General features: G+C 61.9%; 49 protein-coding genes and 1 tRNA gene (1 of these 50 only partly in view). 35 read left to right on the top strand and 15 right to left on the bottom strand.

Features of this window, described 5'->3' with window-relative positions; genetic code table 11:
- Window positions 1-118: 118 nt before the first annotated feature.
- Entirely contained in the window at window positions 119-820 is a 702-nt protein-coding gene (locus tag LRC39_RS04225) for a carbonic anhydrase (RefSeq protein ID WP_346296452.1), read from the top strand.
- A 143-nt stretch (window positions 821-963) separates the two neighbouring features.
- Window positions 964-1,698, top strand: a complete 735-nt coding sequence (locus LRC39_RS04220; RefSeq protein WP_107342975.1) for an MBL fold metallo-hydrolase — start codon at window positions 964-966, stop codon at window positions 1,696-1,698.
- A 133-nt stretch (window positions 1,699-1,831) separates the two neighbouring features.
- Here LRC39_RS04220 and LRC39_RS04215 read toward each other — a convergent pair whose 3' ends face one another.
- On the bottom strand, window positions 1,832-2,926 hold the full coding sequence (locus LRC39_RS04215) for a quinone-dependent dihydroorotate dehydrogenase (protein ID WP_107354258.1): 1,095 nt from the start codon (window positions 2,924-2,926) through the stop codon (window positions 1,832-1,834).
- Window positions 2,923-3,267, bottom strand: a complete 345-nt coding sequence (locus tag LRC39_RS04210) for a DUF952 domain-containing protein (RefSeq protein WP_346296451.1) — start codon at window positions 3,265-3,267, stop codon at window positions 2,923-2,925. The genes LRC39_RS04215 and LRC39_RS04210 overlap by 4 nt, the downstream gene beginning before the upstream one ends.
- Window positions 3,268-3,604: 337 nt before the next feature.
- Between LRC39_RS04210 and LRC39_RS04205 the strand changes: the two genes are divergently transcribed.
- Together LRC39_RS04205 and LRC39_RS04200 are read left to right on the top strand one after the other, a co-directional pair.
- A complete protein-coding gene (locus LRC39_RS04205) occupies window positions 3,605-4,231 on the top strand; it encodes a S24 family peptidase (RefSeq protein WP_041809462.1) in 627 nt (208 codons plus the stop codon).
- Between the two features lie 86 nt (window positions 4,232-4,317).
- On the top strand, window positions 4,318-5,076 hold the full coding sequence (locus LRC39_RS04200; RefSeq protein WP_107342972.1) for a carbonic anhydrase: 759 nt from the start codon (window positions 4,318-4,320) through the stop codon (window positions 5,074-5,076).
- Between the two features lie 87 nt (window positions 5,077-5,163).
- On the opposite strand, the gene LRC39_RS04195 is transcribed toward LRC39_RS04200, so the two are convergent.
- Window positions 5,164-6,030 (bottom strand): caspase family protein, encoded by an 867-nt coding sequence (locus LRC39_RS04195; protein WP_346296450.1) that lies wholly within the window; start codon window positions 6,028-6,030, stop codon window positions 5,164-5,166.
- Between the two features lie 454 nt (window positions 6,031-6,484).
- Between LRC39_RS04195 and LRC39_RS04190 the strand changes: the two genes are divergently transcribed.
- The 4 genes from LRC39_RS04190 (at window position 6,485) to LRC39_RS04175 (ending at window position 11,201) form a co-directional block, all read left to right on the top strand.
- Window positions 6,485-8,224, top strand: a complete 1,740-nt coding sequence (locus tag LRC39_RS04190; RefSeq protein ID WP_346296449.1) for a hypothetical protein — start codon at window positions 6,485-6,487, stop codon at window positions 8,222-8,224.
- 113 nt (window positions 8,225-8,337) lie between these two features.
- A complete protein-coding gene (locus LRC39_RS04185) occupies window positions 8,338-9,069 on the top strand; it encodes a thermonuclease family protein (protein WP_346296448.1) in 732 nt (243 codons plus the stop codon).
- 33 nt (window positions 9,070-9,102) lie between these two features.
- Window positions 9,103-9,957, top strand: a complete 855-nt coding sequence (locus LRC39_RS04180) for an LssY C-terminal domain-containing protein (RefSeq protein WP_346296447.1) — start codon at window positions 9,103-9,105, stop codon at window positions 9,955-9,957.
- Window positions 9,958-10,013: 56 nt separating this feature from the next.
- Window positions 10,014-11,201, top strand: a complete 1,188-nt coding sequence (locus tag LRC39_RS04175; RefSeq protein ID WP_346296446.1) for a pyridoxal-phosphate-dependent aminotransferase family protein — start codon at window positions 10,014-10,016, stop codon at window positions 11,199-11,201.
- Here LRC39_RS04175 and LRC39_RS04170 read toward each other — a convergent pair.
- Together LRC39_RS04170 and htpX are read right to left on the bottom strand one after the other, a co-directional pair.
- Window positions 11,198-12,610 carry an MFS transporter gene (locus LRC39_RS04170; RefSeq protein ID WP_346296445.1) on the bottom strand — a complete coding sequence of 471 codons (1,413 nt, stop codon included), beginning with the start codon at window positions 12,608-12,610 and terminating at the stop codon, window positions 11,198-11,200. The two genes, LRC39_RS04175 and LRC39_RS04170, sit on opposite strands and share 4 nt — an antisense overlap.
- A gap of 262 nt (window positions 12,611-12,872) precedes the next feature.
- On the bottom strand, window positions 12,873-13,847 hold the full coding sequence (gene htpX, locus LRC39_RS04165) for a zinc metalloprotease HtpX (RefSeq protein ID WP_346296444.1): 975 nt from the start codon (window positions 13,845-13,847) through the stop codon (window positions 12,873-12,875).
- Window positions 13,848-13,994: 147 nt separating this feature from the next.
- Here htpX and LRC39_RS04160 point away from each other — a divergent pair, with 147 nt between their 5' ends.
- Window positions 13,995-15,299, top strand: coding sequence for an adenylate/guanylate cyclase domain-containing protein (locus LRC39_RS04160; protein ID WP_346296443.1), 1,305 nt, complete (start codon window positions 13,995-13,997; stop codon window positions 15,297-15,299).
- A 120-nt stretch (window positions 15,300-15,419) separates the two neighbouring features.
- Entirely contained in the window at window positions 15,420-16,799 is a 1,380-nt protein-coding gene (locus LRC39_RS04155) for a cytochrome P450 (protein ID WP_346296442.1), read from the top strand.
- A gap of 114 nt (window positions 16,800-16,913) precedes the next feature.
- On the opposite strand, the gene LRC39_RS04150 is transcribed toward LRC39_RS04155, so the two are convergent.
- Window positions 16,914-17,756 carry an SDR family NAD(P)-dependent oxidoreductase gene (locus LRC39_RS04150; RefSeq protein WP_346296441.1) on the bottom strand — a complete coding sequence of 281 codons (843 nt, stop codon included), beginning with the start codon at window positions 17,754-17,756 and terminating at the stop codon, window positions 16,914-16,916.
- 177 nt (window positions 17,757-17,933) lie between these two features.
- Here LRC39_RS04150 and LRC39_RS04145 point away from each other — a divergent pair, with 177 nt between their 5' ends.
- The 4 genes from LRC39_RS04145 (at window position 17,934) to LRC39_RS04130 (ending at window position 22,077) form a co-directional block, all read left to right on the top strand.
- Window positions 17,934-19,754 carry a putative bifunctional diguanylate cyclase/phosphodiesterase gene (locus LRC39_RS04145; protein ID WP_346296440.1) on the top strand — a complete coding sequence of 607 codons (1,821 nt, stop codon included), beginning with the start codon at window positions 17,934-17,936 and terminating at the stop codon, window positions 19,752-19,754.
- A 189-nt stretch (window positions 19,755-19,943) separates the two neighbouring features.
- On the top strand, window positions 19,944-20,378 hold the full coding sequence (locus LRC39_RS04140; protein ID WP_164573803.1) for a hypothetical protein: 435 nt from the start codon (window positions 19,944-19,946) through the stop codon (window positions 20,376-20,378).
- Window positions 20,379-20,386: 8 nt separating this feature from the next.
- Window positions 20,387-20,731, top strand: coding sequence for a c-type cytochrome (locus tag LRC39_RS04135; RefSeq protein WP_346296439.1), 345 nt, complete (start codon window positions 20,387-20,389; stop codon window positions 20,729-20,731).
- A gap of 80 nt (window positions 20,732-20,811) precedes the next feature.
- Window positions 20,812-22,077, top strand: coding sequence for an acyl-CoA dehydrogenase family protein (locus tag LRC39_RS04130; RefSeq protein ID WP_346296438.1), 1,266 nt, complete (start codon window positions 20,812-20,814; stop codon window positions 22,075-22,077).
- On the opposite strand, the gene LRC39_RS04125 is transcribed toward LRC39_RS04130, so the two are convergent.
- Window positions 22,078-22,272 (bottom strand): hypothetical protein, encoded by a 195-nt coding sequence (locus LRC39_RS04125; protein WP_011156346.1) that lies wholly within the window; start codon window positions 22,270-22,272, stop codon window positions 22,078-22,080. It abuts the gene before it with no gap.
- 432 nt (window positions 22,273-22,704) lie between these two features.
- On the opposite strand from LRC39_RS04125, the gene LRC39_RS04120 reads away from it, so the two are divergent.
- The 3 genes from LRC39_RS04120 (at window position 22,705) to LRC39_RS04110 (ending at window position 27,784) form a co-directional block, all read left to right on the top strand.
- Window positions 22,705-23,106 (top strand): hypothetical protein, encoded by a 402-nt coding sequence (locus LRC39_RS04120; protein WP_011156345.1) that lies wholly within the window; start codon window positions 22,705-22,707, stop codon window positions 23,104-23,106.
- 328 nt (window positions 23,107-23,434) lie between these two features.
- Window positions 23,435-26,074: a bifunctional diguanylate cyclase/phosphodiesterase gene (locus tag LRC39_RS04115; RefSeq protein ID WP_346296437.1), complete on the top strand. Its 2,640-nt coding sequence runs from the start codon at window positions 23,435-23,437 to the stop codon at window positions 26,072-26,074.
- Between the two features lie 117 nt (window positions 26,075-26,191).
- On the top strand, window positions 26,192-27,784 hold the full coding sequence (locus LRC39_RS04110) for a gamma-glutamyltransferase family protein (protein ID WP_346296436.1): 1,593 nt from the start codon (window positions 26,192-26,194) through the stop codon (window positions 27,782-27,784).
- 31 nt (window positions 27,785-27,815) lie between these two features.
- Here the strand turns inward: LRC39_RS04110 and LRC39_RS04105 are convergent, their stop codons facing one another.
- Window positions 27,816-28,139, bottom strand: a complete 324-nt coding sequence (locus tag LRC39_RS04105) for a hypothetical protein (RefSeq protein WP_346296435.1) — start codon at window positions 28,137-28,139, stop codon at window positions 27,816-27,818.
- Window positions 28,140-28,348: 209 nt separating this feature from the next.
- Here LRC39_RS04105 and LRC39_RS04100 point away from each other — a divergent pair, with 209 nt between their 5' ends.
- From LRC39_RS04100 to LRC39_RS04085, 4 genes are all read left to right on the top strand, one after another.
- The gene (locus LRC39_RS04100) at window positions 28,349-28,774 is read left to right on the top strand and encodes a YccF domain-containing protein (RefSeq protein ID WP_104511920.1); all 426 of its coding nucleotides are present in this window, start codon (window positions 28,349-28,351) and stop codon (window positions 28,772-28,774) included.
- Between the two features lie 184 nt (window positions 28,775-28,958).
- A tRNA-Arg gene (locus LRC39_RS04095) sits at window positions 28,959-29,035 on the top strand.
- A gap of 214 nt (window positions 29,036-29,249) precedes the next feature.
- Entirely contained in the window at window positions 29,250-30,560 is a 1,311-nt protein-coding gene (locus tag LRC39_RS04090) for a tyrosine-type recombinase/integrase (RefSeq protein ID WP_346296434.1), read from the top strand.
- A 520-nt stretch (window positions 30,561-31,080) separates the two neighbouring features.
- A complete protein-coding gene (locus tag LRC39_RS04085; protein WP_346296433.1) occupies window positions 31,081-31,347 on the top strand; it encodes a DNA-binding protein in 267 nt (88 codons plus the stop codon).
- Window positions 31,348-31,353: 6 nt separating this feature from the next.
- On the opposite strand, the gene LRC39_RS04080 is transcribed toward LRC39_RS04085, so the two are convergent.
- Entirely contained in the window at window positions 31,354-32,028 is a 675-nt protein-coding gene (locus tag LRC39_RS04080) for a PAN domain-containing protein (protein WP_346296432.1), read from the bottom strand.
- 978 nt (window positions 32,029-33,006) lie between these two features.
- On the opposite strand from LRC39_RS04080, the gene LRC39_RS04075 reads away from it, so the two are divergent.
- On the top strand, window positions 33,007-33,408 hold the full coding sequence (locus tag LRC39_RS04075; protein ID WP_346296431.1) for a hypothetical protein: 402 nt from the start codon (window positions 33,007-33,009) through the stop codon (window positions 33,406-33,408).
- A 360-nt stretch (window positions 33,409-33,768) separates the two neighbouring features.
- On the opposite strand, the gene LRC39_RS04070 is transcribed toward LRC39_RS04075, so the two are convergent.
- Both LRC39_RS04070 and LRC39_RS04065 read right to left on the bottom strand, forming a co-directional pair.
- A complete protein-coding gene (locus tag LRC39_RS04070; protein WP_346296430.1) occupies window positions 33,769-35,262 on the bottom strand; it encodes a relaxase/mobilization nuclease domain-containing protein in 1,494 nt (497 codons plus the stop codon).
- The gene (locus LRC39_RS04065) at window positions 35,252-35,596 is read right to left on the bottom strand and encodes a plasmid mobilization protein (protein WP_346296429.1); all 345 of its coding nucleotides are present in this window, start codon (window positions 35,594-35,596) and stop codon (window positions 35,252-35,254) included. The genes LRC39_RS04070 and LRC39_RS04065 overlap by 11 nt, the downstream gene beginning before the upstream one ends.
- 196 nt (window positions 35,597-35,792) lie before the next feature.
- Here LRC39_RS04065 and LRC39_RS04060 point away from each other — a divergent pair, with 196 nt between their 5' ends.
- Together LRC39_RS04060 and LRC39_RS04055 are read left to right on the top strand one after the other, a co-directional pair.
- Window positions 35,793-36,458, top strand: coding sequence for a hypothetical protein (locus LRC39_RS04060; RefSeq protein ID WP_346296428.1), 666 nt, complete (start codon window positions 35,793-35,795; stop codon window positions 36,456-36,458).
- A 15-nt stretch (window positions 36,459-36,473) separates the two neighbouring features.
- The gene (locus LRC39_RS04055) at window positions 36,474-37,799 is read left to right on the top strand and encodes a type IV secretory system conjugative DNA transfer family protein (protein WP_346296427.1); all 1,326 of its coding nucleotides are present in this window, start codon (window positions 36,474-36,476) and stop codon (window positions 37,797-37,799) included.
- 74 nt (window positions 37,800-37,873) lie between these two features.
- On the opposite strand, the gene LRC39_RS04050 is transcribed toward LRC39_RS04055, so the two are convergent.
- Window positions 37,874-38,365: a hypothetical protein gene (locus LRC39_RS04050; protein WP_346296426.1), complete on the bottom strand. Its 492-nt coding sequence runs from the start codon at window positions 38,363-38,365 to the stop codon at window positions 37,874-37,876.
- Window positions 38,366-38,587: 222 nt separating this feature from the next.
- On the opposite strand from LRC39_RS04050, the gene LRC39_RS04045 reads away from it, so the two are divergent.
- Window positions 38,588-38,941, top strand: coding sequence for a hypothetical protein (locus LRC39_RS04045; RefSeq protein WP_346296425.1), 354 nt, complete (start codon window positions 38,588-38,590; stop codon window positions 38,939-38,941).
- A 3-nt stretch (window positions 38,942-38,944) separates the two neighbouring features.
- Here LRC39_RS04045 and LRC39_RS04040 read toward each other — a convergent pair whose 3' ends face one another.
- The 3 genes from LRC39_RS04040 to LRC39_RS04030 are packed head-to-tail and all read right to left on the bottom strand — an operon-like array spanning window position 38,945 to window position 40,850.
- A complete protein-coding gene (locus LRC39_RS04040) occupies window positions 38,945-39,583 on the bottom strand; it encodes a hypothetical protein (protein WP_346296424.1) in 639 nt (212 codons plus the stop codon).
- Window positions 39,580-40,479 (bottom strand): ArdC family protein, encoded by a 900-nt coding sequence (locus tag LRC39_RS04035; protein ID WP_346296423.1) that lies wholly within the window; start codon window positions 40,477-40,479, stop codon window positions 39,580-39,582. Before LRC39_RS04035 ends, LRC39_RS04040 begins: the two co-directional genes overlap by 4 nt.
- 11 nt (window positions 40,480-40,490) lie before the next feature.
- On the bottom strand, window positions 40,491-40,850 hold the full coding sequence (locus LRC39_RS04030) for a DUF2958 domain-containing protein (protein ID WP_346296422.1): 360 nt from the start codon (window positions 40,848-40,850) through the stop codon (window positions 40,491-40,493).
- 496 nt (window positions 40,851-41,346) lie between these two features.
- Here LRC39_RS04030 and LRC39_RS04025 point away from each other — a divergent pair, with 496 nt between their 5' ends.
- From LRC39_RS04025 to LRC39_RS03980, 10 genes are all read left to right on the top strand, one after another.
- Window positions 41,347-41,892, top strand: a complete 546-nt coding sequence (locus LRC39_RS04025) for a hypothetical protein (RefSeq protein WP_346296421.1) — start codon at window positions 41,347-41,349, stop codon at window positions 41,890-41,892.
- Between the two features lie 148 nt (window positions 41,893-42,040).
- Window positions 42,041-42,622 (top strand): hypothetical protein, encoded by a 582-nt coding sequence (locus LRC39_RS04020; RefSeq protein WP_346296420.1) that lies wholly within the window; start codon window positions 42,041-42,043, stop codon window positions 42,620-42,622.
- A gap of 174 nt (window positions 42,623-42,796) precedes the next feature.
- Entirely contained in the window at window positions 42,797-43,369 is a 573-nt protein-coding gene (locus LRC39_RS04015; RefSeq protein ID WP_346296419.1) for a hypothetical protein, read from the top strand.
- A 353-nt stretch (window positions 43,370-43,722) separates the two neighbouring features.
- Window positions 43,723-45,786 carry an ATP-dependent nuclease gene (locus LRC39_RS04010; protein WP_346296418.1) on the top strand — a complete coding sequence of 688 codons (2,064 nt, stop codon included), beginning with the start codon at window positions 43,723-43,725 and terminating at the stop codon, window positions 45,784-45,786.
- A complete protein-coding gene (locus tag LRC39_RS04005; protein WP_346296417.1) occupies window positions 45,779-47,518 on the top strand; it encodes a UvrD-helicase domain-containing protein in 1,740 nt (579 codons plus the stop codon). The genes LRC39_RS04010 and LRC39_RS04005 overlap by 8 nt, the downstream gene beginning before the upstream one ends.
- 2 nt (window positions 47,519-47,520) lie before the next feature.
- The gene (locus LRC39_RS04000; RefSeq protein ID WP_346296416.1) at window positions 47,521-52,107 is read left to right on the top strand and encodes a hypothetical protein; all 4,587 of its coding nucleotides are present in this window, start codon (window positions 47,521-47,523) and stop codon (window positions 52,105-52,107) included.
- A gap of 70 nt (window positions 52,108-52,177) precedes the next feature.
- Window positions 52,178-52,900, top strand: coding sequence for an SOS response-associated peptidase (locus LRC39_RS03995; protein ID WP_346296415.1), 723 nt, complete (start codon window positions 52,178-52,180; stop codon window positions 52,898-52,900).
- Between the two features lie 235 nt (window positions 52,901-53,135).
- On the top strand, window positions 53,136-56,336 hold the full coding sequence (locus tag LRC39_RS03990; protein ID WP_346296414.1) for a helicase-related protein: 3,201 nt from the start codon (window positions 53,136-53,138) through the stop codon (window positions 56,334-56,336).
- Window positions 56,333-57,088, top strand: a complete 756-nt coding sequence (locus tag LRC39_RS03985) for a DUF4391 domain-containing protein (RefSeq protein ID WP_346296413.1) — start codon at window positions 56,333-56,335, stop codon at window positions 57,086-57,088. Before LRC39_RS03990 ends, LRC39_RS03985 begins: the two co-directional genes overlap by 4 nt.
- A gap of 9 nt (window positions 57,089-57,097) precedes the next feature.
- Window positions 57,098-57,671: the 5' end (the start) of a site-specific DNA-methyltransferase gene (locus tag LRC39_RS03980; protein ID WP_346296412.1), read on the top strand. Its footprint extends 1,283 nt past the window's final position; only the first 574 of its 1,857 coding nucleotides appear in the window; the start codon lies at window positions 57,098-57,100; the stop codon falls past the right edge of the window.

Raw genomic sequence — 57,671 nt, 5'->3', positions numbered from 1 at the left:
GGCCGAATTAACCCGACATTGATGCCCGTATCACGTGCGGGAAATCGACACTTCGCACATTCGCCCTCCGCAAATACCATCTTTCCAACACAACAGAACGATGCAGGGAGAGACGGATATGTGTGAGACGTGCTGCAGCAATGTATCGCGACGAACTCTGATGGCCGGCGGCCTCGGCTTGCTCGCCGCAGCCTCGCTGCCGCTAGCCGCGCAGGCGCAGGCGAACGCGCCGGGCGACACGCCCGACGCTGCGCTCGACAAGCTGATGCAGGGCAATGAGCGCTACATCGCCGGCCAGATGCGCGAGCGCGATTTCTCCGCGGGCCGAGCCGCACGAGCCGAAAGTCAGGCGCCGTTCGCCGCGATCCTTGGTTGCGCCGATTCCCGTGTCGCGCCGGAGCTCGCCTTCGACCAAGGTCCAGGCAGCTTGTTCGTGGTGCGCGTCGCCGGCAACTTCGTCACGCCGGACGGTCTTGCCAGTCTCGAATATGGCGCCGCCGTGCTCGGCACCAAGGTGATCATGGTGCTCGGCCACAGCAATTGCGGCGCCGTCAACGCAACCGTCGCAGCGCTGCAGAAAGGCAACGACCTGCCCGGCCACATCGGCGATCTGGTCCGTGCGATGAAGCCCGGCATCGAGCCGGTCCTGCAAAAGAAGGAGGAGGATCTGCGGCACCAGGCGGTGATCGCCAATGTCCGCGCCAACGTCCGGCAATTGCAGGAGTCGAAGCCGATCCTCGCCGACATGGTGAGCAGCAAGAAGCTGCGGGTGGTCGGCGGCGTTTACGATCTCGCCAGCGGCAAGGTCGAACTGGTTTAGCTGCGCCGGTCTGCGCGCCGGGGCGAACAGCCTCGTCCCTGCGCGCAACGGTCGCGGCATCCGGCGATGGTACGGGTTACGTTCCTGGCACAGACGGCCTAGATCAGGGCGACGGCATCTGAGCCAGTGCGACGGAACCCGAAATGCAGGTACGATTTGTCGGCTGTGGCGACGCGATCGGCTCCGGTGGCCGGCTCAATACGTGCTTTCACGTCTCGGGGCAGAGCGTCAATTTCCTGATCGACTGCGGCGCGACTTCGCTGCCGGCGCTGAAGCGCTACGGCATCCTGCGCGAAGACCTCGACCTGATCCTGATCACGCATTTCCACGCCGATCATTTCGGCGGTCTGCCGTTCATGATGCTCGACGCGCAATTCATGAAGCGCAAACGTCCGCTGGTGATCGCCGGCCCGCTCGGCATCGACATCCGGCTGACGCGGCTGATGGAAGCGATGTTCGAGTATTCCTCGGCGACAAAGCCGAACTTCGATCTGCAGGTGCTGGCGCTGGAGCCCGCGGTGACGCGGCAGTTCGGCGCCGTGACGGTGACGCCGTTTCCGGTAGTGCACGGCGATTCCGGCGGGCCGTTCTTCGCCTATCGGATCGAAGCGGAGGGCCGCATCCTCGCTTACAGCGGCGATACGCAATGGACCGATCAGCTGGTCGCAGCCGCGCACGACGCCGACCTCTTCATCTGCGAGGCCTATACCTACGAGCGCACGGTAAAGAACCACATCAGCCTGAAGGCGCTGGAAACGCATCTGCCGGAAATCAATCCGAAGCGCGTGATCCTCACCCACATGGGCGACGAGGTGCTGCACAAGCTCGACACCGTCCCGCACATGGCGGCGAGCGACGGACTGATCGTGCCTCTGTAGTAAGGTCCTAGTCATTCCGGGGCGCGCGCAGCGCGAACCCGGAATCTCATCTGCCCAAGCAACTACGGGATTCCGGGTTCGCTCGCTGCGCGAGCGCCCCGGAATGACGCCGGTGGTGAAAATAACAGGTCACTCAAACCGGCCACTCTTCCGCAGTGATCATCGGGGCATCGGCGCCGACGATTTCGGCCAGCGAATCGCGGCCGGTGCGGAGCAGCGTCGAGGCGAGGTCGGCCTTGATGCTCTCAACCAGGCCGAGGCCCTTATAGACCAGCGCCGAATACAACTGGACCAGCGTGGCGCCGGCGCGGATCTTGGTCAGCGCCGCGCCGCCAGAGTCGATGCCGCCGACGCCGATCAGCGGGAACGCACCCTCGGCGCGCACATAGGTCTCCGCCACCATCCGGGTCGACAGCCGGAACAACGGCCGGCCCGACAGCCCGCCCTGCTCGTTCATCTTGGTCCGCTCGCGCAGCGTCGGCGAGCGCGACAGGGTGGTGTTGGCGACGATCATGCCGTCGACCCGGCGTGACCTCGCGATATGCACGACGTCGTCGAGTTCGCCGAGCGACAGATCGGGCGCGATCTTCAGGAGCACCGGCGTATCGCCGGCCGCCGCCCGCACCCGCTCGCGCGCATCGATCACCCGCGCCAGCAGATCGTCGAGCGCCGCCGCCTGCTGCAGATTGCGCAGGCCGGGCGTATTCGGCGACGAGACGTTGACGGTGAAGTAGCTCGCCAGCGGCGCGAAGGTCTCGATCAGCTTGACGTAGTCCGCCACCCGATCGTCGCTATCCTTGTTGGCCCCGACATTGACGCCGACAATGCCGCCATACTGCGCGCGCGCCGCCAGCCGGCGCAGCACCACCTCGGCGCCCTCGTTGTTGAAGCCCATGCGGTTGATCACCGCTTCGTCGCGCTCGAGCCGGAACAGCCGCGGCCTTGGATTGCCGGCCTGCGGCTTCGGAGTCACCGTGCCGACCTCGACGAAACCGAAGCCGAGCCGGAGCAGGGCGTCGGGCGCTTCGGCGTTCTTGTCGAAGCCGGCGGCGATGCCGACCGGATTGGAAAAGTTGAGCCCGAACGCACGCACCGCGAGCTTGGAATCATCGGGGCGCGGCTTGACCGGCGGCCACAGCTTCAGGCCCTGGATCGCCAGCCGGTGCGCATCCTCCGGATCGAGCCAGCGCAGCAGCGGCAGCGAGACGGCATCGAACGCGCGAATCACGACGCGAGCTCCGGCACGACGTGGCTGCCGTCGGGGCGCGTGACCAGATCCTGCACGCCGGTCACCGCCGACAGTGCAAGCTCGCCATAGAGATGCGGAAACAGCTCGCCGCCGCGCGACGGCTCCCAGCGCAGCAGGTCGCCGAGCGCCTCGGCATCGACCGCGATCAGCTTCAGGCCGGTCTGGCCGGCATAGTGCTTGGCCAGTGTCCCGGCGAGCTGCGGCGCGGTCGAGAAATGGATGAAGCCGTCGCGGGCGTCGTGGGCGCTGCCGCCGTAGCGGCCGGCCTGTTCGGCGCCGCGCCAGGCCGCCGCGTCACAGATCTTGTAAATCGTGCGCAAGGGCGCGAATTCCCGTCGTTGCGGCTGGTTGTTGGGTCGGGCGGCAATCGGGCCCGCAACTCCCCGGGCAACCGAAACATCCGCTCAAACAATAAGTTGCGCACGTCGGAAGGGCAAAGCCGAATCCGGCATAGCGGATCCGCACACCCTTGGTCGCCCCGGACGATCCCGGACCTGTGCGGGCGACCGTATCGGCCGTCCTGAGGCTTCGCAAGAGCTTGCGGTTTTGTCGCCGGACGGGATTGCATAACGCCTTCAATTAAGGCAATAATTCCTAGTCGTAAGTCCGTTTCTCGCGCCGGATCCGACGGCGCGTCCGGGGTGCCTTCCGATGCAAATGCTGACGCATGATCAGATCTGGACTGCGCTCGACCGGCTGGCCGAACGCGCCGGCCTCTCCCCCTCGGGACTCGCGAAGAAATCCGGCCTCGATCCCACGACATTCAACAAATCGAAGCGCATCACCAATGACGGCCGCGAGCGCTGGCCTTCGACCGAATCAGTCGCCAAAGCGCTGCAGGCCACCAACACCGCGATCGATACGTTCGTGCAACTGATTCACGATCGGCCGCGGGTGGTGCAGTCGGTCCCGCTGCTCGGCCTCGCTCAGGCCGGCTCCGGCGGTTATTTCGACGATGGCGGCTTTCCGGTCGGCAAGGGCTGGGACGAAGTCGGGCTGCCGTCGATCACCGACGAGCACGCTTACGCGCTGGAAATCTCCGGCGATTCGATGAAGCCCGCGTATCGCAGCGGCGACATCGTGGTGGTATCGCCGAGCGCCACCGTGCATCGCGGCGACCGCGTGGTGGTTAAAACCACCAAAGGTGAAGTGATGGTGAAGGAGTTGAAGCGGCGCACCGCCAAGGTGGTCGAACTGGCTTCTCTCAATCCCAGCCATCCCGACCGGACTCTGGCACCGTCAGAGATCGAATGGATCGGCCGAATCGTCTGGGCCAGTCAGTAATCAAAAAGCGTCGTTCATTCGTCCCACTTCCCTTTGCTCCGTCGTCGGGCAATGCTAGTTCCCGCGCATCAACCCGGGAGACGTCGATGGACCGTCGCAATATCCTGAAGGCCTTTGCTGGCCTCGCTCTATGTCCGCTTTGCGCCACCGCCGGCGCTGCCGCCGAAGGCGCCCACCATTGGGGCTATGAGGGTGAAGGCGGCCCGGCCAAATGGGGCGAGCTCGATCCCGCCAACCAGATCTGCTCGATCGGGGTGCAGCAATCGCCGGTCGACATCCGCTCGACCGTCAGCGCCAATCTGTTTCCGCTGCAGGTGCAGTGGGCCGATACGGCCGATACCATCATCAACAACGGCCATACCATCCAGCTCAACGTGGCCGAAGGCTCGACGCTCAAGCTCGGCGGCGCGACTTTCAAGCTGGTGCAATTCCACTTCCACCGTCCCAGCGAGCATCAGATCGACGGCAAGTCGTTCCCGATGGAGGTGCACTTCGTCCACCGCATGGACTCCGGCACGCTCGGCGTGGTCGGCGTGCTGATGCAGGAAGGCGCCGCCAACGCGGCGTTCGCCAAGATCGTCGCGACCATGCCGCAGAGCGAAGGTCCCGCGGTGAAGGCCGATGCTGGGATCAATCCGAACGCGCTGCTGCCGGCCAAGCTCGGTTACTACCGTTATGAAGGGTCGCTGACGACGCCGCCGTGCTCGGAGGTCGTCGACTGGATGGTGCTGACCGATCCGATCACGGTCGCGGCCGAAGACGTTGCGGCGTTCGCCAAGTTGTATCCGATGAACGCGCGCCCGGTGCAGAAGGACAACCGCCGCTTCGTGCTGCAGTCCAACTAAGCGGCACACACTCTCAACGACGAAGGCCTGACGCGGACGCCGCGTCAGGCCTTTTCGTTTTCAAAAAGAGATTATCGGACCGAACGCTCAGCCGCCGGTGTTGGGCGTCGCGTCGGCGACCGGCACCAGCGGCACGTCCGCGACCAACGACGAGGTCATCGACGGCACCTGGGCGCCATTGGTCGCCTTGATCACCGCCTGCCGCGCCTTGGCGAAAGCGGCTTCCGCGCTTGCCGGCGACGACAGCGAACCGATCAGCTCCCCGACCACCATGCTGTTGGGAGCGTCATTGTCGTCCGCCACCTGCCCCGGCGTCGCCGAGGACAGCACCAGCGCATTGGCCGGCGTCTCGATTGGCGCCAGCCCGTGCGAATAGGCGCGGAAGCGGCGCTCATAGGGATTGCGGCGCGACGCGTCGAGCACCGCCAGATTGGTGTGAGCGCCGGCGGCCTTGATCTCCGCCAGCACCTGCTCGACGCTGACGCCGCTGCGGCGCACGTCCGCCTCGGTCCAGATCGTGGCGTCGACCGGAATCATGTAGTTGTCGCGGCCGGACTGAATGCCGTAGCCGCCGAAGAACAGCATCACGGTCGCGTCCTTAGCCGCGCGGGCCTTGATCCGCGCGACAGCGCGCAGGATGTCGTCGCGGCTGGCGTCCTCGATCATGTCGACGTCGTAGCCTTCATGGCGCAGCGAGGCGCTGAGCAAACGGGCATCGTTGATCGGCTGCAGCAGCGGCGAAGCGGCATCGGGGTAATGGGCGTTGCCGATGACCAGGGCCAACCGCGACGAGGTCGCCTTGGCGTCGACGGTCGTCGGGGCTGCGGCACGCGCCGTATCGACCGGGCGCTTGTACAGCGCCGCATGCGCGCCGATCGCCAGCGACACCACGCCCACCAAGGCAGCAGCAGCCGTGAGGGTCCGCCGGGAAAAGCGATGCAACCGGATTGCCATCGTCAAATCGTCCTTATCGGCGCGCGCAGGCGTTCGTCGCGTCGCTGCCGTTCAGGTTCATGGATGAGCGGGTCTTTTGCGTATGAATTGCGCTCAATTTGCGGCGTCGCACAATAACAATCCCTTAAACAGTTCAGGACGTTCAGGCAAGCGGGCAGGACGACGGAGCGTCGAACCCGCCAACGGCGATGGTGTTCCGGTTCCAGTGATCTTGGCCGAGCGACGTCCGAACGAGATTTAACCCGCTCAGAGGGGACAAAAGCCTCACTATGGTCCGCGAATTCTTGGCTGATCTTGCTGCGACAAAAATCATCTTGGGCAGGCGCCGCAATCTGTCCTACGCCTCGCGCCATCCGACGAGAGCCAGCCGAGCGACAGCCGCGGGTTTGTATTCCCGGTCCGTCCATGCGATTCCTCGTCGGCTCGAACGTGTCAGAGCGCGCGGAAGACGATCATGGATGTGCTGAAGATGGCCGGCGCGGCGTACCGCGCGCTGACCGCCCGGAAACAAGCGCCGACGCTGTACGACCTGTGCGATCCGGTGTTCCTCGGTCACAAGCACGGCGATCCGCACATCTCCAAATTCTACAAGACCGCGCTCGCCAACCCGGCGCTGCGGCCGCTGCTGCGCAAGGCCGGTCTGCCGGAGCTGCACGACCCGGTGCGGTTTCGCGCCGTTCGCGACGCCCTGATCAGCGCCCGCGACGATGCCGAGCCGGATTGGGCTGCGATCGGCGCGCCGATCGCCGAGTTGATCGACACCATCCGGCTGGAGCACCCGCGTCCGCCGAGCTGGGTGGCGCCCGCGCAAACACCGCGGCTCGCCGACATCGACAGCGCGATCCGCGCCTGCGGTGATCATTTGCTGCAATCCTGGAGTCGCAACGGCTTCCTGCCGGCCTATGCGTCCTTCAACCTGATCGGCGATGCGGATCTCGATGGCCGTGCCTTCCTCGCAGCGCTGACCGGGCTGAATTCGCGCAGCTACAAGAATTCAACGCTGCTGTTCAATCTGGCGCGCGTGTTCATCGCCCGATCGCCGGCAGAAGGCGTGATCAATCCGCGCTGGCGCGGGATCGCCGAGCCGATGTGGTCACCGGTGCAGATCCGGCATCGCTCGGCCTATTACGATGCCTTCTACATCGAGGCACTGCTCGGATTCATCGATTCCGGCCTCGGCACGCCCGACGACACCCGCGCGGCGCGGCGGATGATCGCCGACATGACCGAGTTTTGCCTCAAGACCAGCCGCGAGCGAGTCCGCACAGCCGAGGGCGAACCGTTCGACGTGATTACCGCGCTGGCCCCGCCGCCGCATCCCCGATTTTCGCGGTTCTTCGCCAAGGTCAAACAGAACCTCGGCTTCGGCGTCTACGTGCCGGATTGCGACACCACCGCCTGTGCGATCTCCGCCGCGACGCAGGCGAACTCGTCGGATCCGATCATCGATCAGCCGCTGATCGATCTTTATCGTGCCTATCAGGTCCGCACCGGCGCCAACGCCCCGATGGTCACGGTGCCCCTCAACGACACCATCGACTACGACGGCGGCATCGTCACCTGGATCGACAGCCTGGCCGGCGAGCGCCCGTTCGGTAACGATCTCGATCCGACGCTCAATCTCGACGTGCTCGAAGTCAGCTTCCGCAATTGTGCGCGGTGGCGGATCGTCGAGACGCCTGCGCGGCTGGACACGGTGCGCCGCATCGTCGATTTCCAGCGCCGGCTGGTGGCCAGCGGCGCGTTCGCCGATCCGAAATCGCACGTGTATTACCTGCCGGAACTGTACTGCGCGTATTTCGGCCGCTGCTACGTCGCGTTCCGGGCGCTCGACGAAGCCGCCAAGCGTGCGATCGATCCCGACGGCGTGTTCGAGGCGATCCGGCTGCGCGTGCTGGCTTACGTGCAGGACGAACTGATCGCCAAGGAGATGAACGTTTTCGACGCCGCGCTGGCGTTGATCGCGCTCGGTCATCTCGGCGGCGATAGTCAGCACTTCGCGCCGGCGCTGCATTGCATTCTGAACCATCTCGGCGAAGGCGGCGGCCGCGCGCCGTTCAAGGCCTATGAGTGGAACAAGATGAAGACGCCGACCCGAATTCTGGTCGGCGGCCCCGAAGTGACCTCGGCGTTCGTGCTGATGGGGCTGGCTCTCGCCCGCAAGGCGCTGCTGCAGCAGGCCCACCACGCATGATCTTCGCGCGAAGTTGAAGCGAGGTGCTGCCGAGGCTCTGGCCGGGCCGCCCAAGATTCAGCACAATCGGCGAACCTGTTTGCCGGACGGGTGCCTGCCGGGAAGGTCGACGCATGCTCAAGCTGAACACATGGCTGTTGCCGCTTTTGCTCCTGCTGCTGCCGGTAACGGCCCAGGCGGCCGACGTCAGCGGCGTGCCAAAGATCCGCGACGGCGACCATGCGCTGATCGGGAAGATCCGCATCCGGCTTGCCGGCATCGACGCACCGGCGGTGGATCAGCTCTGTCTCAACCCGAAGGGCGACCGCTGGACCTGCGGCATCGCCGCGCGTGACGCGCTGGCTCAGCATACCGCCGGCAAGAGCTGGACCTGTCACGTCCTGCGCGTCGACAAAGGCGGCCGCTCGATCGCGAAATGCGAGGTCGACGGCGAAGATCTCGGACAATGGATGGTGAAGAACGGCTGGGCGCTGGCTTACGTGCAGTACTCCCACGCCTACGAGGCCGAAGAAAAAGCCGCCCGCGAGGCCAAGCTCGGGCTATGGCACGGCTCGTTCATCGCGCCGTGGGACTGGCGCGTTCGCAGCAACAAGACGCCGATCCTCGGCGCCACCAAGCCGCCGAAGGATGCCCGGCGAATCCTGCTCGCCTCGGCGTCCGGTCCGGTCGCACCGTCACCCGAGTGCACCATCAAGGGCAACGTCAACAAATCCGGCGAATGCATCTACCACAAGCCGACCAGCCGCTGGTACGCCCAGATCCGCATGAAGATCAGCAAGGGCACCCGCTGGTTCTGCTCGGTGGAAGAAGCCGAGGCCGCCGGCTGCCGCGAGACGCGGCGCTAGCCGCCACACCAGACCGGGCTGCGGGGGCAGACCTTGAACCACACAGCACATGATCCTTCGCGGCCGCAGCGGCCGCGCAAACGCCGGCTGCGGCGGGCGTGGCAACTTTCGCTGGTGCTGATCGGCTGCTACGCGATCCTCGCCTATCTGGCGCTGCCGATGTTCTGGACCCACTACGAACATCAGAGCAAACTCGCCGACATGCCGATGGTGACCCGCACCGCGCAGGGCATTCCCGGCGACCCGATCAATGTCGGGCTGATCGGCGATCAGCACGAGGTCGTCTGCGCGATCCTCGCGGCGAACTGGCACCCGGCCGATCCGATTACCCTGCGCTCCTCGATCGCGATCGCCGGCAGCGTGCTGCTCGACCGTCCCTATCCGGACGCGCCGGTGTCGAGCCTGTACTACCTCGACCGCCGCGAGGATCTGGCGTTCGAAAAGCCCGACGGGCGCAGCGCCGACCGACGCAATCATGTGCGGCTGTGGAAAGTGCTCGACAGCGGCCAGGAAGGCCGCCCGGTCTGGCTCGGCAGCGCCACTTTCGATCGCGGCGTCGGCGTCAGCCATTACACCGGCGCAGTGACGCATCACATCGCGCCCGATATCGATGCCGAGCGCGACCAATTCGCCGCCGATCTCGAAGCGGCCGCGATGGTCGATGCGAAATATCAGATCACCGGCGTCGGCCCGACCATCGCCGGCCGCAACGGCGAAGGCGATCTCTACTACACCGACGGAGAGGTCTGGATCCTTCGGCTGACCGAAGGCTGCAAGAAGCGCAGCAGCCCGGCCGAGATTCTGCCGAGCCCGCTCGCGACCGAGATCAAGGATCAGATCTTCCGCACCGTCACCAACGCAATCGAGCCCGGCGCGAGCGCGCCTTGAAATCGATGCAGCGAGCCGGCATGGTCGCGGCATCTCTCACCACAGGGACAAGCATCATGGCCGTCAGCGCCGGACGGGAATTCTTGGCGATTCCCGGACCTACCACCATGCCCGACGAAGTGCTGCAGGCGATGCATCGCCCGGCGCTCGACATCTACTCGAAGGAGATGGTGGCGCTGAGCGAGGGGCTTCTCGCTGATCTCAGCCGGCTGTTTGCCACCAAGGGCAAGTCCTACATCTACATCGCCAACGGCCACGGCGCCTGGGAGGCGGTGATCAGCAACGTGCTGTCGCGCGGCGACAAGGTGCTGGTGCTGGAAAGCGGACGATTTGCGGTCGGCTGGGGCAACGCGGCCCGCGCGATGGGCTGCGACGTCGAGGTGCTGCGAGGCGACTGGCGCCGCGCGGTTCGTCCCGATGAGGTGGAAGCGCGGCTGCGCCGCGACACTGAGCACGCGATCAAAGCGATCGTCGTGGTGCAGGTCGACACCGCCTCCAGCGCCCGTAACGATCTCGAAGCAATCGGCCGCGCCATCAAGGCCGCCGGCCACCCGGCGCTGTTCATGGTCGATGCGGTGGCGTCGCTCGGCTGCATGCCGTTCGAGATGGATGCCTGGGGAATCGACGTCACGATGTCGGCGTCGCAAAAGGGGCTGATGTCGCCGCCCGGCCTGTCGTTCGTCGCGGTCGGAGACCGCGCTCGCGCCGCGCACCAGCATGCCGGCCTGCGCACGCCATATTGGGACTGGACCGAGCGCGACGGGCCGGAGCACTACCAGAAATACGCTGGCACGGCCCCGGTGCATCTGTTGTTCGCGCTGCGCAAGGCGCTCGACATCCTGTTTGCCGAAGGGCTCGACAACACATTCCGGCGTCACCATCTGCTCGCCGGCGCGGTGCGCCGTGCCGTGGACGTTTGGTCCGAAGGCAACGTGCTCGGCTTCAACATCGAGCACCCGGACGAACGCGCCGACACGGTGACCACCGTGCGGGCCGCCGAGGGTCACGACATCGCGGCACTGCATCACTACTGCAAGGACAAATGCGGCGTGGTGCTCGGCGTCGGCATCGGTGAATTGCAGAACAAGGCGTTCCGCATCGCCCACATGGGCCACGTCAACGCCCCGATGGTGCTCGGCACGCTTGGCGTGATCGAGATGGCACTGACCGCGCTCGGCATCCCGCACAGCCGCGGCGGCGTCGATGCCGCAGTAGCTTGCCTCGCCGAGAACGTGCCGGCCTAAGCCGCCACCGCCACGGCGCGGCGCATCCAGCGCAGCAGCCCGATGCAGCCGGCGATCGCGAGCCCGAGCAGCGCCAGCGCGCCGAGCAGGGCAAGGCGGCCCGAGCCGTTTTGCGCCAGCGTGAAGTACACCGAGCCGAGCGCCGCGACGCCGGCCGCGCTGGCGATCTGCGTCGTGGTGCCGTAGAGGCCCGAGCCCGAGCCGGCGCTGGTCGCCTGCACGCTCGACAGCACCACGCCCGACAGCGGCGCCATCACCAGGCCCTGGCCATAGCCGGCGACCAACAACGCAAGCGCCAACACGAACGGCGTCGGCGACGCGATCACCGTCACCGTGGCGGCGATCAGGCCGAGACCGGCGATCTGCAGCAGGCAGCCCTCGATCAGCACCAGCGTGCCGCGGCGCCGGGCCCGCGCCCCGGAATGCCGCGACGCGATCACGAAGGCCAACGCCAGCGGCAGGAATACCAAGCCCGCCTGCAGCGGCGGCACGTTCAGCTCGAGCTGCATGTACAGCGTCATCACCAGATAAAACGATTGATTGGCGAAGAAGAAGCAGAACACCGCGCCGAGGCCGCGGACGAAGGCACGGTCGCCGAGCAGCGTCAGATCGACCACTGGCATGCCGCCATGCGCAGCGACGCGGCGCTCGTAGCGCAGGAACAGCGCCAGCATCGCGCCGCCGCCGGCCATCACGGCCCAGACCCAGCCGGCCCAGCCGACATCGCGGCCGAACAGCAACGGGCCGATCACGCAGACGAGGCCGGCGAACAGGATCACGGCGCCGCCGAGATCGAGCCGCGTGCCCGGCCGCCGCGGCGTCTGCGGCATCACCCGGGCGGCGGCCGCGATGATGATCAGCCCCACCGGGCCATTGACGTAGAAGATCGACCGCCAGCCGAAGCCGCCGAGATCGAGCGTCACCAGCAGGCCGCCGAGCGCGAAGCCGGTGGCGCCGGCGAGCCCGAGCACGGTGCCGTAGATCGCAAACGCCTTGGCGCGCGCAGCATCGGGAAACAGCACATGCAGCGTCGCCAGCACCTGCGGCACCATGAACGCTGCCGTGGTGCCCTGCGCCAGCCGCGCCAGGATCAGTTCGGGACCGGAGCGCGCCAGCCCGCACCACAGCGAAGTGAACGTGAAGCCAGCGACGCCGAGCAGGAACACCGTCTTGGTGCCAAAGATATCGCCGAGCCGGCCGCCGGTGACGATCAGCGTCGCATAGCCGATCAGGTAGATCGCGATCACCGCCTCGAGCTGCGACGACGACGCGCCGAGTTCGGTCGAGATCGTCGGCAGCGCAACGTTGACGATGAAGGCATCGACCCCGAACATGAACTGCGCGGCGACCACGATCGCCAGCACCTGCCAGCGGCGCGAGTTATCGGTTGCGGCAATGGTCTGGTACATGGCGACGGATCCCGGCAAGGCTTGAGCTGTCCCACGGTCGCAGCCCGGCATCATCGGGTCGATTACCAGCCAGGTAAACAGCTGCCGTTCAGCAAGAGGCTGTACCGTCCCCGTCATTGCGAGCGGAGCGGAGCAATCCAGGAGACCTGCCTGCGGAGTCTATGGATTGCTTCGTCGCCTACGGCTCCTCGCAATGACGGCAGAGCAAGCAAAAAGGCCCCGGCGAACCGGGGCCTTCGAAGCATCCAACACTTGGCAGGGACTAGCCCCACGGACCTCGGCCACGCGGCTGGCCGCTCCACGGGCTGCGGCCGCTGCCACGCGGCTGGCCGCCCCAGGGGGCTGCGCCGGCGCTGCGCGCGAACGCCGACGCTGGGCGGGACGGACTGCCGCCGATCTCGACGGCGAGCCGCTGCAGCGCCGCAATCCGGTTGTCGGTCGACGGGTGAGTGGCGAACAGATTGTCCATGCCCTGTCCCGACAGCGGGTTGATGATGAACATATGCGCGGTCGCCGGCGAGCGTTCGGCATCGTAGTTCGGCACCTGGTGGGCCGCGGCTTCGATCCGGCCGAGCGCCGAGGCGAGCCACATCGGCTGGCCGCAGATCCGCGCGCCCATCTCGTCGGCGGCGTATTCGCGGGTTCGGCTGATCGCCATCTGCACCAGCATGGCGCCGAGCGGCGCGAGGATCATCAACGCCAGTGAGCCGATCAGGCCCGGGCCGTTGTTGTTCTCGCGGTTGCCGCCGAAGAACATGCCAAACTGCGCCACCATCGAGATCGCACCGGCGATGGTCGCCGTGATGGTCATCAACAGCGTGTCGTGGTTCTTGATGTGCGCCAGCTCGTGCGCCACCACGCCGGCGAGTTCCTCGCGGCTGAGCTGACGCATCAGGCCAGTGGTGACGGCAACGGCGGCGTTCTCCGGATTGCGGCCGGTAGCGAACGCGTTCGGCTGCGGGTTGTCCATGATGAACACCCGCGGCATCGGCAGCGAGGCGCGGCCGGCCAGTTCCGCCACCATCCGGTAGAGATCCGGCGCCGAGCGCTCGTCGACCTCCTGGGCGCCGTACATCGACAGCACCATCCGGTCGGAATTCCAGTAGGTGAAGATGTTCATCGCCGCGGCAACGAGCAGCGCGATCAGCGCGCCATTGGCGCCGCCGATCAGATAGCCGACCCCCATGAACAGCGCGGTCAGGCCGGCCAGCAAGAGAGCGGTCTTGAAGTAACTCATGGTCCTCCTCCTGCGTCTTCCGCTCCTCGAGGGAGCCGGGATAACGCATCCGTGAGATGGGGAATTCCGCCAGCCGGGGCAAGATCGCTTCGTGCGGCAGGCCGTCGCGGCTCGCCGCCACCGCAATCCCTTAACGAAAGTTCCTGTGTGACCGATCCGACCGCACCACCCGACGCGATGCGCGTCTATCCCGCCGGCGTCAGCGTCGTCCGCCGCAGCCAGCGCGGCCGCGCCTGCCTGCCCGCCAGCATCACGCTGGCCGAGCTGGAAACCTGGCTGCTGCACGACGCCGCGGCCGAGCCGGAAATGCTGCTGACGTTCGAATCGCTGATGTGGCGGATGACCGCGGTCGGGTTGCCGGTGCATCGCGCCACGCTGCACATCCGCACGCTGCATCCGCAGCTGCTCGGCTTTGCCTGGAACTGGCGCGCCTCCGACGGGCTGTGCGACGAAGTCCAGGTCAACCAATCGACCGCCGACACCGACGCGTTCCGGCTCAATCCGCTGCACAACCTGTTCCAGGGCGGCAAGGCGATCCGCCGCAATCCGCAGGACGCCGCCGCGCAGGCGGAATTCCCGATCATGCGCGACCTCGCGGCCGGCGGTTACACCGAGTACCTGGCGCTGCCGATGGGCGGCGACCGCTTCCGCCATGCCGTCACCCTGGCGACCACCCAGCCGGGTGGCTTCAGCGACGAGCATTTGGCGCAGCTCAAGCGGCTGCTGACGCTGTTCGGCCTGCATGTCGGCCGCCACGTCGCCACCCGGATCGCCATCAACGCGCTCGGCGCCTATCTGGGCCCGGTGGCCGGCGCCAAGGTGCTGAGCGGCGACATCAAGCGCGGCGCCGGCGAGCCGATCCGCGCCATCATCTGGATGTCGGACCTGCGCGGCTTCACCGACCTGTCCGACCGGCTGTGCGGCAACGACATGATCGCACTGCTGAACGCTTACTTCGAGGTGTTCGCCGACGCCGTGCTGCGCAACGGCGGCGACGTCCTGAAGTTCATCGGCGACGGGCTGCTGGCGGTGTTTCCGCTCGGCGACGATTCGCGCGTCGCCGGCAACGCCGCGCTAACGGCCGCGATGGAGGCGCAGGCGGGGCTGGGGCGGCTCAACCTGGTCGATCCGGCCGGGGTGAATTGCGAAGGCTGGCGGCCGCTGCGTGCCGGCATCGCGCTGCACGAGGGCGAAGTGTTCTTTGGCAATATCGGCGCCGCCGAGCGGCTCGATTTCACCGTGATCGGGCCGGCGGTGAACGAAGCCAGCCGTGTCGAGGCACTGCAGAAGAGTACCGGGCGCAGTATCCTGGTGACGGCGGCGGCCGCGACCCATATCGACGCACCGCTGGAGCCGCTCGGCGACTACCCGCTGCGCGGCGTCACCGTGCCGATGACGATCTTCAGCCCGCCCGAACAGCCGCTCCGGCAGCCATTAGCCGCTGCGTCATAATCCTCGCCGCCTCGGATTGGCCTTGCCAAGCCGAGCGGACGCCTCCTATTTTCAACTGCAACGCGCCACAGAACGGAGGCACACCTCCGCATGGCCGATACAACCGCCTAGGGAGGCCTCATGTCGATCCAAGTCGCGGATTCGTCACTCGTCGCTCGGCCAGTGCCGCCAAAGCCGAGTGCGCTCGCCCACATTCCCGGTGACGAAGGCTGGCCGATCATCGGCCGGACGCTCGCGGTGCTCGCCGATCCGAAAGGCGAGGTCGAAAAGATGGCCAGGACCCATGGTCCGGTCTATCGCAGCCGCGTGCTCGGCGAGACCTCGATCACCCTGCTCGGGCCGGAAGCCAACGAACTGGTACTGTTCGATAATACCAAGCTGTTTTCCTCGACCCATGGCTGGGGACCGATCCTCGGGCGGCTGTTTCCGCGCGGCCTGATGATGCTCGATTTCGACGAGCACCGGCTGCACCGGCGCACGCTCTCGGTGGCGTTCAAGGCCGGGCCGATGCAGTCTTATCTGGCCGAACTCAACGCCGGCATCGCGCGCCGCATCGCGGAGTGGCGCGCCCGCCCCGGCGAGATGCTGTGCTACCCGGCGATGAAGCAGCTCACGCTCGATCTCGCCGCGACCTCGTTCCTCGGCACCGCGATTGGCGCCGAGACCGAAGAGGTCAACCGCGCCTTCATCGACATGGTCGCAGCCTCGGTGGCGCCGATCCGCAAGCCGTGGCCGGGCACCGCGATGGCCCGCGGCGTCAAGGGCCGGCAGCGCATCGTCGCTTACTTCGCCGAACAGATTCCGATCCGCCGCGCCAAGGGCGGCGACGATCTGTTCTCGCAGCTCTGCCGTGCCACCCACGACGACGGCGCGCTGCTGTCGAACCAGGCGATCATCGATCACATGAGCTTCCTGATGATGGCGGCGCACGACACGCTGACGTCGTCGCTGACCTCGTTCGTCGCCGCGCTGGCGGCGCATCCGGAATGGCAGCAGAAGCTGCGCGAGGAAATCGCCGGCCTTGGTCTCAAACCCGGCGAACCGATCAGCTTCGAACAGCTCGACGCGCTGCCGCTCACCGAAATGGCCTTCAAGGAAGCGATGCGGCTGCGGCCGCCGGTGCCGTCGCTGCCGCGACGGGCGACCCGTGCCTTCAGCTTCAAGGGCTACACGATTCCGGCCGGCACCATGGTGGCGGTCAATCCTCTGTACACCCACCACATGCCGGAGATCTGGCCGAACCCCGATCAGTTCGATCCGCTGCGCTTCACCGACGACGCCTCCCGCGGCCGCCACCGCTTCGCCTGGATTCCCTATGGGGGCGGCGCCCATATGTGCCTCGGGCTCAACTTCGCCTACATGCAGGCGAAGTGCTTCGCCGTACACCTGTTGCAAAACGTTGACCTGTCGCTGCCACCGAACTACCACACCGCCTGGCAGATGTGGCCGATCCCGAAGCCGAAGGACGGGCTTCGGGTCAATATCGCGCCCCTGAATTAGCTCGCAGAACAGCTTCTCTCGTCATTGCGAGCGAAGCGAAGCAATCCAGAGTTCAGTGCACCTGGCAGGATTGCTTCGTCACTTCGCTCCTCGCAATGACGGCAGGCGTGTTGTTCACCCCTCGCCGTGATCGAACGCCTTGCGGAGCGCGACGTAGCCCTGCTGCTGCGCGGTCCAGTTACGGCCGCCGGTGATGCCGCCGTCGACGACGAGATCGTGACCATTGATGAAGGTCGACTCGTCGCTGGCGAGAAACACCGCGGCCTGGGCGATATCGTCCGGAATGCCGGCGCGCTGGATCGGCTGCGCGGTCTTGTAGATCTCGCGCATCGTCGCGGCGGTCTTTTCGGCCGCATCGGTGGTCAGCCCGAGCGCCTTACCAAAGATGCCGGTCGCGATCGCGCCGGGCGAGATCGAATTGACGCGAATGCCGGATTCGCCGAGCTCCATCGCGACGCATTTGGTCAGGTGATTCACCGCCGCCTTGGCGGCGCCGTACACCAGCGACGACGAGAACCCGGCGAGCCGGCCGGCGATGCTGCCGTTGTTGATGATCGATCCAGCGCCCCGCTTCTTCATCGCCGGAGCGGCGTGCTTCATGCCGAGCATCACGCTGCGCACCAGTGTCGCCATTGCGGCGTCGAAACGATCGACCTCAAGGCCTTCGATGCCGCCGGTCTGCGCCGGGCCGCCGGCATTGTTGAACAGGCAGTCGAGCCGGCCGAACTGGTCAAGCGCAGTGCCGATCAGGGCCTTCACCTGAGCCTCGTCGGTGACGTCGGTCTGCTTGAACACGCAGGACGAGCCGAGCTGCGCCGCCAGCGCCTCGCCCTCGGCCGTGCGGCGGCCAGCGACGACGATCCGGGCGCCCTCGGCCACGAATACCTCCGCGGTGCGCCAACCGATGCCGCTGGTCGCACCGGTGATCACCGCAACCTTACCATCGAGCCGTCCCATCGCTGTCTCTCCCTGATCGGGCAACCGTTGCTGCCGCGTCTTTCGTTGTAGGTGTTGATACTCTGTTAATGACAAATACTCGACTGCAATTCAAATCCACTGCGGATGCAGGATTGAGCCGGCATTCAGGGTTGCACTTAACCATTATTACAGCGGCGTTCGCCATCCTTCGCGCGCATGACGAGCGCCGCACCATCCTTTCCCTCGACCGTGACGACCGACGTCGCCGAGAGCGATGAGGCGCTTTCCGCGGACGCGGCGGGCATTGTGGCCGCCGACGCAGGGGATCTGCGGCTGTTCAAGGAAATCGTGCGCGCGCTGCCTTCGGCCGTGACGGTGCAGGACGAGCAAGGCCGGTTTGTCTTCATCAACGACGCCGCAGCCGCACAATATCGACTTACGCCCGCATCGACCGACGCCGCCGGCAACCCGCCGCTCGACCGCCGCCGCAGCGACGGCGCCGCGCTGCTGTCCCAGGGCCTGTCCGGCACGCGCGAAGAACGCATCGCCCTCGGCGGCGCGGCCCGCGCGCTGCTGACTGCGCACAAGCCGGTGGAGATCGCGGGGCACAAACTGTTGCTGTCGAGCTCGCTGGACATCACCGAGCAGAAGGTGATCGAGGACGAGCTGTTCCGCCGCGCCTATTACGACGAGCTCACCGGGCTGCCCAACCGCGCCGTGATCGAACGCCACGTCACCGCGCTGCTCGAGGACCACCGGCAGCACCATTTTGCGCTGGCGTTTCTCGACGTCGACAACTTCAAACATATCAACGATTACTACGGCCATTCGGTCGGCGACGCGCTGCTGGTCGGAATCGCCAAGCGGCTGTCGCTGGAGCTGCGCGACACCGACGTCTTGTCGCGGATCAGCGGCGACGAGTTCTTGCTGCTGCTCGATCCGATCACCAGCGAAGCGGAAGTCGCCGATCACATCGAATTCCTGCTGCAGCGATTGAAAGCGCCGTTCTATATCGACGGCACCGAAGTGTTCGCGTCGGCGTCGATCGGCATCAGCCTGTATCCCGAGCACGGCCGCAACTACGAGGCGCTGCGGCAGAACGCCGATATCGCGATGTACCGGGTCAAGAGCGATGCCAAGGGCGCCTCGGCGATCTTCAGCATCGCGATGGAGCGCGAGGCATTGGAGCGGATGGCGGTGGAGCAATCGCTGCGCCAGGCCATTCTCGACAGGCGTTTCTGCTGCGCGTTCCAGCCCAAAGTCGATATCCGCACCAACGAGATCAAAGGCATCGAAGCGCTGGTACGGCTGCGCGACGATAACGGCGTGATCCAGGCGCCGGGCACCTTTGTCGATCTCGCCGTCGAACTCGGCTTGATCGACGAGCTGACCCATCTGGTGCTTGCCGAGATCATGAAATCGATCGACCTGATCAACGCCACCTTCGGCGAACAAGCCAGCATCAGCGTCAATGTCGCCGCCAAGCAAGCCGGCTCGCCGGACTTCATGCGCTCGTTCTGCGAGGCGCTGGCCGCAACCGAATGTCCGAAGCGGTTCATGGTGGAAATCACCGAGGACGCATTCGTCGCCAAGGCGCACTTCCAGAAAGAGATCCTGCCGATGCTGCGAGAGATCGGTGTCGGCATTTCGATCGACGATTTCGGCATCGGCTATTCGTCGCTGTCGGCGCTTGCGGACATCACCGCCGACGAGATCAAGATCGACCGTTCCTTCATCACGGACATTCACAAGCGTCCGCGCAGCCAGGGCATCCTGCGTGCGATCGAGTCGCTCAGCGACGCGCTGGGCATGACGGTGATCGCCGAAGGGATCGAAACTTTCGAAGAACTCGCATACCTGCAGGCGATGACGCGGATCCGCTACGCGCAAGGCTATTACTACTCCAAGCCGGTCTTCCTCGAAGAGTTGCGGCCGCCGACCGTTCCGGTGTTTACCAACGGCCGTCCCGGCGCGCCCGGCCGCCATCTCGAACAGGCGCGTCAGCCGCTGACCCGCACCAGCTACGCGCGGGGCTGAACCGCACGATCAGCACTGCGCTACGCGGCGATAGAACCGCATTCCGCACAGCGAACAAACGCCTGATTTCACTGACTTGTCGGCCGTTACCTCCGGTGATGTCCGGGGTGTTTTGCTTGATCTATCGCAATGTGACTGGGGGGACGTTCGGCGATTGTACCGTCACCGTCAGACATCTTGGAGGGCGAAATGCCTGCCCATAGCCGCCCCTATCCGCTCGTCGACCGGCTGATCGAAACCTTCGCCGACTGGCTGAAACATCGCCGTGAAGTCGTCGAGATGTGCCAATTCGACTCTGCGGAATTCGGCCGTATCGCGCACGACCTCGGCGTCACTGCGTCGGATCTCGACGAGTTGGTCCGCCAAGGTCCGCACAAGGTTGAAGAACTGCCGCAGCTGCTCAAGGTTCTCGGGATCGACGAGGCCGCGATCGCCCGTGCTCAGCCGCTGGTGATGCGCGATCTCGAGCGCGTCTGCGCGCTGTGCCGCCACAAGGCGGAATGCGATCACGACATCGCCGATGGTTCGCTCGCCGAGCACTATCAGGCGTACTGCGCCAACAAGGTGACGCTCGACGCGCTGGACAAGGACTTCCACGTCGCGCCCGGCACGGTCCGTCACTAATCGTGACGATGTCGCAGGGTTGGTTCCGGCTCCCGGCCACTGGATTTCTGATCATCGCGGTGCTGCTGACGGTTCGGCTGCACCGCGCGGATGCCGCCGCCCCGCAGGACGGCGTCTCCACCGGTCATAAGCTCGCCGCGCAGTGGTGTGCGGAGTGCCACGCCATCGAGCCGGACGATGTCCGCGACGGCAAAGGACCGGGGTTCTCCCGAATCGCCAATTTGCCCTCGACCACCGCGCTGTCGCTGAACGTGTTCCTACGCTCCAACCACACCAATATGCCGAACTTCATCATTGCGCCCGGCGATGCCGCCGAGATCGTGCAATACATCCTCAGCCTGAAGCGCAATTGATGCGGTCGCAGCGACGCCGCGCGCCGGCGCCACCGACCTCGGCGGACCGCTCCGCCGCCCTTCCCGCCTGAGAGCCGCGTATGGATTTCGACCACAGCGACAAGGTGCAACGGCTGCGCGCGCAGCTTTCCGACTTCATGCGTTTCCACGTCGAGCCGGCCAACGTCGCCTGGCATCGTGAAGCGGCCGCGGGGCACTATCCGTTGGGGTTGATCGAACGGCTGAAGTCGCGGGCGTTCTCCGAGGATCTGTGGAATCTGTTTCTGCCGGGCCTGCGGGATGAGGATCCCGGCCAGCGTCTCAGCAACGTCGAATATGCGCCGCTGGCCGAGATCATGGGCCGGGTGCATTGGGCGTCGGAAGTGTTCAATTGCAACGCGCCCGACACCGGCAACATGGAGCTGCTGCATCTGGCGGCGACGCCGGAGCAGCGCGCCGAGTGGCTCGATCCGCTGCTGATCGGCGAGATCCGGTCCTGCTTCGCGATGAGCGAGCCGGATGCCGCATCGTCGGACGCGCGTAACATCCGCACCACCATCACCCGTGACGGCAGCGACTACGTCATCAACGGCCGCAAATGGTTCATCACCGGGGCCGCGCATCCGAACTGCAAACTGGCGATCGTGATGGGCGTTACCGGCGAGCACCTGCCGGCGACCTCGACCGAGCGGCACTCGATGCTGCTGGTGCCGATGACCACGCCGGGCCTGTCGATCGTCCGCAACATCCCGGTGATGCACTATCACTCGCCGGAAGGACATTGCGAGTTGGTGTTCCGCAACGTCCGGGTACCAGCCGCCAATCTGCTCGGCGAGGAAGGCAAAGGCTTCCGCTTGGCGCAGGACCGGCTCGGGCCCGGCCGGGTGCATCATTGCATGCGCACCATCGGCCAATGTGAAGTCGCGCTCGAACTGATGGCGGAACGCGCGCTCGAGCGCGAGGCGTTCGGCAAGCACCTCGCAGACTTCGCGAACATTCAAGACTGGATCGCCGAATCGCGGCTGGAGATCGATCAGGCGCGGCTGTTGGTGATGCACGCGGCGCACCGCATGGACCGCGCCGGCAATGCGGCGGCGCGGGTCGACGTCTCGGCGATCAAACTGGTGGCGGCGCGGCTACAAACCCGGATCGTCGATCGTGCCATGCAGGTGTTCGGGGCGATGGGCCTGACGCCGGATACGCCGCTATCGTATTTGTGGACCTGGGGCCGCGCGATGCGGTTTCTCGACGGACCTGATGAGGTGCATCTGCGCGTGGTGGCCCGCGCCGAACTGGCGAAGGCGAAAGCGCAGGCCGGCCAAAATGCCCACCACTTCGTTCCGCCGTCGCAATTGCTGTCGGAGTGATCAGCGCCGGGCCGGCTGCGCCATCACGGTGACGATCCAGCGCGGGGTCTCGCCGGTCTTGTCTTCCTTGACGGCGCGAACGATGCCGGTGACCGAGGAGCCGCCGACCTTCAGCGTCGCGGCGCGGCCGCTGAACTGCGCGATCCGCGATCGGCGCGCTTCTTTCAAATCTGTGGTTTCGAGCGTCTGCAGCATGGGTATTCTCCCCTCAGGCTCGACTATTCGCAGTCGTCGTTACGCAGTGATTAAGTTGATCGCTGGTAAGAATACCGGTCAGCACTCGACCAAAGGCGAATACGCCGCAGCGGGAGCTTGGCTCCGCGCCACTCAGGATGCCGCACCCGGCCACCTATTGGTCCGGTCGGAACGTCCGCGAACCACTTTCATCCGATGATCACTGTCAGCAATTCGCCTGACTGGCAGCGTTTTCTCATTTGCCCTATTCAAAAAGAGCTGGGAATCGGCACGCGTCGATGTTCCGCAGGCGGTGGTCGTGAGCGCACGAGGATGACGACCTCCGCAACAGCGAGCGCGTGCCTGGCTTGTCATTCCACCTCACCCGCGACGACCGCGCGTGAGCGAACCTGAAAGGGCACCCGCGAGCGCCGGGTGACGAAAGGTAAATCAATGCAGTATTGGATCGGTGCTTTTGCAGTCGCCCTGGTGGTCGTGATCGGCTACGCGGGCGGCCCTCTCGCCGCTGTCATCACCATCGTCGCCTTCCTGGTCGCGCTATTCCTGCTGTGGGCGCGCGAACTCGGCTTCAAGGGCGCTTGGGAGAAGTTCGGCTTGCAGACCCTGGAGCTCCCGCTGAAGGTCGACAACTGGGATCGCTTCAAGCTGATCTTCGCCGACGAGAACAAGCTGGTGAAGGCCTGCGCCACGGCGGTCGCGCTGATCGCGCTGGCGATGATCCTGCCGCGCAATCTGGCGGCGCTGGTGTATCTCGCCGCCGCCGCGTGGGGCGTGTTCGAAGTCTATCGTGCCAACAGCGCTGCGGCGCCGCGCGCCGGCACGCCGATCAACTAACCGGGTAACGCTCGGCACCGGCAGTCAGCTGCCGCTCGTATCTCAAAAGGGCCGGCGGAGCGATCCGCCGGCCCTTTGCTTTTGCGCGGCAGACAGTCGTGTTGATCCTTCGCAGCAATTGACCCGCCGGCGCCGACATGAGCAATATTGACCAGGCGTGGTCTTGAACAATTCCAGCGCCGCCCCCCGATTCAAGTTTTGCTTACCGTGATTGCTAACCCGCCTCTCATCTGTGGCAGGTAGTTTTCGCAGGATGCAGCACGTCCGGCCTCCAGATCCGGCTTTCGAACCTCCTCCTGACATCGGCGAGAACTCGTCCGTCGCCGGGATGCTGCGTCTTCGCCCGATCCTCTGGCTGATCCTGAGCGGCGCCCTGCTGATTGCCGGTATTGCGGTCACCACCACGCTGACGGTCAGCAATTTCAAGGAGAAGGCGCTGCGCAACGGCGAGCGCGAGCTGTCCAACACCGCATTGCTGTTGGCGCTGCATTACGACCGCGAAATCGACGATTTCCTGGCGATGCAGAACGACATCGTCAGCACGGCCCGCCAGATGCGGCAGCCGTCGGCCGAAGCGTTCGGCGGCACGATGGCGACGCTGGCGATGCATCAGACTCTGCGCTCGCGCGCCCGAGGTGCGACCGAGATCACTGCGCTGAAAATTTTCGATTCGAACGGCACCCTGATCAACACCTCCGACGTGTGGCCGGTGCCGGTGCTGTCGATCGCCGATCAACGCTACTTCCTCGACCACAAATCCGGGACCGCGCAGCGGGTTACCGTCGCGCTGGAGCAGAACGCGCTGGCTGGCGGCTGGAGCATCGTGCTGGCGCAGCGCCTGACTGCAGCCGACGGTGAATTCCTCGGCGTGGTGACGCGCGCGATCACGCCGGCGCATTTCGACCGTTTCCTGTCGCAGGTCTCGCTGATCGGCGATTCAGCCGTCTCGATGCATCACAGCGACGGCACCTTGCTGACGCGTCACCCGTTCGCCGAGGGCATGATCGGCCGCAATTTCCGCGACGGACCGCTTCAGCAACAGGCGATGTTCGACGACGACACTACGGCGCGGCTGACCAGCCCGATCGACGGACTGGACCGGCTGGTCGCATCGCACGCGCTCACCGAACTGCCGATCGTGATGGTGGTCACCACCACCACCGAGGATGCGCTGGCGAGCTGGCGGACCCAGACCAAGCTGATGGTCTCGGTCGCGGCCGTTTCGGCCTTGGTGGTGACCGTGATCCTGCTGCTGATCATCAACCAGATCGGCAAGCACCACCGCGCCACCCAGCGCAAGCTGCAGCTCGACAAGCAGCGGCTCGACACCGCGATCAACAACATGTCGCAGGGCTTGCTGCTGTTCGATGCCCAGGCCCGGCTGGTGATCTGTAATCAGCGCTACATGGAGATGTACGGCCTGTCGCCCGACGTGGTGAAACCCGGCTGCAGTCTTCGTGACGTGCTCGAACATCGGAAATCGACCGGTTCACTCGGCGGCAATATCGACAAGATCACCACCGACCTGATCGACCGGCTATCGTCGCAACGCGTGTCGGAGATTCACAGCATCCACGACCGCTCGATCGAGTTCTCGAGCGTGCCGGTGCCGGGCGGCGGCTGGGTCATCACCCACGAGGATGCGACCGAGCGCAAACGTTACGACGAGCGGATCTCCTATCTGGCGCATTTCGACAGCCTCACCGATCTGCCGAACCGCTCGATGTTCCGCCAGCGGCTCGAAAACGAACTGCAACGCGCCAGCCGCGGCGCGCCGTTCGCGCTGCTGTATATCGACATCGACGAGTTCAAGAGCATCAACGATACGCTCGGCCATCCGGTCGGCGACGAGCTCTTGAAGCAGGTCGCGGTGCGGCTGCGCGACTGCGTGCGCGAGACTGACTTTGTCGCTCGACTCGGCGGCGACGAATTCGCCATCATCCAAATCGGAGTCGGCGGCGCCGACGAAGCCACCGCGCTGGTCGACCGGATCTACGAGTCGATCCGTCTGCCGTATCAGTGCCTCGGCCACCTGCTCTCCACCGACGCCTCGATCGGGATCGCGATCGCACCGCGCGATGGCGCAGATCTCGACCAGTCGGTGAAAAACGCCGACCTGGCGATGTACAGCGCCAAGGCCGAAGGCCGGCGCACCTTCCGGTTCTTCGAGCCGGAAATGGACGCGGTCGCCAAGACCCGCCGCCAGCTCGAATTCGATCTGCGTAACGCGATCGCCGACCGCGGCTTCGAAATCCACTATCAGCCGCAGGTCGATCTGCGCAGCGGCGCGATCACCGGCTGCGAGGCGCTGCTACGCTGGCGGCATCCGACCCGCGGCATGATCTCGCCGGCCGAGTTCATTCCGATCGCCGAGGACACCGGCCTGATCAACGAGATCGGCGCCTGGACGTTGGCAACCGCCTGCTCCGAGGCGGCCACATGGGACGCCGATATCACGCTCGCGGTGAACATCTCGCCGGTGCAATTCCGTCAGCCGTCGCTGGCGCTGCTGGTTGCCTCCGTGCTCGGTGCGGCGGGCCTGCCAGCGGAACGGCTCGAACTCGAAGTCACCGAGGCGGTGCTGATTCACGACGATGACGCTGCGCTGAGCACGCTGACCCAGCTTCGCGCGCTCGGGGTGAGGATTTCGCTCGACGATTTCGGCACCGGCTATTCGTCGCTGAGCTATCTGCAGCGCTTCCCGTTCGACAAGATCAAGATCGACCGCAGCTTTATCGACGGCATCGACACCACCGAAGGCTCGACCGCGATCGTGCAGGCCGTGGTCAACATCGCGGCGTCGCGCCGCATGACCACCACCGCCGAGGGCGTCGAGACTGCGCGGCAGCGTGAGATCCTCACGACGCTGGGCTGCACCCAGATGCAGGGTTGGCTGTTCAGCCCCGCCATCCCTGCCGCGGCGTTCCGCAAGTTGCTCACCTCGCACCTTTCAACCTGCGCCGCCTGATTATCATCACTGCTTCTGCGTCGTAGCAGCGGCTCGCAGCACGCCCTACACTGCGCGGTACCGGCGCATTGCGCCGGCCCCGCCGCGTGTTGTCCCCTTGCCAGCGAAAGCCTCCGCATGACCGACCAGTTCAGCCATCTGCAGCAGATCCGTAAGCCGGCCATCACTTCCAAGGGCGGCATCGTCGCGGCGCAATCGCGCCGCGCGGCCGAGATCGGCGCCGACGTGCTGGCGGAGGGCGGGGACTGCATCGATGCGGTGATCGCCACCACCTTTGCGCTCGGTGTGCTCGAGCCGTGGATGAGCGGCATCGGCGGCGGCGGCGCGATGGTGCTGTACCGCGCCAAGGAAGACCGCACCGAGGTGATCGACTACGGCATGCGGGCGCCGCAGAGCCTGCGTGTCGAGGACTATCCGCTGACCGGCGCGGGCGCTGCGTCCGATCTGTTCCCTTGGCCGCGGGTGAAGGACGACCGCAACATCCACGGCCCGGCCGCGGTCGCGGTGCCGGGCGTGGTTGCCGGCATGGAGGAGGCACATCGCCGCTACGCCAAGCTGCCGTGGCGCGACCTGGTGGCGCCCAGCATCGCGCTCGCCGGCGACGGGCTCGCGGTCGACTGGTGGACCACGCTGATGATCGGCAGCGTCGCGGCCGATCTGCGCCGGTATCAGGCCAGCGCCGCCTCGTATCTGATCGACGGCCTGCCGCCACACGCACCGTGGGGCATCAAGTCGAACGTCGTCCTGCCGCAGGACCGGCTGCAGGCGACGCTGGCGCAGCTCGGCGAGCAAGGGCCACGCGACTTCTACGAAGGCGATCTGGCGCGGAGCCTCGCAGCCGACATCCGGGCCGCCGGCGGCACACTGTCGGTGGAAGACCTCGCCGGCTTCCGCGCGCATCTGCGCGATCCGCTGACGATCCCGTATCGCGGCGGCGCGGTGTTCGCGACGCCGGAGCTGACCGCCGGACCGACGCTGGCGCACACGCTGCGCGTGCTCGGCCAGCGCCTGACGCCGGCCGGCAACGAACCCGACTCTGCGGCCTATGAGACCTACGCGCTGGCGCTGCAATCGGCTTACGCAGAGCGGCTGCGCGACATGGGCGACGCCGACGGCCGCCGCGCGCTCGGCGCCGAGCATCTGGCGCCGGCCTGCACCACGCATTTCTCAGTGGTCGATCGCGACGGCAACATGGCGGCGGTGACGCAGACGTTGCTGTCGACCTTCGGCTCGAAATTCGAAACGCCGCACACCGGCATCATGATGAACAACGGCATCATGTGGTTCGATCCCGAGCCGGGCCGGCCGAATTCGCTGGCGCCCGGCAAGCGCTGCTTGACCAACTACACGCCGGTGCTGGCGCGGGCGCCCGGCGGCCGCCGCTTAGCACTCGGCGCCTCGGGCGGCCGCCGCATTCTGCCGGCGGTGGCGCAGATCCTGTCGTTCGTGATCGACTATGGCATGGACCTCGACGCCGCGATCCATCAGCCGCGGATCGACGCCAGCGAAGGCGAGGTGGTGATCGGCGACGTGCGCCTGCCGGCTGCGACGCGCGAGGCGCTGCGCCGGCAGTTCGACTACGAAGAGGCGCGGGTGCAGACCTTCCCGATGAAATTCGCCTGCCCCAGCGTGGTGCTACGCGACGGCACCAGCAACAGCGGCGCGACCGAAATCGCCCAGCCGTGGGGCGACGCCGTGGCCGAAAGCTGACCGGCGCGAACTTCGTCCGCGCGCAGCAGAGTTAGGCCGGCATCGCTTCGGGCACCGGCCGAGCCCGCGCAGTCGTTGTGCGCTCGGCGCGCAACCTCCGCGCAGGCAGCTTCATCGGCTTCGGGCCGATCAGATCATCGTCGTCGATGCCAGGCTCCGCGCCATCGAGCGAGCGATACGCCGCCACATGGGCATCGAGCTGGGCGGTGCCGAAGGTGCGGCCATCCTCGTCGGTGATGACAACATCCCAGCCTTCGCTCTCCCAGATCCGCGCCTTGGCGAACGCCACCAAAACACTGTCGCGCACGCAGCGCATCTTCTCGTCTTGTCGAATGGCTGTGATGGTGTAGGGCAAGTCGCGATTCCTCGTGAACGAGGATTGCCGATACCCCGCAGCTTTGACCGCAATTCGCCGCCATAATGGCGATTTCGGGCTGACGGAACCGGCTGTGGACATCTCGCTGCCGGGCCACGATGCTCGGCATGATTCCCGAGCCGACTGCGATCTTGCCGGGGCACGACGCAGACGTTGAAACGACCATCGTTTTTCCGGAAGGATTGGATATGTCTCCCGTCTCGCTTCTGCTGAATATCCTTTGGATCGCGCTCGGCGGCTTCTGGATGGCTGTCGGCTGGGCGGTTGCGGCGGTCATCATGGCGATCACGATCATCGGTTTGCCTTGGGCGCGCGCGGCCTTCAGCATCGGCGTCTACACGCTGTTTCCGTTCGGCCAAACGGCGGTGCCCCGGGAAGCCGTCACCGGCCGCGAAGACATCGGCACCGGCCCGCTCGGGGTGATCGGCAACGTCATCTGGCTGGTGTTCGCCGGCTGGTGGCTCGCCATCGGGCATCTCGTCACCGCCGTGCTGCTTGCGGTGACGATCATCGGAATTCCGTTCGCCTGGGCCCACCTGAAGCTCGCCGGCATCGCGCTGTGGCCGATCGGCAAGGTCATCGTGCCGATCGACGACCTTGGCCTCAGAAGGTGATGCGGGCGTCGCCGCCGTCACACCCGCGGCACACCGCCACCTCTGCCAGCCTCTCAATGCGCCCCTGCCGCACCCGGCACGATTCGAAACCTGCCGCCGCGGTCCCAGCCTTACCCCGTTGAGAAAATTTCGTTTTTCTCCCCCGTTGCCGATCTGGTTGCGATCGGCTACAGGAACGGGGCACGCACCCGTAGCTCAGCTGGATAGAGCGTTGCCCTCCGAAGGCAAAGGTCACACGTTCGAATCGTGTCGGGTGCGCCAGCCTGTGCGCACTCCTTCCGCCAACTTCCGGGAAGCGTAACACGCCCGAAGTGCCTCCAGCCGGAGGCACAAAAGTTGAAAATACAAAGAATTCCGCGCCTTAAGGAGCGCCCAGACGCTAGGCTTCAGCCGAACAATTCGGGCTGGAGTGGCGTCGTGACTGTTTTCGCGTCTAACATTTCGTCCAACAAAACGTCCAACAGCGGGGGGTGTCATGCCTGACTTCCTCACCCGCCGTTATGGCATGTGGCACTTCGTGCGAAGGGTCCCGCTGGAATTCGCGGCTCTTGATCGACGCGGCATCGTCCGGCACTCCACGAGGGTGCCGGTGTCAGCCGACCGAACGGGCCGAAGGGCCATCCGGGTCGCCATGCGTCTCAATGCCGAGCTCGAGGCCCACTGGCACCAGTTGGCCGGGGACAGGTCTGACGACGCGATGAAGGGCTATGACGAGGCGCGGCGGCGTGCCCGCTCGCTTGGCTTTGAATATGCCGACGGCGAACAAATCCTGGCGTTTCCGTGGGAGAAGCGCATGGAGCGGATTGAGGCTCTTCTGACACGCGGGCTAGAAAACGACAGGGGCGCTCGCGCGGCACTGCTCGGCACGCAACCGCGCCCATCGTTCATGCTCTCGAAGCTCTATGAAGAGTATGAGGCCGCCACCAAGATCGAAACGCAGAACTTCTCCCCCAACCAGATGCGGGTCTGGCGTGGCGGGCGGATGCGCGTGGTGCGTGAATTGGTCGATCTCGTCGGCGACAAGCCCGTGACCGAACTGACGCAGGAAGACGGCCTCGACTACAGCGAATGGTGGCGCGAGCGAGTCCTCAGCGGGGAGACCAACGCCAAGTCAGCTAACAAGTCGATGGGGATGTTGAGCCGCATGCTCAAGGAAATGAGCATCCGTCGGCGGCTCAATTTGCCTGAGATATTTAAGGGGCTCCGGCTACGCGGAGAGGTCGATAATCAGCGTCAGCCCTTCGAGACGGATTTTATCCAGAACAGGCTGTTGGCCGAGGGTACGCTTGCGGGACTGAATGAAGAGGCGCGGCACGTTATCTATTTGCTTGCGGATACGGGCCTGCGTCCGTCGGAAGCCGTGAACCTGCAGGCTCACGCTATCCACCTCGACGCTCCGGTCCCCTATGTTGAGGTGTTACCGGACGGCCGGGTAATGAAAACCGAGGACTCACGTCGTCAGATTCCGTTGGTCGGCGCAGCTTTGGCCGTGATGAAGCTGAGGCCACACGGTTTTCCGACCTACCGGGACAAATCATCATCCCTGTCAGCGCTCGTGAACAAGTATCTGATGGCCCATGGGCTGCGGCCCTCGAAGCTACATTCGCTCTACTCACTTCGGCACAGCTTCAAGGATCGACTGATCGCGGCGGAAGCGCCAGACAGCCTGATCGACAGCCTGATGGGTCACCGGACAGGCAAGCCCAAATACGGCAAGGGGCCGCCATTGGAGCTCAAGCTCAGATTCATGGAGTCCATCGCCTTCAAGCCGCCGTCGCGGCTGTGAGCCATGAGCAAACGGCGGGCGCGATGTTTCGCGCCCTCCATGCGCTTGAGCTCTTCAAGCTCCGCTTCGAATTTCTCGAATAGCGGCAGATGCACGTCGCCATCCAGCTCGATGAAGTACGCCAGTAGCACGAGCGCACGTTCCGTGCGCTCGATGCGGTTCAGCGATGATGATTCATCTGGCTTCATGACAACGCTGTCGTTCGAGTAACCCGCGCGCCAAATTTGGCCATACCCGCCGCGCGTCACCAGTGCGGATGACAGTTCCGTCTACAGACGTACCGAAGTTTCCCTGGCAAAGCTTCCGCACAGGTCGGGTGCGACGGAGGTCAGCCTCAATACGACGACGCCTGATCAATCAGACTAAATTCGCAATGTAGCTGGCTAGCCGCTCTACTCGTTCAAACAAATTATGGCGGGCCGGGGGACCGATAACGAAGACAAATTTCTTTTGAGAGATTTCCCGAAGCAAAGCCAACGCAGGTCGCCATAGAATGGGATCTCCACAGCGAAGGATCACCATGGACGAGTTCGACGAAATCCCAGCCCTGCCCAGTTCTATTTCGGGAGATCAACGAACGCGGCCAGCATCAGCTGCACCGCTTGCAGGAGACATCCTCTCCGGAGCAAACGAGATCGCTGAATTCCTCTATGGCGACCGGAAGCACCGGCGCAAGGTCTACAACCTTGTCGAGGCCGACTGCTTGCCGGTCTTCCGGCTCGGCGCGAACATCTGCGCGCGCCGCTCGGTGCTTCTGGCATGGATCGAGAAGCAGGAAGCTGGTTGAGCCGGATCACTGATCACGAACAGCTCTCAGCCACCCGGCTGAGTTCACCGTGTTCGGCGTCGGCCCGAAGATCCGGCAGATATGCTGGACTGACTTTTCTGCGACGTCGTAGGTGAAGCCCACGCAGTTCTCGACGGGCTTGCATTTGGCCATGCAGTCCATCCCGGTCCCAACGATGAACGACGATGGACCGGGGCCGGGGCTGGTGCCACCGGTCAGCATCTGACCGCAGGTCAGCTTGAAGCCGGGCATGACAAAGTAGCGACCGGCGCAATGGACCCGGTCTTTTTCAACCGGAGCTTCGGCAACGGTGACCTGACCAGGGTCAGGCTTCCGGGCGACAGGCTCTGTCAGAACCGTAACGCTAATGGGCTTGGGAGCATCGGGCTCGGGGATACGTTGGCCGGAGACAAATTTGGGGTCCGGCGTAAAGGTCAGCGGCGCAGCGAAACGCAAGCAAGTGCGGTATGCGCCCCTGACGAACTCGCCCGACTTATTGAAAGCCCAGCCATCACACCGCGAGCGATTGCAGGCCACGGCACAATCGGCATCTGTCAGAGTAATCGTGCCGCCGATGGATTGTCCTTTGACGGTAAAGTTGTCGCGCAGCTTAAAGCTGGTCAAAGCGTCACGTCGAATATCCTCGTCCAGACCAGTCGGGATAAATACGTCTTTGATCACGACCCCTCCCGCCCCGCCTTTTCCGCCCGGTGATGGATTGGCGGGCGGATCGGGTTCTGGTGACGGGGGTGGTGGCTGAACCCGCGTGATTTGGACGCCCGCCCCAGTTCGGCTTGGCAACTGCGTCCAGCCATATCCCCCGAGGACGAGAACAAACCCGGCTGCGACGGCATAGAATGTCTTCCGGCTCGACCGATGTGGCGCGCCTTGGGCCTTCTTGGTCCCGGCAGAAGTCGTTGGAATTGCAGAGGTTGGCCCCCGACTTTTCTGATCTTTTCCGGCGTTTTCGTTCGGCCGCCCGGCTCCGCCTGATCCTCCTGTCTGACGCGATCCGTTGCCCGGCTTAGGCTCAATTGTCTCTGGCTTAGGCTCTGGCTTCGGCGCGACGAAGAGGACCGGCAAGTTCACAGGCTGCCCTGCCTGTTCGGACGACTTGTCCGACTTTGCCACCTCCGCGTCAGAGGGTGTCGCTGCCGCCGCTACTGACTTGGCAGGACCGTCTGGAGGCGACTGCTCAGTGCCGTCCGGCTGTGGACTCGCCTCTGGCCGTTTGGAGATCTTCGAGGACCGGGTTTTCTGAAGCGCTTGCCTTAGCTCCGCGCGAAGCTCGTCAACGTCCTGCCGCTTCCCAAACAAGGCACCTTCGATCTCGGCTGTACCGAGAGGGAGATGACGGTCCCGGAGCCAGTAGGAGACGGCCCTTGCCGAAATCCCCATGACGCCGCCGAATTCCTTCGGCTGCCACGGCTTGCCTATTTTGGACGGCTCAACGTTCGGCCGCGTGCCGTTTTCTAAATGGTACTTCAGGAGCCGTCCAAAGCTCCATTCGGTCCGATCCGCCAATTGATTTCTCAAAATGTCTGGCACGATTTCGCTGGGTCGACGTGCTGCGCGAGAAAACTTCGCTCGGTGGTATTTAGATTTCGCAAGTGTTGGCTTCTTTGTGGCGTGGGATCAACCCGTAAAGAGGTAGAAGCCATGGTTACCCACGTGAACAGTAAGTACGCCGCCCCTGACACCAATTCCGGTGGTAATTCCTTGCGCTCCAACAGAGTTGGTACCGCCGACGACTGTTACCGGGCCATGCAGCTCCATGATGCGCGTTCCCGCAGCGCCCAAGCTATCACGTCGGCAGCGTCCCCCGAGCGACCGGCCGAAGAAGCGCAGCCCTTGGCCACGAACAATTCGGGCGACATCATCTACGGAGCGCGCTCTATCGCCGAGTACTTGTTCGCTGACGGCGGTAACAGGGCACGGCGGCGCGTCTTCAACCTTTGGGCTCACTACAGTGTGCGGAAGGAGAAGGCGGGCTTCTTCAAACTGAAGGGCGCGCTCTGCTTGTCCAAGAGCCAATGGCGATCATTTCACGGACTGCAGTAGGTGCGGAGCCGTGAGCGCCGATCGAGCTTCCGAACCGGTCGGGCAAGGAGAGAGTGCCTTGCCCGATCGCGAACAGATCGGAGCGCCCGTCGCCTTTCTTCCAAGATGCTCTGCCGCAATCGCTGGACGGCCTCATCCCGCTCCTGTTGAAGCGCCGCCATGGCTGCCAGCCGCTCGTTTTTCCCGAAGGTCAGCAGTCCAGCCATACGCGCCGCATAGTGAAGCAAGAGTCTCGCGATCGCGACGTCCAACAAACTCGCGAATGCCGCCATGATGCGGGCGCGCATGACCGCTGCTTCGTCATCCGGTTGGGCCAGCATCCTCCCGGACCTGGAGCAGGCCCTTGCCCCCAGTCCGCGCCTAGTCCCGTTCGCGTTTTCGCTCCCGCCGCTCCAGCCAATAAGCTACAAGTTTCGCCTCCTCCTCGGCATTGGCATTCATGCGGGATTGTTCCTCGACTACGCGTTGGGCGGCTTTCGCCTTTGCCGCCTCCGTTTCATTCCTGGGCTCACGGGCATCCTTCATCTTCGTGCCTCCACCAAAAAACCCGTCGAACAGCCGCTCGCCAATTACGCCAAGCGCGCCCGCAATGCCCAGGCCAACATCACCCAGGCCTTTGGCCCTCCCGGGGTTGACGCTATCGGCTGGCGATATCTCGTCATCGGCGAAGTCTTCGCGCGGCTTCGCTTCCTCCCGCTCCTCGTCCTCGCGGCGATCGGTGATTTCATGCGAAGACCCGCGAAAAGCATCGGTCAGATCTTGGTCATGGCGCTGATCACGCGTTGCGTCGGTTTTCTCAGCAGCAAATGGCGATGGGGGACCATCCAAAAGCCAGTAGGCCCGCTGCCCGCTTTCCTGTCCTTCACGAAGCCGAGCCCGCTCCTGCTTCTGGACTTCCAGAAGCGCCGCATATTCCTCATCCCGTTTTTCGCGCAACTCACGGCAGGCTTCATTTCGGCGCTCATCAAGCGCCTTGTCACGGCGCTCCAGAATACCGGCCTTGAGGATGTCGAGCGCCTCCTCATCCAGCCCCTCGCGCTTGGCTTGATAGTAGCCACGCCACTCGGCCTTGAACTCGCGACTGACCGTTCGATAGGCTTTATCGCGAACAGTCCGGAACGCCTGCCTTCCGTCCATGAAAAAGCGCTCGCGCTGCCCGCGTTGGCGGTCCTTCAGGATCCGCCACTCGCCATCTTTTCCTTCGCCTTCGTCGTTCCGGATGAAATAGTCGAATTCAGCACTGATGCGCTCATACTCGCTGCGCTCGAACTCATGCTGCGAGCTTTTCATCCGCTCCCATATCTTCCGGTTTGGCGACGGCTCCCGCTCGCCAACTGGTTTGAGGCGCTCCTCGCAAAAAATCGCCTCATGCTCGCGCTCATAGGTCTCCGCCCACTCCTGAACCCTGCGCTTCTCAAAAGAGCTGTCGAGCGCACGGCCCGTCTCCGGGTGGACGGCATTGACCATCAGATGCACATGGGGATGCTTGTCCGAATGACAGACGATAAGGGTCTGGTGCTCGTGCCAGCCCATATGGGCCAAGAACGATTCCGCGGCCTCGATCATCTGCTCGCGGGACGGGCTTTCCGAACGATGCCAGTTCAGGGAGATGTGCCGCACCGGATATTCGAGCTGACGGCCACCGGCCTTCAATCCGGCTTCCCGCTTCAGTTGGTCGGCGCTCCGATACGTCCAGTACATCTCGTCGATGGCGAGCGAAGGGTGGTCGCTGGCGAGATTGATGGTGTGGGTCCAGGGCACCCGATGCGCCGTGCTGGCCTTGGCCGGATCGTGCAACAGGTACATCCCGGCCTTCTTGAACGATTTCCCTGATCGAAACAGCTTAGGCACCATCGACGGAAGCCTTTCGAATGATTTCGCGGATCGCTTCGAGGAGGGATCGCAATTCGGACGGCTCCGGCACCTGCAAACGATGGAAATTCCGCGAAATCTGATTGAGGTTGTTTCCAATCCGCGACATCTGCGCGATGAAGAGAGGATCGAGATGTGGCGCACTTGTGCGCGAAGGCAATTTGATCGGACGGTCGGACAACAACTGCGCGCGCCCGAAGTCGACCGCACGCATCCCAACGGACGCCGCCCGTGCGCGCAGCCAGGCCAGCTCCCTGACTGTCAGCTTCAGGTTGAGCTGCTGATCGCGCCTTTCGGTTTTGTTCGGTCGGGCCATGTCTGCTCGTTGTTAGCAGAGCGCATGCGTCCTCATGGGGTCCGGGGCCTCGTCAGCCCCGGCGAGAGGTTTGCGGTACCGCAAACCACATCTCGCTACGCTCTAGGCCAAACCCCATATCACGCGCTGCAATGCGTTTGCTGGCCCATCACCTTTCAAAATCAAACGTACTTCCATCCGTCGCGAAGGAGTGTGGATGATTACTTACAATTCCGGGGTTCGCCTCTCTGACTCTGTGATCTCATCCTGTTGTGTCAGCATGGAGGAGATTGACATGGTCAGAGGACTTGCTTGGAAGCTGGGGCTGCTGGTCTGCCTTTGGTACGAGATAGCGGTCGAGCTGAAGATTGACGGAACGACGGCTTTCTTCGTTGCGCTGCTGGTGATTGCGGGAGGATTGTTCGTCCTGCGACTCCCCTCACAATTGGCGGGGATGATCGGCCCCAGCACTTTGGCGCTGATGGTGCATGGCGTTGCGTGGCTGGTGGTTTACTTCGCAGTCGCGCCGCGAGCTGTGACCGACATGCCGCTCGTGCTCACGTTGGCTGCGGTGGCGGCCTTGGTCATGATGGGAGGCCAATGCCGCGCGCTCTATGAGCGTGAGCGGCGGAAGTTTGGCCGCGAGGTTTGGGCCCGACATTCGACCGTGATCACCGGGGCTGTGCTGGGCGTGCTGTTTCTGGGGATGGTCGCCATCCGGCAATGGCATTCCATCTGGCCGCTGGTTGCTGGGGTGCTGCTTCCCGGCCTGCCCTTCATGTTTGGTTGGCGGATGGGACCGATTGCCGGTCAGTGGCGGGCGGACGCCAAGTTCGGCTCGGCCAAGGACTTCCGCAAGGCCGGTTTCAGCGAAGAACGCTAAGCGAAGGAGGCGAAGATGAGCTTTCCTATTCCCTATGGCTACGAGCCGGAACGCCAAACCTTCCCCAGCTACACGGACAACCGGCATCTGTGCACATTCGGGCCGACGCGCAGCGGAAAGGGCGCGTCGGTGATTGTGCAGGCGCTGCTACAGGTCCCGCATAGCGTGGTGGTGGTTGACCCGAAGGGACAGAACGCGGCAGTGACGGCCGGTCACCGCGCGGCGCTGGGCCATGACGTCTATGTGCTCAATCCGTTCGGCCTGCATACCGGCAGTCCGTGGAATCTGCCTCGCCATCGCTATAATCCGCTCTCCCGGCTGGACATCAAAAGTCCGAACGTAGTCGCGGAAGCGGCGGCTCTGGCCCAAGCCCTCATCGTGACGCAGGCACGCGATCCTTATTTCGATGACACTGCACGCGACCTCGTGGCGGCCTTGATGCTGCATCTGGTCGCAACGCGTGGCCGCACAGCCACGCTTGCGCAGATGCGGCGGATGGTAACGGACATCTCGGCCCGCAATGACGATGCAGCGTCTTTGCTGGTGGCGATGCGCAAGAGCCCCTACCCCTTCATTCGGCAGCCGATTGCACGCTTCTTCGACGCCGAGGCGCGGGATATCTCCAGCGCGGTCAATACGGCGGTGACTCAGACAAGCTTTCTCGACGATCCGGCGCTATCGGATGAGGCGAGCCTCGGTACACTGACCGGCAACGATATCGATCTGCGCCAGCTCAAAAAGAAGCCGACGACCGTCTACCTGATCCTGCCGGGGCAGTTCATGGACGCCTATTCCCGGTTCTTGCGCCTCTTAATCACCTCGGCGATCGATACGATCACGGCAGAGCCGGGCGGGCATCCCGTTCTCTTCATCCTCGATGAGTTCGCGCGGCTGCAGCAATTGCCCGCCGTCTCCAACGCCTTTGGCTTTGCGGCTGGGTTCAATCTGCAGCTTTGGCCGTTCCTGCAGGACGTGCCGCAGCTGCGGGCGGTGTACGGCACACAGTGGATGAGCATCCTCGCCAACTGTGGTCTCGTGCAGTTCTTCACGCCGACTGATGTCGAGACCGCCGAGTATGTGCAGCGGCGCGGCGGGACATTCACGGGCGAGAGCCGGAGCCGGGCCTATTCCGGCGGTCTTCTCAAATCGGAACGGGGCGACACGCTAACCGAAAGCCAGATGCCGCTACTGCCGTTCGAGAGGATGATGAGCCTGCCACCCAATGAAGCGGTGACGTTCTTTGCAGGCAGGCATGACCCGTTTCTCGTGGGCCGTGCGCCCTACTGGGAAATCCCGCGCCTCGCGGGGTGTTTCGATCCGGATCCTTATCATCGCGGATGAAACTGACAGTAAGGCGTGGCACTGGGGCAACCGGACGCACTCAGTCAAGTAGACCCTCGCCACGCCTGCAGCAACTAGCAGGGCTGTCGGGCAGGAGATTTGCCGCGAGCCGGTCGCTTTGTCCGGCGTGATTTGGAAGGCTGGGCGCGGCCATCGGACGGCGCGTCGGCGAGTGCCTCGCCGTTCGTGATCAGCTCAAGGACACTCTCCGGGCTTGTGAGCAGTAGCTTGCTTTGGTCGTTGCCGTCGAGATCGCGCCAGCGCAACCGTGATTGATAGGGCTTTGATGGCCTGAAGCCCTCGGCGGGGCTGAACAACTCCACGCCAAAGCGGATGGCGGGGTTGATCGCGGTCTGGTCATCCGCGACGAATAGAAAGCGGTGGGCGCTTGCAAAGTCCGCCACGCTATCTTCGATCAGAATGCTGTCGCGGTTGAGCAGCACAGCGCGGGCCAGAAAGTTGCGGCTCGTCTGGATTGGTGACGGATCTGTTGCGACATACGGCTCGACAAAGGCGAGCTGGTTTTGCGGGATCAGTCGTTTTCCAATGGTGTATGTGTCGGCCATGATTTCCTCCTTTGTGGATGGTCCAAGCCAGCACATCGCAACCGGTGGCCTCTCCACAAGGCAGGGCCTTGCTTCAAAGAAATTATGGCAGCCACCAGCTACGAATTTGATCGCCCGCCAGAATGAAGCGACTTCAGACTTCGCACCTATCAAGCGGTGCGTAACGATCCGACTCAAATTCGTCGCTGTCTGGAGATAGGCACGGACCTCGGGAGGAGCGTTATGCGGCGACAACGAAGGCGGCTGATCCGGTCGGAGGACCAATTACTCGCAATCATGCGCGCCAATATGCCTTGCGCCGTCTTCATTTGTGACGACGCCGACTACTGCGTGATGACGGTTGATCCGGATAACGACGTTTGCATTCCCTGCGATTACGTCGGACACGTCGTAACAAGGAGTGAAGCGGACCAGTTGCTCGACCGGGCGATCATGGCTTGTTTTGAGAACGATGAGAACGACTTCTTTGCCTTGCCCGTCCGGTTTGGACCATCGGGACGAATGTGGGTGCTGGCCGATGCGCCCTATGCGCCGGGAATGATCGACTATGAAAGCGGGGCAGACGAGCGCGCCTGACGATCATCCGCCCGACGCACTTTCCCTATGGTTCGGCTTGATGGGGACGAGCTTGCCCTTGAGGTCGCGGATGATGTGGGCCGTTATCACGTTGCGCACGAACGCATCCGGCGTGAGGTTCGGGACCAGATCGCCGGACAGACCAAGAAAGCTGCGGTACCCAGTCTCGCTGATAAAGGGCTTGTCACGGTCGACCGCGTGAGCGGCAAAGCCGAGCCACGCCACAACCGACGAGGCGATTCCGAAAATTCCTTCCAGCTCGATGCGGACGCGCATGTCTAGCACCGTAATCTCAAAGCAGCCCGACTGGCCCCATAAGGGCACCTCGCCTTCCCGAGCCCGCGTCTCGCGATCAAGAATGCAGCCCGGCGCATCGGGCCCGGCGAGAATGCCGGGCTCGAACGCGTTGAGCTTTGTGGCAAGCAGGCCCGCCTCGGCGCGAAGCGCCATCGCCTTTGCCGCGTCCGCTGCAAGCATGGCGGCGTGGTGCCGGTCGATCAGGCCACGCATATAGGGCACGGCCTCTTCCAGCGTGTCCGGCAGATGCGCGGCATCGCGCCGCTGCTGCTGATGACCGTTCTGCCTTTCGGCTTCGGCGAGTAGCTCGCCGAAGCCGAGTTGTTCGGAGCTGCGAGCGGTCATGCGGCCTCCGATTGAAGCTGCTGCGGCTGAAGGCCGTGCAGGAAGTCAGTGGCCCGCTGCGCGTGCGATGCGGCGGTGAAGATGGCGCGTTTGTCCCGCTTCAGCACTTCCAGCCAGTTTCCAATGTAGGCGGCGTGATCCTCGCGCACTTCCGGCGTCAGTTCGAGGTCGGCGGACAGGAAGGCGGAGCCGAGTTCGGCCACCAGTTCTTCCATGGCGTAGCCTTCATCGCCCCAGCGCTTGCGCCCGAATTCCCGGTTGAGGCGGGATTCATGGCGGGTCCAGTGGATGGTCTCATGGGCGCGCGTGGCGTAGTAGCTTTCGGGGTCGCGGAAGGCTTCAAAGGGCGGCAGGTCGATACGGTCCTGCGAGATGACGTAGCAGGCCCGGTTGCCGCCGTGATGGGTCTCGGCTCCTGTGGCGGCGAAGAAGGCTTCCGCCCGTTCGGTCCGCTGCACGACGTCGGCGCGTGGCGTGGGCTTGGCGTAGAAGTGATCCGGCAGCCCGTCGACCTGCTCGACGTTAAAGACGGTGTAGCCCTTGAGAAACGGGATTTCGGTTGAGGACTCTTCGCCCGTGGCGGGATCGGTCTCGGTGCGCCGGATGCGGTCGGCATAGACGACGAGGTTGCCCTTCTCTCCCTTGCGGACATGGCCGCCGAGGTCGATCGCCTGTTTGAAGGTCATCCAGACCGGCGCGCAGAAATCGCGCTCCAGGGCGGCCATCCACAGCATCAGGACATTGACGCCCTGATAGGGGATGCCGTTGGCCCGCAGCGGGCGTGTGATACGCCCGGCTGCATGTTGCACGCTCCACGGCTTCAACCATGGCCGCGTGCCCTGTTCCAGCTGGTGGATGATCTGGTCGGTGATGTTTTGATAGAGGTCCTTTTGCATGGTGCCCTCCCTCACGCGACGATTGCGCCGATGCGCTGGGCTTCGGCTGCGTATTCGCTCAAGGTGGCGTTGGCGGTGAATTGCAGATCGCGCTCGACCTTGAGGCCCATGGGGCCGGTCACGCTTTCCAGTTCGGACAGGCGGACGTCGCCGAGCTCGGGGCAGCCGAAGCCGAGGTCACAGAGGCCGAATGCGAGGTCCGGGTCGTCGGGGTTCAATTCGCTGATCAGCCAGACGGCATCGGTCCACGGGCAGAACAGCTTGACTACGGGCTTGAAGTCTTCCGTCTTGCCGTCCTTGCCGATGTGGGCGGCGTTGATGCGGCCGTTTGCGAGTAACTGGTCGATCTGGGATTGAGTGAGTAGTTTCATGATGGTCTCCTTCAGGCATGGGGTGCAGCTGCTGCTGCACCCCTGCCCGTCGGCGAGACCGGGGGTAGCAAGTGCAAGGAGGCTCCGCGCGCGCGACGCCGAGGGTCCGCACGAGGGTCCCCGCTCCTTCTTCAAACTAAAAAATGTGCGGGGAGACGTGCGGAGGCGGCGGCGCGTGCGTGGATGCCTTGCGCGCGCGAGGGGCAGCGCCCCTTAGCACTCACACATGGACGTGCATGGCTTGGCCATGCGCCACAGCGCGCGAGGGATTGAAGCCCGAAGGGCCGAGACCTGGCGCAGCCGGGGCTCGGTTCACGAAAGCCCGGCCCGCGTCAGCGGGCGCGCCCTCCCATGCAATCGCATGCAGAAGGGCATTGCATTTCGGGGACGATGCAGTTGATGCATCAAGCTGAAACAACGGCTTATTTGTCTCGCATCAGGAAACTTGTTTGAAAGAGTGCTTTCGCTTGCGGCAAGGCCTTCGGATGAGTTCAAGTTGACGAAGATCAAACGACTGGAATGGTTCCGGGCCTGCCCGTCATCGATCAGCCCCCCTGCCAAACGCCGCCAGCGGAAAGGGGTTATCATGACCGAAAGCCAACGCATCAATGACGAATTGACGTCTGATACTACTGCCGATCAGGCATTCCAACCGGCCGGGCGGGACCGTCTGTCAGGCGATCCCGAGCAAGCGCGACGTGAGGGCGCCGCTGTCCCTTGTGCGCAGACATGCGCCCGGCCGGACGATTACTCCCAACAGTCGCCATCGGAGCAGAGTGAAGCCGAGACCCTGCCGCCGGATCCGCCGACGCAGAGAAAGCCGCCGATCCCGGAGATGCTTAGCCGTCAGGGTGCAACGGCTCTGGCCGCGCGCCTTGAGAAATACTGGCACGACCAAGGCTACCCCTCGGCACGCTTCTGGGCCGCTCCCATCTCCGAGCGCTTCGACAAGGTCGGCACCTACGAGCTGTATCGCGTGGCCTGCAATCTCATCAACGGATTGCCGCCGCGCTATCGCGAGGACGAGCCTCGCCGCCGCTGATCACTTCAGCTCGCCCTGAAACATTGTGTGAAGCTTCGACTCTTTACGACAGATTCCAATCGCCTGTAGGATTCCATCTGCACGGCATGCCCGCGCGGTTGCGCGGTTCTTTCGAAACACAGATTGGTCAAGCTGCAGGAGGGGCATCATGCCTGGCCTCACACGACGTTGCGTGCTCGAAGGAATGGGTGCGGCGACCCTGATGGCGACGTTGCCATTGGCTATTAAGGCATCGCCCGCGCCCGCAGCGCCTTCAATCGAGACAATATTCGGCACCAAGCGAATGGCGCGGCTGCGCCACGCCTATGGCGTCTGTCCAAAGAACGACTTGCTCTATGTTCCGGAAGCGGTGCTGTTCGACAGCGACGGACGCTTCCGCATCTCTGAGGCTTTTCGCGAGGGATGGCGAGATCTTCTGCTAACCGGCAAGCCGTTCTCGCAGCCGCTCGAACTGGACAAGGTGGAGGATCCGGCCACGGGCGATACATACTGGCAGGGGCAAATCGACGAAGCGGTCGAGCTGGCGTTTCGGCTATTTGGCGCGATCGGGCCCGAGTACCGCAACGCCACCTTGCAATCGGAGCCTTGGCAAGCCTGCTGGTGGCGGGGCGACGGCTGGAAGGAGGCTGGCTGGCCACCTCCGAGAAGCTTCGACTGGCTTAGCTTTGAGCTGCCTTACAGCTGGCGCAACATTCCCTGCTACACGCATCTTCACGAGAACATCGTGTGATACCGCAGACAAGGGAAGATGCCGTGGCCAGCCTTAGCCGGGCAGCGCCCGGTGCCGCCCGGCTCGCGCCGTCAAAGAGCTTCTGGAACGGTGGCACCATGAACGCTGACTCATCGTCGCCGCGCCAATGCGGACCTTCTCGCAACCGGAGAGTCTGATCGATCGGAGGTCGACATGTCGGAACTTGCAAAGCAATTCCCGCCTTCACGCCGCGCAGTCTTGACCGGCCTCGGTGCCGCGGCGCTAACGGCAGCCCTGCCCGCGTTTCCGGCTCCGGCCTTGCGATCCCTCCCCACTCTCGAAGAGGCCTTCGGCGAACGACGGATGGCCTGGCTGATGGAGCTATATCGCAGCCGCTTTCCACCGCTTATTAGCTTGGCTCCCAAAGAAGCGATCTTTGACCGCCCCGGTCATTTTCGGGTGTCGGAAGAGTTTCGGCGGGGCATGACGCAATTCGTGCACGACGGCAAGCCAGTGCAATTTCTGTCGGACGACGACCCGCCGCGCTTCGATGTCACAGACGAGATTACGACGGATCAATCCTCGATCGACGGCATGGTCGAAATCGTGCTCCGCAGAGGCAAGGTCATCCCTCCGGACAGCCAATACATCTTTGCCGACGCAGCCCCGGACTCCACGATAGTGTGGTGGCGTTGGTGGCGAGGTGATGACGGACAACGAATGGGCTGGATAACCAAGCCTCTAAGGCGCTACCCTCGCCCTTACTGGCCTGAGCCGCCGGTGTGAGGTGCGCCGGTCTCGACCGCATGAGTGCGCCGACCAGCGACCGCAATTGCTATCGCTAAAATCAACGGCGACATTCATCGCCCTGAGGTACCGGTGTTGCGGCAACGAGAGTCGGACTGGCCTATTCATGTCGACCGTAATGTTGACCGAACTCGTTCTGTTTCCGTCACACTGGCAATGCCGACCTTATAAGCACAGACTAGCCTGACTTTCGTCAGCAACGCGGATTACCCAACTCACCCTACCCGCGCAGATGCATCTGTCGCCGGTTGCCATATTTCCCGCTCCGGTTGTAGCCTTAGCTGGGACCGAGGCGAATCGAATTGGGGATGGGGCCTCGTTTGGGGGCAAATTTGCGTATTCACAAAGCGACGATCAAGAATTTTCGTCTTCTCGCTGATGTCGACCTAGTTTTGGAAGAGAAAGCCACCGTTATCGTTGGGCGCAATAACAGCGGCAAAACTTCTCTGTCTGAAGTTATGCGACGCTTTCTAGACGAGGGACCAACGACTTTCCAACTGGAGGACTTCTCCAGTGCTTGCTACGACGGGTTCTGTAAGGCTCGCGACGCCGTTAAGAACGGTGATCCGGAGATCATTGTAAGACCTCTTCTGCCGATGATCGAGCTGACGTTAGTCTGCCGCTACGATCCGACCGTCACCGATCTCGGTCCTCTTGCACCCTTTGTCATAGATCTCGATCCCGATTGCTTTGAAGCGAGCATTGTCCTCCGATATGAGCTAAGAGATGGCGCGATAAAGAGCTTTTTCGAGGGACTTACTGACGGCGAGATCGACGCGGATGGACGACTGGTATTCTTTCGCAAGTTACGTGACCGCATTCCAGCCTGCTATGCACTTCGAGTGATTGCGCAAGATCCTAATGATACGAGCAATCAGCGTGAGCTTGGGCAATCTCAGCTACGGCATCTTGTACGAACCGGGTTTATCAACGCTCAACGTGGCCTTGATGACGTAACGACCCGCGAGTCTGATGTCCTCGCAAAGATCCTCGAAACACTCTTCGCCACGGCCACATCTCCGACAGCAGATACGGCGGATCGCCTGATCGCTGATGCCTTAACAACGGCCGTGAGCGATATTCAAGTTCAGATCGACAGCAATTTCAGCGGTCAGCTCAAGACGCTAATGCCGACCCTGCAAAGTTTTGGGTATCCAGGACTTGGTGGACAAGAGCTTCGTACTGAAACGACGCTAAACATCAAATCGCTTTTGTCCAATTTCACGAAAGTCCGTTATGCAGGATATGGCGGCGTCTCACTTCCAGAATCGTACAACGGCCTCGGCGTACGCAATCTTATCTTCATTCTCCTACAACTCGTCGGCTTCTATAGAGCATACAGAGCCGAGGCCACCTCTCCCGGAATGCACGTCGTCTTCATCGAAGAGCCTGAAGCGCACCTCCATCCGCAGATGCAAGAGGTCTTCATCCGACAGCTAGACAAGATTGCTCAGGAGCTGTCAAAAGCCTCAGGCGACAACGTGAGCTGGCCTGTCCAGTTTGTTGTATCAACTCACTCTTCGCACATTGCAAATGCGGCAGGATTTGAATGCATCCGTTATTTCTTGGGAAGCGATGTTCCTGGCGCGGAAGCCGGGATCAGGCAGGCACGAATTAAGGACCTTCGCCAAGGCCTCGCCGGAACAACGGCCTCTGATCGTAAGTTTCTACATCAATACTTAACCCTCACCCGATGCGACCTCTTTTTTGCCGACAAGGCGATTCTTGTCGAGGGGCTCAGCGAGCGCCTTCTTTTACCAATCATTATAGGGAAGCTCGAGGCAATGGACCCGAAGTGTCCGAAGCTGTCGACACAATACCTGACAGTGCTGGAGGTGGGCGGCGCCTACGCTCACCTGTTTTTGCCGTTACTCGATTTCCTTGAACTCAGATCGCTTATCATCACCGATATTGACTCCGTCAAAGTTGCTGGCGGAGCAGCATGCGCCGTGCACGAGGGGACGACTACAAGTAACGCATGCCTAAAGGCTTGGTTTTCCTCCGACACCCCTCTGACTCTCGCAGTCCTATCGAGCAAAGCAGATGCTGATAAAATCAAAGGCCGCAATAGGGTGGCCTACCAATGCGCAGAAACACTAGATGGACCATGTGGGAGAACCTTTGAAGACGCGTTTATCCTAGCAAACGCTGCCGCATTTAGCATCACCGGAAGTACGGCGAACGAGCTGGCAACCGCCGCAAGAGAAAAGGCGTCCTCATTCAAGAAGTCGGAATTTGCGCTCAAGCACGCCATCGAAGATCACACATGGATCGCCCCCCGGTACATAATCGACGGGGTACGCTGGCTTGCAAACGACCTTCCACCGCCTCAAGACCCTGCCTTGGCTCTCGCGGTCGCAGCAATCCCCTCGAACACAGGGGCTCCAAATGCCTGATGTGGTGTCCCCCGCCGAGCAAGCCAGCCAAGAAGCCCTCGCAAACATGTATGAATGCCTAAAGGGCGGCCAGAGTTTCCGCCTTGAGGCCGGTGCTGGAGCTGGAAAAACATATTCTCTCGTAAAAGCTCTGATGTATCTTTCCGAGCGCCACCATCGAGATCTGACGCGCAAGAACCAACAGATTGCGTGCATAACTTTTACTAACGTCGCGAAGGACGAAATCAACGCACGAACCGATCGAAGTCCGGTGATTTACTGCGACACTAACCACGCCTTCTGCTGGTCCTTGATCCAGGGATTTCAAAAGCAGCTCAGGTCTCACCTGTCCGACAGTCCGGTCTGGCAGGAAAGGATCGCAGAAGCTGGCGGTCTTGGGTCTCGCTCAATCGAGTACAGTCTAGGTCATCGATCGATCAAGGAGCACTCCATTTCGCTGGGACACGAAGATATTCTTCCGCTTTCAATCAAACTGATGGAGAATGAAAAATTTCGACGATTAATGTCCGCCCGTTTTCCAATCATTCTTATCGATGAGTATCAAGACACGGATTCCGATTGGATCCAGGCGATTAAGAACCACTATCTCGGAAAGGATGCGGCTCCGCTCTTCGGCTTCTTTGGCGACCACTGGCAAAAGATCTATGGAAATGGGTGCGGCACCATCGATCACCCGGCAATAACTGTAATTGGTAAGAAGGCCAACTTCCGATCGGTCAAAACGATTGTTGATTGTCTCAATCGTATGCGACCGGATCTGCCTCAGTTTGTATCAGATCCAGACGCGCTTGGCGACGTACGTGTAATCCACAGCAATGCTTGGATTGGCGATCGTCAGGCAGGCGCTCATTGGGGCGGAGATCTTCCGTCTGATGTCGGCCACGCTCTGCTTCAACGAGTAAAGCACGACTTAACTGAAAGCGGATGGGACTTTTCTGCTGCGAAGACGAAAGTCCTAATGCTTACACATCGTCTACTCGCCAGTGAGCAGGGTTACTCCAGTCTCCCCGGCACCTTTCGATATAACGAGTCCTTCACTAAGAAGGAGCATCCCCTCATAGCCTTTTTAGTCGACGAACTGGAGCCTGCTTGCGATGCCTTCTTGCAACGGCGCTATGGAGAGATGTTCTCTTCCTTAAATCGCGCCGTCCCTCTGCTCAACCGCCATGCTGACAAAGTTTCGTGGTCCCGCGCGATGAACTCTCTTGTGGAACTTCGACAGAATGGCACGGTTGGGGATATCGTTGATCATCTTCGCCAAGTAAAGCACCCGCGTCTTCCCGACGCTTTGATTGAGCGAGACAGCCAGGCACAAGTCGTTGCTGCGTCCCAAGAGGAGGACGTCCCTCCAGCAACAGTCGAATGGAACAAGCTTCGCGCTGTTCAGTATCAGGAGATTATCTCCCTTCGCAGCTACCTATCTGGATTTTCTCCTTTTGAAACAAAGCATGGAGTGAAGGGAGCCGAATTCGAGAACGTGTTGGTTGTAATCGGCCGCGGCTGGAATCAGTACAATTTTGGGGAGATGCTAGAATTGGCTCAAGCACCGCAGGTGCCGCCCGCCAAAGCAGCAATGTTCGAGCGGAACAGGAACTTATTCTACGTCGCGTGTTCTCGTCCCAAGCGTCGTCTTGCGCTGCTATTCACGCAGAAGCTTTCCGACGCTGCACTGGGAACGTTATCGTCCTGGTTTGGCCCAGACACGATTCAGCCCGCTGAATTCCCGGTCTAAGTATGAACTCGCTTGACCTCTCCCACGCATCGCATCTTCGTAATGCCCTCCTTGCCCTCAATCCGTCTGGCCCAGACGGTTTTGAAGGTCTCTTGGGAATCGTCTTAGGGGCTGTCACCGGACAATCTTTTCGACTTGCGCGGTCAGGGTCGCAAAGAGGTCGAGACGGAGAGTCAGCGTTCGACAGCGGCGCGACTTACTTCGAGGGCAAGCGGTATAACGACAGTCCGTCGAAAGCCGATATAGCGGCCAAGCTCTACGACCTTGAGGCCGACGATCAAGGTCAGGTTGATCTCTGGATCTTAGGAGCGACTTGCGAGATATCCGCACAGGCAGTCAGCGATCTGCGCAACTGGACATCCCGCATCGGAATAGGGGCATTTGTCCTCGATTGGTCAGATAATGATCTCGGCAGCTTACTCGTTGCGATACTCGCCGCCGACGAAGATGCAAAGACTTTTTTGCGGAACAACTTGGACGGGACAGTCAACCACCATATGGTTGGACCAGCACTATTGGCAATCGAGCATTTTAAACGTCACTCCCACTATCACAGTCGGCTCACAACGCTTCGCGATGCCTTATCAACGGAATCAGTCGGCTTGGGACAAGCAAAGGTCGCCAATTACGATTGGATGTCCACCGCCCTATCTGGCAAAGAGCGCGCACGAGCTCGATTCGGCCAACCATTAGCTCCACTAGACCAAAGCAACAGTAGCCCTACCAAGGCGCGTCCGTTGGAGCACTATCTGCAGACAGCCTTCAATGGAGCGCCCTCCAGTGCAATTTACGCAGTGATTGGCGAGGAAGGAGTTGGCAAATCATGGCTAGCTGTCATGAGCTGGCTAGCTTGCTCCCCTCGTTCACTGCTCCTATTCTGTCCAGCGGACGAGTTCGCCCAAGGCGAGATCAAGCGCGATTTCGAGGGATGGATTATCGATCTACTAATTCAGCAGACCTCCGGTCAACGCAGAGACGCCGAACGTAACCGATGGCGCCGCCGGTTACGCGGGTGGCGCAACAACCCCGCTCCCACCAACGTTCGCCTTACACTTGTCGTCGATGGTCTAAATCAGATCTTAAAAATTGATTGGGCGAGATGGCTAGACTTCGCCGCAAGCGAGCTCAGAGCTTTGGGCGGCTGCCTCGTTATGACCACGCGGTCGAGCCACTGGGGAGACCTTCGCAACCTGCTCTCTTCCAGCTTCACGCCCGTAACTGTCGTCAACTGGACTGAGGCGGAGCTGCGCGATCTATTGCAAGGTCAGAATGTCGACTTTTCGCATATCCATAATGATGTGTTCCAGACACTTCGCAATCCGCGAATATTCGGGATCGCAACGGACCTACTTGGCAGACGCGACATAGAGAGTTTCGACGAAATTAGCGTCGGACGACTTATGTTCGAACACATGAGAAAGGCGCAAGGCACGGGCGCTGCAAATCTGTCGGGGCGGGATTTCGCCGAAGTCCTCAGAAGCCTCGCGGACCAAATGCTGAAGCGCAAGCAAGCTGACCAGACTGACGACCTACGTCTTTTTGACGCGTCTCAGCAGCGGAACCTAGAGGCCATCTCTTCTCTCCGCTTCTTTTCTGCTATCGCCGGTACCGCTTCGTCTTATTCAATTCGGGACGAGGGACTTACTCTTGCACTGGCACTTTGGCTGATCGATGCGCTTCAAAGGGAGCACAGAAACCATCGCTCACTCGTCGACCGATTGGAAGCAATCCTGGAGCCTATCGCCGCCTTGGATGAAGCTGCGCAGGTTGTCTTTCTTGCAGTGCAGGCCGCGTGCTTGGATGACGCAGTTTTCCTGGAGGTTAAGTCCTGCCTGCTTGAGCACTTTGTCTTCCTTCAGAACCTGCCACAGTACGAAGAGGCTCAGTTTGCGGCGTTGGTCCGGACGGCTCCGCAAGCGTTCCTTATCGCAAGTGAGCATTCCTACACCGCCAACAAGCACGTCCAGAACAGGAATTGGCTCTTTCACGCTCTGCTAGTGAATCGTGAGGAGCTGGCCGTTCGGGATGCGACCTCAAAGGCGCTGAAGAGGTGGCTTTCGTATTATTCTCTTGCTCCCGAACGATCCATGTTCATGGTACATGGCCGTGAACCGACGGAACAGGTAGCAGAGGAACGGCGAAAGCGGCAGCGCGAAATCGAAGCAAAGATCGCGTCACTTACATCGGTTGAGCGCGCTTTCGTTTCGCATAACCTCATTGAGTACGATTATCACCATTTCGACGATTTGACCCTCGTCAGTTTCTATCTTCTTGCCGGGATGCCATTGGCTGAATTCGCTTCGGCGTTGGTACGCTGGAGTTTCTCCGATGCTTTGAATTCGCCTGCCAACTCACCTAGTAAAGAGTTTCGACAACTTGTGAGATTTAACCAGGTGGATTGGCAGGCCACTCGGTCTGCTTTACTTAGCGAGATCGGCGCGCTCCCATCTGCCACGTCATCCTCGGTGGCACAATGGTCTCGTGTGGAGGTTCTTCGCTCCACAGGCGACTTGAACGATGCCCGGGAGGCAGACGACCTCGCGAAATGGCTGACGCGCGACCGCCCTCACTTTCCCGGCTGGTCATTGCTCAAGACTTACTGCGATGTGGACCCATGCGACCCAGTCGCGGTCGAGCCTGTCAATGTCGGAGATACCGCATCAAAGTATAGAAAAATCAATCCTTCGAGCCTTGCATGCCACATGGGACAAGGGCCGGAGGATCATTTTTTCACCATGGCACGCGCGGGTGTCACGCGCTTCCATCCGTCGGATGCACTGTTTGTCCACCGCGGGTTAGCAGCCGACGTGCTTTCTCGAAAGGGACTTGCCCGACGCCAAGGCGTGATTGCGTTGCTTGAGCATAGCAGCGTGATTACTCAACAGCAGGCACAAGAATTCCTCTCGTCAGGTCAATCTAGCGTGGGCAAACTCGACGGCTCAGATGGACAACGCGATGAGTGGCTTACTGGGCAATACTCACTAATGCTGGCCTGTCCCCACCACACCCCTGATCAGATGCTACTCGCGGTTCCTGAGATCCAATCCGGGCCTCTCCTCCTTGACCTACTGCATAGTTTTCGGCCTGCCTCTGTGACGGTTGTTGACTCTGTTCTTGAACAGGCTTTCGACCGTGGCGACCACGTTGCAACTGCGAATGTTCTGGCTGCACTACATTACTCTGGAACGACGCTTTCATCGCGTTCATGTCAGATTGTATTGAAGCTAATTCAGTCGCCAGATCGCTCGGTTCGAGTACAAGCTCTGGCAATTGCAGCTTCGTCAGACGAACCTTCGTTGCTCGAAGCAGCCATCAAATCCAATTGGCGGAACTCCGAGGATAGTTTTGAGACATGGTACGGCTCTTCGGCGATTCTTGAAGCAGCCAAGCGTCATCTGATTGACGCCGACAAGACAGTAGAAGAGATTGATATTACACACCTGGGCTACGCCGTTCAGACCCTCGGAAAAGAGGTGGCACCTACGGCCGTGGCACGGATCGATGGCGCACTAAGGGCGGCCCTAGGCCGCAATCTTGATCGAAACCTTCCGGAAATTACAACGGAATGTCTGAATAGCTCGGTATTCGGCCCTCCCGGTATTTCAGTGAGGCAACGCAAGCCAGCAGGTCTCCGCGCGCAGTTGGATTGGGCCGCTGAGTCAGATTCTTCCTATAACGAACGGCAGAAGAAGTTACAAATTCAGGCTAAACAGTTTTTCGACGAGCTCCGTGCTGAGGATGCATCTCTTGTTCTTGCGGATCTGTCCGACGAAGGCATCATTGCACTGGTAGATGCCGACCTTGACGCAGCGATGCGCTGGTTGGCATCACTTGGCTCATCAAACGATATCCAACTGCGTCACGCCCATCGGTTTGCTGTCCAACTCTCGGTTGCGCTCGCTCGCCATGGGGTAGGGACAGCGAATGATATGCTGCAACGATTGAGTAGGCTCTCGCCTATTGTCGCGCGCGTCAATGGTATTGCGAAAGTACCATGTGATGCACTCACCGTCTGGCGGAGTGCAGCTTCAACTAGCATTGCGCCCGTTTGTAAGGCTCGCTTGAAATCGGTCTTCAGCGACGCCGGCTTAGCGCTGGAGATCGCAGCAGCCATCAGCTGCGGTGGAACCGCCCTTGTTGAAGAAGGCGTGGATGAGCTACTTGCCGCCGGTAAACCGACAGATGTTTGCCGCGCCTTGACGATCTCAGGATTTTCAGACGGTAGTTCGCATGCTGATGCAGTATTGACACAGTTTGTCGATGCAAGCGGGTTTATCGGCATTGCACGACGGTCAGCTCAAATAGCATACGAACGGAATGAATGGTCCAAGCATTGGTATAAACGAATGAAGGCAGCGAAGACGGCCACAGAGTTTTGGGAGGCATCTGTTCTCTTTGTCAAAATTGTTGATGCTCGATTTATCATTTGGAGAGACAGCTTCGGAACAGGATCCGACGTTTTCTTGGCATGTTTCCCGGCGCTATTGCGGAAGATCGAGAATCGTATTGAGAGATGGCAAGACAAACGCCGTGATAAGTTGTTCGGCGATGACGTACCGAGCCGCTTTATCCTCGCGGACTGGAACTAGTTGGCAATCGAGCAGCCCTCTTTTGTCTTGATCTATCAATACTTGTTCAGAAGAAATTGACTATCCGCGCATGTGTAACCTCTACAGCCTCACCAAGGGGCAGGCCGCGATCATCGCGTTCACGCGGGCCATCCGTGACATCACCGGCAATCTCCCGCCGATGCCGGGCGTGTTTCCGGATTACTCGGCACCTATAGTCCGCAACGCTCCGGATGGCGTACGCGAGCTTGCCCGCGCTCGGTGGGGCATGCCTTCATCCCAGCTCGCCTTGATGGAAGCGACCAAGAAGCGCGCGGCGAAGCTGGAGGCGAAGGGCAAGGCTGTCGACTTTAAGGAGCTGCTGCGGATGGAGCCTGACAGCGGCACCACCAATATCCGCAACACGACCAGCAAGCATTGGAAGCGTTGGCTCGGTGTCGAGAACCGTTGCGTCGTGCCCTTCACTTCTTTCAGCGAGTTCAACAAGGCGGAAGGCGGCGACATCTGGTTTGCTTTGGATGAAAGCCGACCTCTCGCGGTCTTTGCAGGAATCTGGACGAATTGGACCTCGGTCCGAAAGGTCAAGGAAGGCGAGACGACAAATGACGTCTTCGGCTTTCTGACCACCGCCCCCAATAACGTCGTTGCCCCAATCCACCCCAAGGCAATGCCGCTTATCCTGACCGAGCCGGTCCAAATCGAAACCTGGCTGACCGCACCTGCGGATGAGGCTATCAGACTCCAGCGCCCATTGCCCAATGACGCTCTTAGAATTGTCGCTCGCGGTGTTAAAGAAGATGGCTGCGGAGACTAGAAGGGCTATTCAGGCCCGTCGTTTTTCGCTTCGCCGCCCGTTTTGGCACCCACGAGCAACGCAGGCCGAGAATTCTTGCGCGCCCCGGACGCAAGCTCCTGTAATTAAATGGATTCTGACGTCGATTGCCCGGTGCAAAACTGGCTCGATGGTGACGATTCTTTGTTGCTCGATGCCGCCATTCCGTAGATGAAATGTGGTTGGCCGTTCGCGACCAAGACGGAAATGGACTGGCATGAGGCTCATCAAGAATGCAGGCAATGACCGAGTGATCGACGAGCTTCGTCGCTCACTCACCAGCGGCGCAGCAATGGACGTAGCTTCATCTGAGTTGTCTCTGCATGCGTTCGGCGAGCTATCGAAACCTCTTGCAGCAATCGACAGAAGCCGCGCGATCATACCGGCCTTGCTCGATTTGGAATCTGCACTGCTGGGCGGCGAGTCCGAGCGACCTTTCCGCAACAAGCTGGGCGCGCGCGCCCTTGCGCTGCAATTTTCCAAATGGCTGGAGACAAAGGTCGAGGTACGCGCAACGCCGAAGTCTCTGCCCCAGTCCTTCTTTGGACTGAGTGACGCCGAACACCGGCGCATCATCACAGGCCATTGCCCGTTCACGACAGACGGACTTGGGCTCACACCGTCCGACCAGGTCTCTCTGATCCAATTCACGGAAGAGTCGAGCGAAATCGCAAACCTGAATGAGTGGTTCGAGCAGGTCTGGAACAGTTTGCCACCATCGTCTGCCACTAAGGACGCAATTCTCGACCGGTTGAAGGTGCTCACTGAACACAACGCGCCGAGCACGGTTTACTTCTTGATGCTCTTTCATCTCTTCAGGGATTTGGAAGAGCAACTGGACGAAGACAAGATCGTCAAATCGGGCACCGGCATCCGCGAGAGCGTCGTCTGGAAGAAGCTCTTCAAATTCCAGCGGGACGGAGTGATCGGTGCAATTGACAAGCTGGAGCGTTACGGCGGCTGCATCATCGCCGATAGCGTCGGCCTTGGTAAGACGTTTGAGGCCCTTGCCGTCATTAAGTATTACGAGCTGCGCAATGACCGCGTGCTCGTGCTCTGCCCCAAACGGCTCCGGGATAACTGGACGCTCTACAAATCGAACGACCGGCGCAATAGCCTTGGTGCGGATCGGCTGCACTATGACGTGCTCAATCATACCGACCTTTCTCGCGACGCGGGCATGTCGGGCGACATCGACCTGAGCCATATCAATTGGGGCAATTACGATCTCGTCGTCATCGACGAGTCCCATAACTTCCGGAACAAACCGACCCACAAGGATCGCGAGACCCGGTACGACCGTCTAATGCAGTGGGTCATTAAGTCTGGCGTCAAAACGCGCGTGCTGATGCTCTCGGCGACGCCCGTCAACAACCGCCTAGCGGACCTTAAGAACCAGATCGCCTTCGTGACCGAAGGCGTCGATACGGCACTTGCCGGGCACAGCATCCCCAGCATCGAGGCGACCACACGGCTTGCGCAAGCGCAGTTCAATCGCTGGCTGGAGCTGCCCGAGAACGAACGTAAGCCAGCCCGTCTAATCGACATGCTCGGCTTCGACTACTTTAAGCTTCTCGACCTGCTCACGATTGCGCGGTCGCGTAAGCACATCGAGAAGTATTACGGCACCAAAGAAACCGGCAAATTCCCGAGGCGGCTTGCGCCGATCAACGTGAAGGCGGATGTAGATCGAGCTGGCGAGTTCAGATCCATCCGAGACATAAACAACGAAATCCGCCGCCTGAATTTGAGTGCCTACGCGCCTCTAAAATACGTTCTGCCACACAAACAGAATGCGTACGACGAGAAATACAGCACCAAGCTCAGCGGTGGACAGCGCGTCTTCAAACAGGCTGACCGCGAGCAGAGCCTCATCCACCTGCTTCGGGTCAACATTTTGAAGCGAATGGAGAGTGCGGTCACGTCTTTCGCCCTCACGTTGGAGCGTCAGCTCGCGGACGTAGAGGCGATGCTCGCCAAGATTGACGCCCATGAGGACTCCGTGGACGAGCTATCAATCGACGATATCGAGGTGGACGACCCACACTTCGAAGCGCTTCTCGTTGGCCGAAATGTCAAAGTACTGCTTCAGGATGTAGACCGCGTGCGCTGGCGTCAGGACTTGGTCGAAGACCGGGACCGTCTCAAAACGCTTCTGAGCGCCGCACGCCAAGTATTACCAGCGCGTGATGACAAGCTAGACCGCCTCAAGACTCTCATCGCTGAAAAGGTCCGCCAGCCGCTCAATCCCGGCAACAAGAAGATCATCGTCTTCACCGCGTTCGCCGATACCGCACAATACCTGTTCCAGCAGCTCTCCGATTGGGCGCTGGACGAGCTTGGACTTCATAGCGCCTTGGTGACTGGCGCAGGTCGCAACAAGACGACCTTGCCGGAAAAGCGCACCGATTTGACCAGCATTCTCACGGCCTTCTCACCGCGCTCTAAAGAGCGACCCGAAGAGCTGGCTTCTGAAGGTGATATCGACCTTCTGATCGCAACCGACTGTATCTCCGAAGGCCAGAACCTTCAGGACTGCGACTACCTCGTGAATTACGACATTCACTGGAATCCGGTGCGTATTATCCAACGCTTCGGACGGATAGATCGCATCGGCTCTCCAAACGAGGCGATCCAGCTGGTCAATTTCTGGCCAAACATCGAACTGGAGGAATACATCAACCTGGAGCAGCGCGTCAGCGGACGCATGGTCCTACTCGATATCTCAGCGACGGGCGAAGAGAACCTGATCGAACAACAATCAGGCAACCCGATGAACGACCTGGAATACCGCCGCCAGCAGCTGATGAAGCTTCAGGAGGCGGTTATCGATCTCGAGGATTTGTCGAGCGGCGTGTCGATTGCCGACCTCACCCTCAATGACTTCCGCATCGACCTCGCTGAATTCCTAAGATCGCATCCGTCCAAGCTGAAGCGTCTGCCATTCGGTTCGTTCGCGGTAGCGACGGCTAATTCAGCCGACCTACTGCCGCCCGGAGTAGTGTTCTGTCTGCGGGCTGTTGGCGAAGCCGCGATCAAGGGCATTGAGCCGGGCTACCCTTTAAGCCCCCACTACCTTGTGCATGTCGGCGACGACGGGGTCGTGCACCTGCCCTACACCCAAGCCAAGATCGTTCTCGACCGTCTCAAGAAACGCTGCATCGACGCGGACGAAGTCGATACGCAAGCCTGCGGCGTATTCGACCGGGCCACGCGTAGCGGCGAAAACATGACCGCCATACAGAAGCAGTTGGCAGCAGCAGTGGCGTCCATCACCGGCAAGAAGGAGGAGCGCGCAGTAGCGAGCCTCTTCAGCCCGGGCGGAACACACGCTCAAAAGGGTGAATTTGCGGGCATCAATGACTTCGAGGTGGTCGCATATCTTGCTGTTATGCCCGCGGATGGCCACGCATCATGAGCATGCAGGACATGATCGCAGCTCTCGCCCTGCCAGCGGACAGCCGCGTCGATCAGCGGGTGCCCAAGAAGCTGTTCCTCGAACAGGGCGCGCCGACCGCAGCAGATAAACGCATCATCCAAGAGGGCATCGAGGATATCTTTTGGGTGGCGTCGCTCAAGCCCGCCAATATCGGCGTTCCTGCCTTTAAGGATGAGGCTAGGGAATATGTCGAGATCGCCGTTCTCTCAGGAACACTTCGCGCCGACGCGAAGACCACGCGGCTGATCGAACTTATTCACCGCGCCGTCCCTTATCCGGTGCTGCTGGTATCCGCACAGACAGGCCTTGCGACCGTCTCACTGGCTCATAAGCGGGCCTCGCAAGCGCAAGCCACCGCCGTTGTCATCGACGGGGCAATCGTGGCCTCTGGTCTTGAGACCGAATCGAAGAGCTTCGAGGCCCCCTTTCTTGCGCACCTGCCGCTAGCCAAGCAACCCGGTCAAAGCCTCTGGAGCGTTTATCAGGGCTGGATCGACTGCGTGCAGGCTCTTGCAGTTGCACGCTTGACGGGCCGGTACGCGCTGACCCAAACTGCGGACGAGGCGGCTGCCCGGCAGACGGCTCTTGAAAACCACATGCGCATTACGCGTGAGATCGCCGGGCTGCGTGCGAAAGCCGCCAAGGAAAAACAGATCAACCGCCGCGTGGATCTCAACCTCGCCATTCAAGGGCTTGAGGAAGAACTCCGCGCTGCGGCCAATAGGCTTTGAGGGGGATAGATGAAGAAGATTGACGGAGCGGACCCCATTGCACAGAGCGCGGACATTGTCGGCGAGAACATCGCTCAACTGAAGGCGATTTTCCCGGAGGCGTTCGCCGAAGGCAAAGTGGACTTTGACAAGCTTAAACAGCTTCTTGGTGGAGCTGTTGACGAGCGAGAAGAGAAATATGGACTAAGCTGGAACGGCAAGCGCAGAGCACGTCAGATCGCCTTGACACCATCGGCCGGTACATTGCGTCCAAAACAAGAAGAGAGCATCAATTGGGACAAAACGAAGAATATCATAATTGAAGGCGACAATCTGGAAGTTCTGAAGCTTATGCAAAGAAGCTACGCTGGCGATGTGAAACTTGTCTACATCGACCCACCGTACAACACCGGCTCAGATTTTGTTTATCCAGACGATTACAGCGACAATATTAGGAACTATCTTGAATATTCTGGACAAGTTGTTGAAGGAGTAAAGCAGACCAGCCAACTCGAAACTACCGGACGATTTCACACACGCTGGCTAAATATGATGTACCCACGCTTGAAGCTGGCGAAGAATCTCTTGTCCGATTCGGGACTAA

The sequence above is a fragment of the Rhodopseudomonas sp. P1 genome, from assembly GCF_039642825.1.
Classification (GTDB): domain Bacteria; phylum Pseudomonadota; class Alphaproteobacteria; order Rhizobiales; family Xanthobacteraceae; genus Rhodopseudomonas; species Rhodopseudomonas palustris_H.
Note: the sequence above shows the minus strand (reverse complement) of the source record. Positions and strands in the feature narration are given on the sequence as shown.

Coding starts and splice junctions, on each gene's coding strand:
- LRC39_RS04060 (WP_346296428.1), top strand. CDS start 35,793: ATGATTACTTACAATTCCGGGGTTCGCCTCTCTGACTCTGTGATCTCA.
- LRC39_RS04130 (WP_346296438.1), top strand. CDS start 20,812: ATGGATTTCGACCACAGCGACAAGGTGCAACGGCTGCGCGCGCAGCTT.
- LRC39_RS04055 (WP_346296427.1), top strand. CDS start 36,474: ATGAGCTTTCCTATTCCCTATGGCTACGAGCCGGAACGCCAAACCTTC.
- LRC39_RS04175 (WP_346296446.1), top strand. CDS start 10,014: ATGGCCGTCAGCGCCGGACGGGAATTCTTGGCGATTCCCGGACCTACC.
- LRC39_RS03990 (WP_346296414.1), top strand. CDS start 53,136: ATGAGGCTCATCAAGAATGCAGGCAATGACCGAGTGATCGACGAGCTT.
- LRC39_RS04125 (WP_011156346.1), bottom strand. CDS start 22,272: ATGCTGCAGACGCTCGAAACCACAGATTTGAAAGAAGCGCGCCGATCG.
- LRC39_RS04050 (WP_346296426.1), bottom strand. CDS start 38,365: ATGGCCGACACATACACCATTGGAAAACGACTGATCCCGCAAAACCAG.
- LRC39_RS04035 (WP_346296423.1), bottom strand. CDS start 40,479: ATGCAAAAGGACCTCTATCAAAACATCACCGACCAGATCATCCACCAG.
- LRC39_RS04005 (WP_346296417.1), top strand. CDS start 45,779: ATGCCTGATGTGGTGTCCCCCGCCGAGCAAGCCAGCCAAGAAGCCCTC.
- LRC39_RS04090 (WP_346296434.1), top strand. CDS start 29,250: ATGCCTGACTTCCTCACCCGCCGTTATGGCATGTGGCACTTCGTGCGA.
- LRC39_RS04100 (WP_104511920.1), top strand. CDS start 28,349: ATGTCTCCCGTCTCGCTTCTGCTGAATATCCTTTGGATCGCGCTCGGC.
- LRC39_RS04170 (WP_346296445.1), bottom strand. CDS start 12,610: ATGTACCAGACCATTGCCGCAACCGATAACTCGCGCCGCTGGCAGGTG.
- LRC39_RS04150 (WP_346296441.1), bottom strand. CDS start 17,756: ATGGGACGGCTCGATGGTAAGGTTGCGGTGATCACCGGTGCGACCAGC.
- LRC39_RS04190 (WP_346296449.1), top strand. CDS start 6,485: ATGGATGTGCTGAAGATGGCCGGCGCGGCGTACCGCGCGCTGACCGCC.
- LRC39_RS04045 (WP_346296425.1), top strand. CDS start 38,588: ATGCGGCGACAACGAAGGCGGCTGATCCGGTCGGAGGACCAATTACTC.
- LRC39_RS04085 (WP_346296433.1), top strand. CDS start 31,081: ATGGACGAGTTCGACGAAATCCCAGCCCTGCCCAGTTCTATTTCGGGA.
- LRC39_RS04205 (WP_041809462.1), top strand. CDS start 3,605: ATGCTGACGCATGATCAGATCTGGACTGCGCTCGACCGGCTGGCCGAA.
- LRC39_RS04115 (WP_346296437.1), top strand. CDS start 23,435: ATGCTGCGTCTTCGCCCGATCCTCTGGCTGATCCTGAGCGGCGCCCTG.
- LRC39_RS03985 (WP_346296413.1), top strand. CDS start 56,333: ATGAGCATGCAGGACATGATCGCAGCTCTCGCCCTGCCAGCGGACAGC.
- LRC39_RS04135 (WP_346296439.1), top strand. CDS start 20,387: ATGTCGCAGGGTTGGTTCCGGCTCCCGGCCACTGGATTTCTGATCATC.
- LRC39_RS04155 (WP_346296442.1), top strand. CDS start 15,420: ATGTCGATCCAAGTCGCGGATTCGTCACTCGTCGCTCGGCCAGTGCCG.
- LRC39_RS04075 (WP_346296431.1), top strand. CDS start 33,007: ATGGTTACCCACGTGAACAGTAAGTACGCCGCCCCTGACACCAATTCC.
- LRC39_RS04185 (WP_346296448.1), top strand. CDS start 8,338: ATGCTCAAGCTGAACACATGGCTGTTGCCGCTTTTGCTCCTGCTGCTG.
- LRC39_RS04065 (WP_346296429.1), bottom strand. CDS start 35,596: ATGGCCCGACCGAACAAAACCGAAAGGCGCGATCAGCAGCTCAACCTG.
- LRC39_RS04110 (WP_346296436.1), top strand. CDS start 26,192: ATGACCGACCAGTTCAGCCATCTGCAGCAGATCCGTAAGCCGGCCATC.
- LRC39_RS04015 (WP_346296419.1), top strand. CDS start 42,797: ATGTCGGAACTTGCAAAGCAATTCCCGCCTTCACGCCGCGCAGTCTTG.
- LRC39_RS04225 (WP_346296452.1), top strand. CDS start 119: ATGTGTGAGACGTGCTGCAGCAATGTATCGCGACGAACTCTGATGGCC.
- LRC39_RS04020 (WP_346296420.1), top strand. CDS start 42,041: ATGCCTGGCCTCACACGACGTTGCGTGCTCGAAGGAATGGGTGCGGCG.
- LRC39_RS04040 (WP_346296424.1), bottom strand. CDS start 39,583: ATGACCGCTCGCAGCTCCGAACAACTCGGCTTCGGCGAGCTACTCGCC.
- LRC39_RS04000 (WP_346296416.1), top strand. CDS start 47,521: ATGAACTCGCTTGACCTCTCCCACGCATCGCATCTTCGTAATGCCCTC.
- LRC39_RS04200 (WP_107342972.1), top strand. CDS start 4,318: ATGGACCGTCGCAATATCCTGAAGGCCTTTGCTGGCCTCGCTCTATGT.
- LRC39_RS04145 (WP_346296440.1), top strand. CDS start 17,934: ATGACGAGCGCCGCACCATCCTTTCCCTCGACCGTGACGACCGACGTC.
- LRC39_RS04030 (WP_346296422.1), bottom strand. CDS start 40,850: ATGAAACTACTCACTCAATCCCAGATCGACCAGTTACTCGCAAACGGC.
- LRC39_RS04120 (WP_011156345.1), top strand. CDS start 22,705: ATGCAGTATTGGATCGGTGCTTTTGCAGTCGCCCTGGTGGTCGTGATC.
- LRC39_RS04140 (WP_164573803.1), top strand. CDS start 19,944: ATGCCTGCCCATAGCCGCCCCTATCCGCTCGTCGACCGGCTGATCGAA.
- LRC39_RS03995 (WP_346296415.1), top strand. CDS start 52,178: ATGTGTAACCTCTACAGCCTCACCAAGGGGCAGGCCGCGATCATCGCG.
- LRC39_RS04220 (WP_107342975.1), top strand. CDS start 964: ATGCAGGTACGATTTGTCGGCTGTGGCGACGCGATCGGCTCCGGTGGC.
- LRC39_RS04195 (WP_346296450.1), bottom strand. CDS start 6,030: ATGGCAATCCGGTTGCATCGCTTTTCCCGGCGGACCCTCACGGCTGCT.
- LRC39_RS04070 (WP_346296430.1), bottom strand. CDS start 35,262: ATGGTGCCTAAGCTGTTTCGATCAGGGAAATCGTTCAAGAAGGCCGGG.
- htpX (WP_346296444.1), bottom strand. CDS start 13,847: ATGAGTTACTTCAAGACCGCTCTCTTGCTGGCCGGCCTGACCGCGCTG.